Origin of the sequence: Nonomuraea sp. MG754425 (genome assembly GCF_021699195.1) — a bacterium.
Lineage (GTDB): Bacteria > Actinomycetota > Actinomycetes > Streptosporangiales > Streptosporangiaceae > Nonomuraea.
On the sequence record NZ_SSXE01000040.1, the window covers coordinates 1 to 55810 of the forward strand.

General features: G+C 72.0%; 52 protein-coding genes and 2 pseudogenes. 22 read left to right on the forward strand and 32 right to left on the reverse strand.

Going from position 1 to position 55810, the window contains the following annotated elements:
• A pseudogene (locus FAF44_RS16255) lies at positions 1 to 579 on the reverse strand (hypothetical protein); the annotation flags it as partial.
• A 341-nt stretch (positions 580 to 920) separates the two neighbouring features.
• A complete protein-coding gene (locus FAF44_RS16260; RefSeq protein WP_237103998.1) occupies positions 921 to 2057 on the reverse strand; it encodes a site-2 protease family protein in 1137 nt (378 codons plus the stop codon).
• Between the two features lie 116 nt (positions 2058 to 2173).
• Here FAF44_RS16260 and FAF44_RS16265 point away from each other — a divergent pair, with 116 nt between their 5' ends.
• The 3 genes from FAF44_RS16265 to FAF44_RS16275 all read left to right on the forward strand — a co-directional run bounded on the left by FAF44_RS16265 (position 2174) and on the right by FAF44_RS16275 (position 4964).
• The gene (locus tag FAF44_RS16265) at positions 2174 to 3034 is read left to right on the forward strand and encodes a PD-(D/E)XK nuclease family protein (protein ID WP_237103999.1); all 861 of its coding nucleotides are present in this window, start codon (positions 2174 to 2176) and stop codon (positions 3032 to 3034) included.
• Positions 3035 to 3099: 65 nt separating this feature from the next.
• Complete coding sequence (locus FAF44_RS16270; protein ID WP_237104000.1) at positions 3100 to 4284, forward strand: sensor histidine kinase; 1185 nt, start codon at positions 3100 to 3102, stop codon at positions 4282 to 4284.
• Positions 4281 to 4964, forward strand: a complete 684-nt coding sequence (locus tag FAF44_RS16275; RefSeq protein ID WP_237104001.1) for a response regulator transcription factor — start codon at positions 4281 to 4283, stop codon at positions 4962 to 4964. The genes FAF44_RS16270 and FAF44_RS16275 overlap by 4 nt, the downstream gene beginning before the upstream one ends.
• A gap of 60 nt (positions 4965 to 5024) precedes the next feature.
• On the opposite strand, the gene FAF44_RS16280 is transcribed toward FAF44_RS16275, so the two are convergent.
• The 8 genes from FAF44_RS16280 to metH form a co-directional block, all read right to left on the reverse strand.
• On the reverse strand, positions 5025 to 6056 hold the full coding sequence (locus FAF44_RS16280) for an ABC transporter ATP-binding protein (protein WP_237104002.1): 1032 nt from the start codon (positions 6054 to 6056) through the stop codon (positions 5025 to 5027).
• Entirely contained in the window at positions 6053 to 7078 is a 1026-nt protein-coding gene (locus FAF44_RS16285; protein ID WP_237104003.1) for an ABC transporter ATP-binding protein, read from the reverse strand. The genes FAF44_RS16280 and FAF44_RS16285 overlap by 4 nt, the downstream gene beginning before the upstream one ends.
• Positions 7075 to 8088 carry an ABC transporter permease gene (locus FAF44_RS16290; RefSeq protein ID WP_237104004.1) on the reverse strand — a complete coding sequence of 338 codons (1014 nt, stop codon included), beginning with the start codon at positions 8086 to 8088 and terminating at the stop codon, positions 7075 to 7077. The genes FAF44_RS16285 and FAF44_RS16290 overlap by 4 nt, the downstream gene beginning before the upstream one ends.
• 84 nt (positions 8089 to 8172) lie before the next feature.
• The gene (locus FAF44_RS16295) at positions 8173 to 9939 is read right to left on the reverse strand and encodes an ABC transporter substrate-binding protein (RefSeq protein ID WP_237104005.1); all 1767 of its coding nucleotides are present in this window, start codon (positions 9937 to 9939) and stop codon (positions 8173 to 8175) included.
• 48 nt (positions 9940 to 9987) lie between these two features.
• The gene (locus FAF44_RS16300; protein WP_237104006.1) at positions 9988 to 10980 is read right to left on the reverse strand and encodes an ABC transporter permease; all 993 of its coding nucleotides are present in this window, start codon (positions 10978 to 10980) and stop codon (positions 9988 to 9990) included.
• A 236-nt stretch (positions 10981 to 11216) separates the two neighbouring features.
• Entirely contained in the window at positions 11217 to 11747 is a 531-nt protein-coding gene (locus FAF44_RS16305; protein ID WP_237104007.1) for a cellulose synthase, read from the reverse strand.
• Positions 11748 to 11826: 79 nt separating this feature from the next.
• Positions 11827 to 12471, reverse strand: a complete 645-nt coding sequence (locus tag FAF44_RS16310) for an HAD family phosphatase (protein ID WP_237104008.1) — start codon at positions 12469 to 12471, stop codon at positions 11827 to 11829.
• A 109-nt stretch (positions 12472 to 12580) separates the two neighbouring features.
• On the reverse strand, positions 12581 to 16048 hold the full coding sequence (metH, locus tag FAF44_RS16315) for a methionine synthase (RefSeq protein ID WP_237104009.1): 3468 nt from the start codon (positions 16046 to 16048) through the stop codon (positions 12581 to 12583).
• Between the two features lie 198 nt (positions 16049 to 16246).
• Here metH and FAF44_RS16320 point away from each other — a divergent pair.
• The 3 genes and pseudogenes from FAF44_RS16320 to FAF44_RS16330 all read left to right on the forward strand — a co-directional run.
• A pseudogene (locus FAF44_RS16320) lies at positions 16247 to 16438 on the forward strand (universal stress protein); the annotation flags it as partial.
• A 404-nt stretch (positions 16439 to 16842) separates the two neighbouring features.
• A complete protein-coding gene (locus tag FAF44_RS16325) occupies positions 16843 to 17697 on the forward strand; it encodes a PAC2 family protein (RefSeq protein ID WP_237104011.1) in 855 nt (284 codons plus the stop codon).
• Positions 17698 to 17876: 179 nt separating this feature from the next.
• The gene (locus tag FAF44_RS16330) at positions 17877 to 18437 is read left to right on the forward strand and encodes a TetR/AcrR family transcriptional regulator C-terminal domain-containing protein (protein WP_237104012.1); all 561 of its coding nucleotides are present in this window, start codon (positions 17877 to 17879) and stop codon (positions 18435 to 18437) included.
• A 63-nt stretch (positions 18438 to 18500) separates the two neighbouring features.
• On the opposite strand, the gene FAF44_RS16335 is transcribed toward FAF44_RS16330, so the two are convergent.
• Positions 18501 to 19217, reverse strand: coding sequence for a sirohydrochlorin chelatase (locus FAF44_RS16335; protein WP_237104013.1), 717 nt, complete (start codon positions 19215 to 19217; stop codon positions 18501 to 18503).
• 94 nt (positions 19218 to 19311) lie between these two features.
• A complete protein-coding gene (locus FAF44_RS16340) occupies positions 19312 to 20475 on the reverse strand; it encodes a uroporphyrinogen-III synthase (RefSeq protein WP_237104014.1) in 1164 nt (387 codons plus the stop codon).
• Between the two features lie 228 nt (positions 20476 to 20703).
• Between FAF44_RS16340 and FAF44_RS16345 the strand changes: the two genes are divergently transcribed.
• Positions 20704 to 21189, forward strand: a complete 486-nt coding sequence (locus FAF44_RS16345; RefSeq protein ID WP_237104015.1) for a peptide deformylase — start codon at positions 20704 to 20706, stop codon at positions 21187 to 21189.
• A gap of 27 nt (positions 21190 to 21216) precedes the next feature.
• Here the strand turns inward: FAF44_RS16345 and FAF44_RS16350 are convergent, their stop codons facing one another.
• On the reverse strand, positions 21217 to 21471 hold the full coding sequence (locus FAF44_RS16350) for a WhiB family transcriptional regulator (protein WP_237104016.1): 255 nt from the start codon (positions 21469 to 21471) through the stop codon (positions 21217 to 21219).
• Between the two features lie 272 nt (positions 21472 to 21743).
• Positions 21744 to 22334, reverse strand: a complete 591-nt coding sequence (locus FAF44_RS16355) for an HAD-IIIA family hydrolase (protein ID WP_237104017.1) — start codon at positions 22332 to 22334, stop codon at positions 21744 to 21746.
• An 860-nt stretch (positions 22335 to 23194) separates the two neighbouring features.
• Between FAF44_RS16355 and FAF44_RS16360 the strand changes: the two genes are divergently transcribed.
• Complete coding sequence (locus tag FAF44_RS16360; RefSeq protein WP_237104018.1) at positions 23195 to 24388, forward strand: glycosyltransferase; 1194 nt, start codon at positions 23195 to 23197, stop codon at positions 24386 to 24388.
• Positions 24389 to 24455: 67 nt separating this feature from the next.
• Positions 24456 to 25418: a UDP-glucuronic acid decarboxylase family protein gene (locus tag FAF44_RS16365; protein ID WP_237104019.1), complete on the forward strand. Its 963-nt coding sequence runs from the start codon at positions 24456 to 24458 to the stop codon at positions 25416 to 25418.
• A gap of 36 nt (positions 25419 to 25454) precedes the next feature.
• Here the strand turns inward: FAF44_RS16365 and FAF44_RS16370 are convergent, their stop codons facing one another.
• The gene (locus FAF44_RS16370) at positions 25455 to 26417 is read right to left on the reverse strand and encodes an NAD(P)-dependent oxidoreductase (RefSeq protein ID WP_237104020.1); all 963 of its coding nucleotides are present in this window, start codon (positions 26415 to 26417) and stop codon (positions 25455 to 25457) included.
• Positions 26418 to 26537: 120 nt separating this feature from the next.
• Between FAF44_RS16370 and FAF44_RS16375 the strand changes: the two genes are divergently transcribed.
• On the forward strand, positions 26538 to 27491 hold the full coding sequence (locus tag FAF44_RS16375; protein ID WP_237104021.1) for a VOC family protein: 954 nt from the start codon (positions 26538 to 26540) through the stop codon (positions 27489 to 27491).
• A gap of 90 nt (positions 27492 to 27581) precedes the next feature.
• Here the strand turns inward: FAF44_RS16375 and mshC are convergent, their stop codons facing one another.
• From mshC to FAF44_RS16400, 5 genes are read right to left on the reverse strand one after another with little or no spacing between them, the layout of a single operon-like run.
• The gene (mshC, locus tag FAF44_RS16380; protein WP_237104022.1) at positions 27582 to 28808 is read right to left on the reverse strand and encodes a cysteine--1-D-myo-inosityl 2-amino-2-deoxy-alpha-D-glucopyranoside ligase; all 1227 of its coding nucleotides are present in this window, start codon (positions 28806 to 28808) and stop codon (positions 27582 to 27584) included.
• Between the two features lie 10 nt (positions 28809 to 28818).
• Positions 28819 to 29466: an NRDE family protein gene (locus FAF44_RS16385; RefSeq protein ID WP_237104023.1), complete on the reverse strand. Its 648-nt coding sequence runs from the start codon at positions 29464 to 29466 to the stop codon at positions 28819 to 28821.
• Between the two features lie 32 nt (positions 29467 to 29498).
• Positions 29499 to 30266 (reverse strand): SCO1664 family protein, encoded by a 768-nt coding sequence (locus FAF44_RS16390; RefSeq protein ID WP_237104024.1) that lies wholly within the window; start codon positions 30264 to 30266, stop codon positions 29499 to 29501.
• Positions 30263 to 30811: a DUF3090 domain-containing protein gene (locus FAF44_RS16395; protein ID WP_237104025.1), complete on the reverse strand. Its 549-nt coding sequence runs from the start codon at positions 30809 to 30811 to the stop codon at positions 30263 to 30265. Before FAF44_RS16395 ends, FAF44_RS16390 begins: the two co-directional genes overlap by 4 nt.
• 9 nt (positions 30812 to 30820) lie before the next feature.
• On the reverse strand, positions 30821 to 31507 hold the full coding sequence (locus FAF44_RS16400) for an MSMEG_4193 family putative phosphomutase (protein WP_237104026.1): 687 nt from the start codon (positions 31505 to 31507) through the stop codon (positions 30821 to 30823).
• Between the two features lie 64 nt (positions 31508 to 31571).
• Between FAF44_RS16400 and FAF44_RS16405 the strand changes: the two genes are divergently transcribed.
• The 4 genes from FAF44_RS16405 (at position 31572) to FAF44_RS16420 (ending at position 34454) form a co-directional block, all read left to right on the forward strand.
• Positions 31572 to 32519 (forward strand): aldo/keto reductase, encoded by a 948-nt coding sequence (locus FAF44_RS16405; RefSeq protein WP_237104027.1) that lies wholly within the window; start codon positions 31572 to 31574, stop codon positions 32517 to 32519.
• 127 nt (positions 32520 to 32646) lie between these two features.
• Positions 32647 to 33486, forward strand: coding sequence for a hypothetical protein (locus tag FAF44_RS16410; protein ID WP_237104028.1), 840 nt, complete (start codon positions 32647 to 32649; stop codon positions 33484 to 33486).
• A gap of 162 nt (positions 33487 to 33648) precedes the next feature.
• The gene (locus tag FAF44_RS16415) at positions 33649 to 34083 is read left to right on the forward strand and encodes a hypothetical protein (protein ID WP_237104029.1); all 435 of its coding nucleotides are present in this window, start codon (positions 33649 to 33651) and stop codon (positions 34081 to 34083) included.
• A gap of 14 nt (positions 34084 to 34097) precedes the next feature.
• The gene (locus FAF44_RS16420; RefSeq protein ID WP_237104030.1) at positions 34098 to 34454 is read left to right on the forward strand and encodes an STAS domain-containing protein; all 357 of its coding nucleotides are present in this window, start codon (positions 34098 to 34100) and stop codon (positions 34452 to 34454) included.
• 15 nt (positions 34455 to 34469) lie between these two features.
• On the opposite strand, the gene FAF44_RS16425 is transcribed toward FAF44_RS16420, so the two are convergent.
• From FAF44_RS16425 to fabG, 3 genes are all read right to left on the reverse strand, one after another.
• Complete coding sequence (locus tag FAF44_RS16425) at positions 34470 to 35531, reverse strand: B12-binding domain-containing protein (RefSeq protein ID WP_237104031.1); 1062 nt, start codon at positions 35529 to 35531, stop codon at positions 34470 to 34472.
• Positions 35532 to 35647: 116 nt separating this feature from the next.
• Positions 35648 to 36412, reverse strand: coding sequence for an enoyl-ACP reductase FabI (gene fabI / locus FAF44_RS16430; RefSeq protein WP_237104032.1), 765 nt, complete (start codon positions 36410 to 36412; stop codon positions 35648 to 35650).
• 1 nt (position 36413) lies between these two features.
• Positions 36414 to 37109: a 3-oxoacyl-ACP reductase FabG gene (fabG, locus tag FAF44_RS16435; protein WP_237104033.1), complete on the reverse strand. Its 696-nt coding sequence runs from the start codon at positions 37107 to 37109 to the stop codon at positions 36414 to 36416.
• A gap of 77 nt (positions 37110 to 37186) precedes the next feature.
• Here fabG and FAF44_RS16440 point away from each other — a divergent pair, with 77 nt between their 5' ends.
• Positions 37187 to 38680, forward strand: a complete 1494-nt coding sequence (locus FAF44_RS16440) for a TldD/PmbA family protein (protein ID WP_237104034.1) — start codon at positions 37187 to 37189, stop codon at positions 38678 to 38680.
• Positions 38677 to 40047: a metallopeptidase TldD-related protein gene (locus FAF44_RS16445; RefSeq protein ID WP_237104035.1), complete on the forward strand. Its 1371-nt coding sequence runs from the start codon at positions 38677 to 38679 to the stop codon at positions 40045 to 40047. The genes FAF44_RS16440 and FAF44_RS16445 overlap by 4 nt, the downstream gene beginning before the upstream one ends.
• Positions 40048 to 40207: 160 nt before the next feature.
• Here FAF44_RS16445 and FAF44_RS16450 read toward each other — a convergent pair whose 3' ends face one another.
• Both FAF44_RS16450 and FAF44_RS16455 read right to left on the reverse strand, forming a co-directional pair.
• Complete coding sequence (locus FAF44_RS16450) at positions 40208 to 40765, reverse strand: hypothetical protein (RefSeq protein ID WP_237104036.1); 558 nt, start codon at positions 40763 to 40765, stop codon at positions 40208 to 40210.
• Between the two features lie 760 nt (positions 40766 to 41525).
• On the reverse strand, positions 41526 to 41738 hold the full coding sequence (locus FAF44_RS16455; protein ID WP_237104037.1) for a dodecin: 213 nt from the start codon (positions 41736 to 41738) through the stop codon (positions 41526 to 41528).
• Between the two features lie 100 nt (positions 41739 to 41838).
• Here FAF44_RS16455 and FAF44_RS16460 point away from each other — a divergent pair, with 100 nt between their 5' ends.
• Positions 41839 to 42153, forward strand: a complete 315-nt coding sequence (locus FAF44_RS16460) for a DUF3099 domain-containing protein (RefSeq protein WP_237104038.1) — start codon at positions 41839 to 41841, stop codon at positions 42151 to 42153.
• A 302-nt stretch (positions 42154 to 42455) separates the two neighbouring features.
• Here FAF44_RS16460 and FAF44_RS54685 read toward each other — a convergent pair whose 3' ends face one another.
• The 3 genes from FAF44_RS54685 to FAF44_RS16480 all read right to left on the reverse strand — a co-directional run bounded on the left by FAF44_RS54685 (position 42456) and on the right by FAF44_RS16480 (position 44779).
• Positions 42456 to 43280: an NTP transferase domain-containing protein gene (locus tag FAF44_RS54685; protein ID WP_272894597.1), complete on the reverse strand. Its 825-nt coding sequence runs from the start codon at positions 43278 to 43280 to the stop codon at positions 42456 to 42458.
• A gap of 15 nt (positions 43281 to 43295) precedes the next feature.
• Complete coding sequence (gene moaA, locus FAF44_RS16475) at positions 43296 to 44285, reverse strand: GTP 3',8-cyclase MoaA (RefSeq protein WP_237104039.1); 990 nt, start codon at positions 44283 to 44285, stop codon at positions 43296 to 43298.
• Positions 44286 to 44413: 128 nt separating this feature from the next.
• Positions 44414 to 44779, reverse strand: a complete 366-nt coding sequence (locus FAF44_RS16480) for a helix-turn-helix domain-containing protein (protein ID WP_237104040.1) — start codon at positions 44777 to 44779, stop codon at positions 44414 to 44416.
• 104 nt (positions 44780 to 44883) lie between these two features.
• On the opposite strand from FAF44_RS16480, the gene FAF44_RS16485 reads away from it, so the two are divergent.
• Positions 44884 to 45531, forward strand: coding sequence for an NAD(P)-dependent oxidoreductase (locus tag FAF44_RS16485; protein WP_237104041.1), 648 nt, complete (start codon positions 44884 to 44886; stop codon positions 45529 to 45531).
• A 133-nt stretch (positions 45532 to 45664) separates the two neighbouring features.
• Here the strand turns inward: FAF44_RS16485 and FAF44_RS16490 are convergent, their stop codons facing one another.
• The 3 genes from FAF44_RS16490 to FAF44_RS16500 all read right to left on the reverse strand — a co-directional run bounded on the left by FAF44_RS16490 (position 45665) and on the right by FAF44_RS16500 (position 49586).
• Positions 45665 to 46150 (reverse strand): hypothetical protein, encoded by a 486-nt coding sequence (locus FAF44_RS16490; RefSeq protein WP_237104042.1) that lies wholly within the window; start codon positions 46148 to 46150, stop codon positions 45665 to 45667.
• Positions 46151 to 46328: 178 nt separating this feature from the next.
• Positions 46329 to 47678 carry a hypothetical protein gene (locus FAF44_RS16495; protein WP_237104043.1) on the reverse strand — a complete coding sequence of 450 codons (1350 nt, stop codon included), beginning with the start codon at positions 47676 to 47678 and terminating at the stop codon, positions 46329 to 46331.
• Between the two features lie 72 nt (positions 47679 to 47750).
• Positions 47751 to 49586, reverse strand: a complete 1836-nt coding sequence (locus tag FAF44_RS16500; RefSeq protein ID WP_237104044.1) for a long-chain fatty acid--CoA ligase — start codon at positions 49584 to 49586, stop codon at positions 47751 to 47753.
• A 142-nt stretch (positions 49587 to 49728) separates the two neighbouring features.
• Between FAF44_RS16500 and FAF44_RS16505 the strand changes: the two genes are divergently transcribed.
• Together FAF44_RS16505 and FAF44_RS55780 are read left to right on the forward strand one after the other, a co-directional pair.
• The gene (locus FAF44_RS16505) at positions 49729 to 51201 is read left to right on the forward strand and encodes a peptide MFS transporter (RefSeq protein ID WP_237104045.1); all 1473 of its coding nucleotides are present in this window, start codon (positions 49729 to 49731) and stop codon (positions 51199 to 51201) included.
• Positions 51202 to 51212: 11 nt separating this feature from the next.
• Entirely contained in the window at positions 51213 to 51821 is a 609-nt protein-coding gene (locus tag FAF44_RS55780; RefSeq protein ID WP_237104046.1) for a trimeric intracellular cation channel family protein, read from the forward strand.
• Between the two features lie 22 nt (positions 51822 to 51843).
• Here FAF44_RS55780 and FAF44_RS16515 read toward each other — a convergent pair whose 3' ends face one another.
• Entirely contained in the window at positions 51844 to 53265 is a 1422-nt protein-coding gene (locus FAF44_RS16515) for a PLP-dependent aminotransferase family protein (RefSeq protein WP_237104047.1), read from the reverse strand.
• 71 nt (positions 53266 to 53336) lie between these two features.
• On the opposite strand from FAF44_RS16515, the gene FAF44_RS16520 reads away from it, so the two are divergent.
• Together FAF44_RS16520 and FAF44_RS16525 are read left to right on the forward strand one after the other, a co-directional pair.
• The gene (locus tag FAF44_RS16520; RefSeq protein WP_237104048.1) at positions 53337 to 53939 is read left to right on the forward strand and encodes a YitT family protein; all 603 of its coding nucleotides are present in this window, start codon (positions 53337 to 53339) and stop codon (positions 53937 to 53939) included.
• 80 nt (positions 53940 to 54019) lie between these two features.
• The gene (locus FAF44_RS16525; protein ID WP_237104049.1) at positions 54020 to 55774 is read left to right on the forward strand and encodes a glycoside hydrolase family 15 protein; all 1755 of its coding nucleotides are present in this window, start codon (positions 54020 to 54022) and stop codon (positions 55772 to 55774) included.
• Positions 55775 to 55810: the final 36 nt, after the last annotated feature.

The following is a 55810-nucleotide window of genomic DNA, read 5'->3' on the forward strand; positions in this document are numbered from 1 at the left end:
CTGCTGGGGCGGCTGCTGGATGAGCTCGGGCTCCAGGTGCAGGCCGGTGGCGGGCAGTTCGCTGGTCAGCACCCGGGCCGGCTGGGCGGCGGGACGGCCGGGGAACTCGCCGGTGAAGTCGCCGACGAGGCCGCCGCCGTGCACGATGCCGCCTTCGAAGCGGACCGCCGGGTGGGGGCTGCCGGCGCCGGGCAGGCTGAGCTCGACGCGCTCGACGGGGCCGTTGACCAGGCGGTCGGCCCAGGTCAGGGAGTCGTTGCCGGCCAGCCGGGTCTCACCGGCGGCGGTGGCGATGGTGGCCGAGGCCGAGCCGCTGACCAGGACGGCGACGCCGCCGCCGACGGGGCCGGCGACCGCGCAGGTGGCGGGGTCGGCCGCCATGTTGGCCGCGAGCACCTGAGCGGCACGGCGGGCCAGGGCACGGCCGTCGCCGCCGGAGGCGGCGGTCTCGCGCAGCGCCTCGATCAGGGCGTCGGCGGCCGACTCGGCGGAGTCGCACACCAGCAGCAGCCCGCCCTCGTAGGCGACCAGCCCGGTTCCAGGAAGCGGACGCACCACTCCGAAGCCTTGGTCGGTCATGAGTCCTCCCTCAGGCCGACCGTGCTGCGCTCATCGGTGCCCTCGCTGCGCTCGGTCACTCAACTCTCCTCCCCGGAAGCCGGCGTTGTTACGGCACCCCGCACTGCCGTGCTGGCCACCAGCCATACGCATACCCAGCCGACGAGGCCGTCTCGCGGCCCCCTCGTCTCGATTCGGTGAACCGGTGGGCCGCAGCAAACCCCTCAACTGTGCAAGTTTGGCCAAACAGCACACTATCGGCCACTCGTGACATCGCAGAAATCGCCGGGGTCGGCTCCGGCCACCCGAAACCGCTGGACATGACCCTATCGAGGGGCAGCCGGTTAAACGAGTGGGACAAATCAGACGCCAGTGAAAACCTTGTTCACGTCGGCCGTGGCGAGCACCCCGAAGATCTCCCCACCGTCCTCGACGAGGAGGTACTCGCTGCCGGGGGCCTCGCGCATGGCGTCGATGAGCTCCTCTCCCGTCAGGTGGGCGGGCAGCACCATCGAGGGTTCGAGGGCCTTGGCCATGGAGCCGACGTTCACCCAGGGGCGGCGGTGCTCGGGGGTGGCCTGGACGGCGGCCTCGTTGACGATGGCGACGGGCTCGCTGTCGTGGTCGACGACGACGAGGGCGCCCGCATGGCGCTCGGCGGCCTGCCGCAGCGCCTCCGACAGCGGCGTCTCGGCGTTCACCGGGATCGCCCTGCGGGCCAGGGCGCGCGCGTTCACCTGCGGGATCTTGGCCCTGATCTTGGCCACGCGGAGCGACTGGCTGGCGCCCATCCAGATGAAGGAGGCCAGCACCATCGGCCACAGCAGGTCGGTGAAGTCGAGCTCCCGGCCGCCCGACAGGGCGGTGGCGACGGGGAAGACGACCAGGGCGATGGCCAGCACCCGCCCGCCCCAGGCGGCCACGATGGTGCCGGAGCCGGGGTCCTTGGTCAGCTTCCACACGCCGGCGCGCAACATCCTGCCGCCGTCGAGCGGCAGGCCGGGCAGCAGGTTGAACACGCCGACGATGAGGTTGGCCACCCAGAGCTGCCAGACGAGCACCTCGAGGATGCCGCCGTCGTGGACCACGTAGACGTCGAGGGCCAGGCCCCCGGCGGCCAGCCCGAGCGACAGCACCGGGCCCGCGGCGGCGACCATGAACTCCTTGCCCGGCGTGGGCGGCTCCTTCTCGATCTCCGAGACGCCGCCCAGGAGGTAAAGGGTGATCCTGCGGACGGGCAGGCCGTACCACTTGGCCAGGATGCTGTGCGCCAGCTCGTGCAGCAGCACCGACACGTACAGCAGCACGGCGAACGCGAACGCGACGGCGTAGGCCAGCGTGCTGTCGAGCCCGGGCAGCATCTGGCGCACCCGCGGCCCGAACATCAGCGTGATGAAGGCCGCCACGATGAACCACGTCCAGGAGACGTACACCGGGATGCCGAAGGGCCTGCCCATCCGAATACCGGAGAACTCCTGCCGCGGGTTCTGCTCGCTCACCGCACTCCTCGTACGTACGTAAGTTCGTGTCGCTGACTTTGATGCTACGCGCCCGATCACGTGATCCTTGTCCTGCGGCGGTTATTCTGTCGGGCTCTTGACCTAGAGTGCGGTGCATGACGTTGACCGAGCCGGTGATCATCGGAGCTCTCTCCCCGTCCCGGGCGGGCGATTTCATGACCTGTCCGCTGCTCTACCGCTTCCGGGTGATCGACCAGCTCCCCGAGAAACCGTCGCAGGCGGCGGTGCGGGGCACGGTGGTGCACGCGGTGCTGGAACGCCTGTACGACCTGCCGGCGCCGCGGCGTTCGGTGGAGGCGGCGATCGACCTGCTCGACCCGCAGTGGGAGCGGCTGCTGGCCGACGACCCGCAGTACGCGGGCATGTTCGCCGACGAGGCGGAGCAGGCGCAGTGGCTCGGGCAGGCGCGGGAGATGCTGCGGCGCTACTTCACGCTGGAGGACCCGACCCGGCTGGAGCCGGCCGAGCGGGAGCTCTACGTGGAGGCGGTGCTCGACGGGGGCCTGATGCTGCGGGGTTACGTCGACCGGCTCGACGTGGCGCCGACCGGCGAGGTCCGGGTGGTCGACTACAAGACCGGCAGCGCGCCGGGGCCCGACTTCGAGGCCAAGGCGCTGTTCCAGATGAAGTTCTACGCGCTGGTGCTGTGGCGGCTGCGCGGCCGGGTGCCGCGGCTGCTGCAGCTCGTCTACCTGGGCGGGCAGGGCGAGGTGCTGCGCTACGCGCCCGACGAGGCCGACCTGCTGGCCACCGAGCGCAAGGTGATGGCGTTGTGGTCGGCGATCGAGCGCTCGCTGGAGTCTGGCGAGTGGCGGGCGCGGCGCAGCCGCCTGTGCGACTGGTGCGATCATCAGGCGTTGTGCCCGGAGTTCGGCGGCACCCCGCCGCCGGTGCCGGTCCGCCGGCCGGGCGACCGGCTGCGCGGCAGCCGCCGGTCGGCCACCGACGAGCTGTGAGCAGGAGCGGTTAATCCTCCCGTGGGAGGAGGTTCCGGGCTTTCACCTGGTCTTACAGTGAAGCGGTGCGCATAGATCGGAGCAGGCTCCACGACACGGTGCTCGCCGGGGTGGTGGCAGCGGCCTCGGTGGCGCTGTTCGTGTTCTACGGTCCCGAGCGTCTGCAGGCCGGCGGGTTGCAGGTCGGCGGCGTGCGGCACCCCGACGTGCTGGGCACGCTGCTGCTGGTCGCCGCGTCCGCGCCGGTGGCGGTGCGCCGCCGCTGGCCGCTGGCGGCGCTGTGCGCGGGGCTGGTGCCGGAGATGCTGCTGAGCGGGCTCGGCTACGGCACGGGCCTGTCGAGCCTGGCCACGATCGTGCTGCTGTACTCGGTGGCGTCCTTCCGTGGGCTGGCGGTCGCGCTGGTGGCGCTGGTGCTGGCGCTGGTGACGTACGTGGCGGACGCGGTCTCGGGCTCGGTCCGGACGGCGAGCTGGAGCGAGTACGTGGTCACCGCCGTGGTGCTGGCGGCGGTGTGGGGGGCGGGCCGCAGCCTGCGGTTGCGGCGGGCCTACCTCGACGAGCTGAAGGACCGGGCGGCCCGGCTGGAGCGGGCGCACGCGGCCGACACGCGGGCGGCGCGGGCGGAGGAGCGGTCGCGGATCGCGCGTGAGCTGCACGACGTGGTCGCCCACCACGTCAGCGTGATGACGGTGCAGGCCGCGGCGGCGCGGCGGGTGCTGGCCGCCGACCCGGAGCTGGCGCGTGAGGCGCTGTCGGCGATCGAGCACACCGGACGGCTGGCCATGACCGAGATGCGCAACATCGTGGGTGTGCTGCGCACGGACTCGCGGGCCGAGCTGGGCCCGCAGCCGGGGGTGCGGGATCTGCCCGCGCTGGTGGAGCAGATGCGGGAGGCGGGGCTGCCGACGTCGCTGCGGGTGGAGGGCGAGCCGGCGCCGCTGCCCGCGGGGGTGGACCTGGCGGCCTACCGGCTGGTGCAGGAGGGGCTGACCAACAGCCTGCGGCACGCCGGGGCCGGCACCAAGGCGGTGGTGACGGTCCGCAACGACCCGCACGAGCTGGACGTGCGGGTGGAGGACGACGGCAAGGGGGCGGCACGCGACCTGGCGGCGGCCCTCCCGTCGGGCCACGGTCTGGTGGGGATTCGCGAGCGGGTGGCCCTCTATGGTGGAATTCTCAACATCGGTCCGCTGCCGGGGGGCGGTTTCGAGGTGCGGGCGAGGTTCCCGTTGAAGGACGGCCAATGACGATCAGAGTGCTGCTGGTGGACGACCAGCCGCTGCTGCGTACCGGTTTCCGCCTGATTCTCGAGGCCGAGCCCGACCTCACGGTGGTGGGCCAGGCGGGCGACGGCAAGGGCGCCCAGGAGCAGACCAGGGCGCTGCTGCCCGACGTGGTGCTGATGGACATCCGGATGCCCGGCGTCGACGGCATCGAGGCGACCCGCCGGATCGTGCGGGAGGCGGCGCCGTCGGCGCACGTGCCGAAGGTGCTGGTGCTGACGACGTTCGACCTCGACGAGTACATCGTGGAGGCGCTGCGCGCGGGCGCGTCGGGGTTCCTGCTGAAGGACGTGCCGCCCGACGAGCTGGTGCAGGCGATCCGGGTGGTGGCGGCCGGCGACGCGATCGTGGCGCCGAGCGTGACGCGACGGCTGCTCGACCGGTTCGCCACGCGGCTGCCGTCGGCGCACGAGCAGGCGGCGCCGGCCCGGCTCGACCGGCTGACCGAGCGGGAACTGGAGGTGCTGCGGCTCATCGCCAAGGGCATGTCGAACGCGGAGATCGCGGCCAAGCTGGTGGTGAGCGAGACCACGGTCAAGACGCATGTCGGCAACGTGCTGACCAAGCTGGGGCTGCGCGACCGCGTGCAGGCGGTGGTGCTGGCCTACGAGACGGGCCTGATCCGGCCGGGCGGCGTCTCCTGAGGCGCTGAGCGGGCCGGACCCGTCCGGCCGGTGGATATCGCCGGACGGGTCGGCTCGGCCTCAGTCGGTGCCGCTGCCGGTGGCGGGCGTCGCGGACGCCTCCTGGGGGGCGTTCTCGGGGAAGTGGCAGGCCACCTGGTGCCCGCCGGCCAGCTCGGTGAGCGGCGGCTCGACCGTCTTGCAGACGTCCTTGGCCTTCCAGCAGCGGGTGTGGAAGCGGCAGGCGGGCGGCGGGTTGAGCGGGCTGGGCACGTCGCCGGTCAGCCGGATGCGGTCGCGGTCCTTCCTGGTCGCCGGGTCCGGCACGGGCACGGCCGACAGCAGCGCGTTGGTGTACGGGTGCATGGGCGAGCCGTACAGCCGCTTGCGGTCGGCGACCTCGACGATCTTCCCCAGGTACATGACGGCGACCCGGTCGCTGATGTGCCGCACCACCGACAGGTCGTGCGCGATCACCACGTACGTCAGGTCCAGCTCGTTCTGCAGGTCTTCGAGCAGGTTGACGACCTGGGCCTGGATGGAGACGTCCAGCGCGGAGACCGGCTCGTCGGCGATGATCAGCTTGGGCTTGAGCGCGAGCGTGCGGGCGATGCCGATGCGCTGGCGCTGGCCGCCCGAGAACTCGTGCGGGTAGCGGTTGTAGTGCTCGGGGTTGAGCCCGACGAGCTCCAGGATGTCCTGGACGGCCTTCTTGATGCCGTTCTCGGTCTGCACGCCCTGGATGCGGAACGGGGCGCCGACGATGGCGCCGACCGTGTGGCGGGGGTTGAGCGACGAGTACGGGTCCTGGAAGATCATCTGCATGTCACGCCGCAGCGGCCGCAGGCGGCCCTGACCCATGTGCGTGATGTCCTGGCCCTCGAAGGCGATCGTGCCGCCGGTGGGTTCGAGCAGCCTGGTGACCAGCCGTCCGGTGGTGGACTTGCCGCAGCCGGACTCCCCCACCAGGCCGAGCGTCTCGCCCTTGAACACCTCGAAGCTGATGCCGTCCACGGCCTTGACCGCGCCGACCTGCCTTTTGAGCAGGCCCTTGGTCACGGGGAAGTGCTTCTCCAGGTTCTGTACCGAAAGAAGCAGCTCGTTCTGGCTCACTGGCTCTCCAGCATTGGCTTGATCTCGTTCTCCCAGAGCTGCTGCCGCTCGCTCCTGCCCATGTGGCAGCGCACCAGGTGGCCGCCCTCGGTCTCGGCGAGCTTGGGCTCCTCGGTCTGGGACCTGCCGTCGGTGCGGTCGGTGTACGGGCAGCGCGGGTGGAAGGCGCAGCCCGACGGCACGTTGATGAGGGACGGCGGCGAGCCCTTGATCGGCATGAGCCGCTCGGTGGGCTCGCGGTCGAGGCGCGGCATGGAACCCAGCAGGCCCCAGGTGTAGGGGTGCTCGGGCCGGTAGAAGATGTCCTCGGCGCTGCCGTACTCGACGCATCTGCCGCCGTACATGACGAGGATGTCGTCGGACAGCTCGGCCACCACGCCGAGGTCGTGGGTGATGATGATGAGCGCGGAGTTGAACTCGCGCTGCAGGTCCCGCATGAGGTCGAGGATCTGGGCCTGCACGGTCACGTCGAGCGCCGTGGTGGGCTCGTCGGCGATGAGCAGTTCGGGGTCGCAGGAGAGCGCCATGGCGATCATGGCGCGCTGGCGCATGCCGCCGGAGAACTCGTGCGGGTAGCTGTCGACCCGGCCGGCCGGCTCCGGGATGCCGACGCGGCCCAGCATGTCGATGGCGTGCTTGCGGGCGACCTGCTTGGAGACGTCGTGGTGGATGCGGTAGGCCTCGATGATCTGGTGGCCGACCGTGTAGTACGGGTGCATCGACGACAGCGGATCCTGGAAGATCATCGCCATCTTCTTGCCCCGCAGCCCCCGCACGTGCTCGGCGCTGGCGCCGTTGAGCTCCTCGCCGTCGAGCCAGATCTCCCCGGAGATCCGGGCGCGCCCGCCCTTGTGCAGGCCCAGGACGCCCAGGCTGGTCACGCTCTTGCCGGAGCCGGACTCACCCACGATGCCCAGGGTCTTGCCGCGCTCGACCCCGAACGAGAGCCCGTCCACGGACTTGACCAGGCCGTCGTCGGTCGGGAAATGGATCTTCAGGTCCTTGACGTCAAGGAAGCTCACGACAACCTCACCCTCGGGTCGACCACGGCGTAGAGCAGGTCGACGATCAGGCTCGCCACCACCACGAATCCGGCGGCGACCAGCGTGACGCCCATGACCTGCGGGAGGTCCTGGTTCCTGATGGCCAGGATGCTGTACTGGCCGAGTCCGGGCAGAGTATAGGTGGTCTCGGTGAGCACGGCGCCGCCGATGAGCAGGCCGAAGTCGATGCCGAACAGGGTCAGGATGGGCGTCAGCGCGGCCCGCAGGCCGTGTTTGACCACGACCCGGTTCTCACGCAGGCCCTTGGCCCTGGCGGTGCGGATGTAGTCCTCGCCCATCGTCTCCAGCATGCCGGCCCGGGTGAGCCGGGCGTAGCCGGCCGCGAACAGGAACGCCAGGGTGATCCACGGCAGCAGCAGGTTGTAGGCCCATTGGGCGGGATTGACGGTGAAGTCCGTCCACGCGCCGCCCGGCGGGGTCCAGCCCAGGCCGTAGCTGAAGACGACCAGGGAGATCATGCCGGTGAAGAAGATGGGCAGCGAGACGCCGGCCAGCGCGGTGCCCATCGAGATCCGGTCGAACAGGCTGCCCCGGCGCAGGGCGGAGATCACACCCACCGACACGCCCGCCACCACCCAGATGAGGGCCGCGCCGAGAGCCAGGGAGAAGGTCACCGGCATGCGGTCCACCAGGTCCGGCCAGACGGGCTGGCCGCTGATGAACGAGTAGCCGAAGCAGGGCGCGGGGCACTGCTCGACGCCCGCGCCGTAGTCGTACTCGGCGCCGACGAAGATGCCCTTGAGGAACCTGCCGTACTGCACGACCACGGGGTCGTAGAACCCGAGCCGCTCGGCCACCAGGTGGACGGTCTCGGGGGTGGCCGCCCGGCCGACGTATCGCGACGCCAGCGCCTCGGGAGTCGCCCCCGCCCACTGCGGCACCACGTAGAAGATGCCGAAGGTGACCATGCTGATCACGATCAGCATGGCGATCGCGCCGATCAGACGCCTGATGATGTATGTGACCACCGCTACCGGCCAAGTGGCCCGCCCGTCACGGGCGGGCCACTCCTGCCTTCACCTGCCTTCGCTAGTTCCCCTGCGCTCGCCTGGTCACTGAACGCCGAGCAGCATGTAGTCGTACATGCTCTGGCCCTCGTTGTAGGCGAGGTTGGTGACGCCCTGCCCGCGCATGAGCAGCGACTTCGCCCACACCACGGGGAGGATGGAGGCGTCCTCCATGACCTTCTTGTCGACGTCGACCCAGAGCTTCGCCCGCGCGGCGGCGTCGAGCTCGGCCGAGGCCTGGTCGATGAGCTTGTCGACCTCGGGGTTCTTGACGCTCAGGTTGTAGTTGCCGGCGTCGCGGATGGTGCGGCTGTCGACGATGGCCTGCATGAACCCGTAGCCGTCGGGCCAGTCGGAGCCCCAGCCGTGGGTGGCGAGGCCGACGCCGTTCTGCTTGACGTAGTTCACGTTGCCGGCGTAGTCGGAGAAGTAGCTGGAGCCGGGGAAGCCCTTGAGCGTGAGCTTGATGCCGACCCGGTCCAGCGCCTGCTGCATCGACTCGGCCAGCGCCTTCTCGCGCGGACGGTCGGCGCGGAACGTCATCGTGGTGGCGAAGCCGTTGGGCTGGCCGCAGGCGGCGAGCGCCTCCTTGGCCTTGGCGACGTCACCCTTGTTCTCGGGGGTGGTGTACAGGTCGAACTTCTCCTGGCCGACGATGGGCGGCGGCATGACGTTCGTGGCGATGTCGCCGCCGGCCAGCGGGCCGCCGAAGGCGGTCTGGTTGGCGACGCGGTCGGCGGCCCACATGACGGCCTTGCGGCAGTCGATGTTGTCCAGCGGCTTGGTGTCGGGGATGACCGACACGTACCAGAGCCTCGGGATCGTCGGGTTGTCCGTGCGGGCCTTCAGCGCCGGGTCCGGCAGGACCTTGCCGAGTGCGGCCGGCTGCATGCCGGTGCCGGGGATGTCGAGCTGGACGCTGCCCGAGATGAGCTGGTTGTCCAGGTCGTCGGCGTTGACGTTGAGCTGGACCTCGATCCGGTCCGGCAGGGCGGGACGGTTCGGGTCGGTCGCCGCGTCCCACTGGTCGTTGCGGACGAGCGCGAAGCGCTTGCCGATCTCGTTCGTCTCGAACTTGTACGGCCCGGAGGAGACGACCTTCTCCTTGTACTTCTCGGCCGTGTCCTTGGCCTGCGGCACCGGGGCCGTCATCGGCATCTGGACGATGTAGTCCATCGACGCGAACGGCTTCTTCAGGTGGAAGACGACCGTGGTGTCGTCGGTGGCCTCGACCGCCGACTTGTACTCGACGTCGGGGGTGTCGTAGACGCTCTTGAAGTCCTTGGGCCAGTCGAGCAGCTCGTTAAGGTACGAGGGGCCGTGCGGGAAGCGCTTCTTGTCGTAGGAGCGGGCGACCGCGTACGCCACGTCCTTGGCGGTGATCGGCGAGCCGTCCTCGAACTTCAGGCCGCTGCGCAGCTTGTAGGTCCAGGTCTTGCCGTCGGCGCTGGGCTCACCGAGCCCCTCGGCCAGGTCGGGGACGACGGTGTTGCCATCGGGGCCGGGGCCCGTCTTGTACGTCGTCAGCGTCCGCCAGTAGTACCGGCCGAAGTTGAACGAGTAGCCGTAGTAGGTGTCGCCCGGGTCGAGGCTGTCCCAGTCGGCGGAGTGAGCCGCCTTGAGCGTCCCGCCCTTCTTCGTGGACGGGTTGAACACCTGCGTGAGAGCGGCATCGAACGCGGGTTGCGCGGCGCCGCCGGAAGCCGACTGGGCGGGCTGCTGTGGCGTGCCGCCACCGCCGCCGCCACAGGCGGAGAGCACCAGGGCCAGCGCCGCTGTCGCGGCTCCTGCCAGTGCGTGTTTCCTTCTCATTGACTAACCCCTTGGTGAGTGAGTTGGGGGATGGAGCGTGAGCGAAGGTCAGTGCGCCCGGGGGTCGAAGGCGTCCCGCAGCCCGTCACCGAACAGGTTGAACGCCAGGACGGTGATGAAGATCGCCAAGCCTGGGAAGAGCACGAAATGGGGCAGCGTGTAGAAGCGGACCGCCTCGGAGAGCATCCCGCCCCAGGTGGGGGTGGGCGGGTTGATGCCCACGCCGAGGAAGGACAGCGCCGCCTCGAACAGGATGTTCGTCGGGATGAGCAGGGTCGCGTACACGAGGATCGGCGCCAGCAGGTTCGGCAGCACCTCGCGGAAGAGGATGTAGCCGTGACGGGCGCCCAGGCTCTTGGCCGCGTCCACGAACTCCCGCTCGCGCAGCGAGAGGGTCTGGCCGCGCACGATGCGGCCGATGCTGGGCCAGCTGAAGAAGCCGATGATGAAGATCAGCATCGCGATCCGCAGCCCGTTGCCCTCCAGGCCGAACGCCTTGTCGGGGATGACGCCCGCCAGCGCGATCGCGAAGATCAGCAGCGGGAAGGCCAGGAAGACGTCCATGAGGCGGCCGATGAGCTGGTCGACCCAGCCGCCGAAGTAGCCGGCGATGACGCCGAGCGTGGTGCCGATGGCGACCGAGACGAGCGTGGCCAGGAAACCGATCAGCAGCGAGACCCAGGCCCCGGCGACGATCCGGCTGAAGATGTCGCGGCCGTTGACCGGCTCGACGCCCAGCAGGTACTCCCCGCTCATGCCGCCGAAGACGCCCTTGGGCAGCAGCGTGCTCTGGTCGATCTGGTCCTGGTGGAACTCCAGCGGCGGATGCCCGAGCACGGCGATGATCGGCGAGGAGAAGACGGCCACGAGGATCAGCAGCACCACGACGATGCCGCCGCCCAGCGCGACCTTGTCACGGCGCAGCCGCATCCACGCGATTCTGGTGAGCGACCGGCCCTGGATGGCCTTGCCCGCTCCCGCGAGCACAGACTCCGGCCGCGCTTCAGCGGCGGAACCGGAAACGTCTAGCGGTGCGGTCATGCCGAATAGCCCCCTGGTACCCAGACGACGCTGTCTACGCGTACTGACTTTAGACCGCGAGTCGCGACCTCAGGAGGCAGAATCTATGGCCTGAGCTGCGCTGACCAGTCCCTCTGACCGCTATGTGGCTAATCTGTGATTGATGCGAAACTCATTTGTATCGATCGTGAAGGAATGTCCGGGACGCGTCCCGATCACATCTCGGAATCGTGACATAGTCACATCCGACAATCGGTTTAACTGATGCCACGCCGCTTCAGAAGCTCCTCGATGTCGGAGAAGTCGTCGTCCTTGCCCGCCGGCTTCTGGGACACCGCCGGCTGCTGCGGCTTGCCCGCCGCAGGCGTCTTGGCCGGGCCGGACTGCTGGGCCGGGCCGGGCCGCGCCGCAGGCTGCGGTGCCGGCGTGTCGCCGGTGTCCTTGTTCTTACGCCCCGCTGACAGCGTCCGGCCGCGCAGGACGCCCGACACCACGAACAGCACCACCGACAGCCCCGCCACGGCCACCCCGGCCCACACCGCGGGGTTGAACACCAGGCTGGTCACGAAGCTCACCATGGTCGCGCCGATGGTCCACAGGGTCTGCAGCGCGCGGGTCAGATAGGCCGCGATCGGCAGCAGCGCCCACGCCGTCACCCGCAGGCCCGCCGCCACTCCCCTGCGTCTGAAGGCCAGGAACGCCAGCACCAGCCCGGCGATGCTCGCGCCCGCGCACAACGGCAGCCAGCCGAAGTCCTGGAAGTTACCCATGTCGTCGCCCCTCGTCATCGTCCGTGCCATCCATCCTGGCACGTGGTGGCTCCTCCGCCTCCTCCGCGAGAACCACTTCTCCCTTAGGGGTAACGCGTCAGGACCGCAGAAGATCCCTGAGATCGGCGACCGATACCTCCGTCAGCGACGCGACGACCAGCCGGCCCGGCGCCGGCTCGACGGGCAGCAGGCTCGGCACGGCCACCACGGCGCAGCCCGCGGCGGTCGCGGCGGCCACGCCGTTCGGCGAGTCCTCCAGGACCACGCAGCGGACCGGCTCGACGCCGAGCAGCCGGGCGGCCGTCAGGTACGGCTCGGGGTCCGGCTTGGTGCGGGTGACGTCGTCGGCGGTCACCACGGCGTCGAAGCGGTCCCGGCCGAAACTCCCGAGCACGGCGTCGGCGATCTCCTTGAGCGAGGAGGTGACCAGCGCCACCGGCACCCCCTCGGCGCGCAGGGCGTCGAGCAGCTCGGCCGCGCCCGGCAGCACGCGCACCCCCGCCGCCAGCCGGGACACCATGCCCGCGGTCATCCAGTCGCGCACCGTGGCGGGCGGCACATCGGCCCGCGAGACGGCCAGCATGTAGTCGACGGTGCGCTCCATGGAGCCGCCGACGAGGTGGGCCTGGTGCGCGGGCGTCCACTCGGCGCCCAGCCTGGCCATCACCCCGGTCTCGATCTCCAGCCAGACGCGCTCACTGTCGACCAGCAGGCCGTCCATGTCGAAGAAGACCGCTTGCATCCCTGCCCCCGTTCGGTGCCGCCGCCCGCCATGGTGGACGTCCGGGCCGAACGACGGGCGTGATGAAGCCTGCCCGCGCGGGAACGGCGGGCGGGCGGACGTCTGGCTGTCAGACGTTGAAGTACTTCGCCTCCGGGTGGTGGACCACCAGCGCGGAGGTGGCCTGCTCGGGGTGGAGCTGGAACTCCTCCGACAGTGTCACCCCGATGCGCTCGGGCGCGAGCAGCTCGAAGAGCTGCTTCTGGTCCTCCAGGTTGGGGCAGGCCGGGTAGCCGAAGGAGTAACGGCAGCCCTGGATGTTGACCTTGAGCATGTCGTCGAGCGACTCCTCGCCGCCGATGCCCCACTCCGCGCGCACCCGGGCGTGCCAGTACTCGGCCAGCGCCTCGGTGAGCTGCACCGACAGGCCGTGCAGCTCGAGGTAGTCGCGGTAGGCGTCCTTGGCGAACAGCTCGGCCGTGGCCTCGGAGATCTTCGAGCCCATGGTGGCCACCTGGAAGCCGACCACGTCGACCTCGCCGGAGTCCTTGGAGCGGAAGAAGTCGGACAGGCACAGGTGGCGGTCGCGGCGCTGGCGCGGGAAGGTGAAGCGGGTGCGCTCGCCGCCGTCGTCGTCGAAGATGATCAGCGAGTCGCCGTCGGAGACGCACGGGAAGTAGCCGTAGACGACGGCCGCCTCCAGCAGGCCCTCGGTCTGCATGCGGTCGAGCCACATGCGCAGCCGCGGCCGGCCCTCGGACTCGACCAGTTCCTCGTAGCCGGGCCCGTCGCCGCCCCTGGTGGGCTTGAGGCCCCACTGGCCGAGGAACAGGGCGCGCTCGTCGAGGAAGGCGGCGTACTCGTTCAGCGAGACGCCCTTGACCACCCGGTCGCCGTGGAACGGCGGGCTCGGCAGGCGGTTGTCGGCGGCGACGTCGGAGCGGGCGGGCAGCTCCTCGACGGGGGTGCGCACGAGCGTCGCGCCGGTCTTGACGCGCCGCTCGCGCAGCGGCGGCAGCGTCGCGCCCGCCACGCCGCGCTTGACGGCCATGAACGCGTCCATCAGCCGCAGCCCCTCGAAGGCGTCGCGGGCGTAGCGCACCTCGCCCTCGAACAGCTCGGCGAGGTCCTGCTCGACGTAGGCGCGGGTGAGCGCGGCGCCGCCGAGCAGCACCGGGTACCTGCTGGAAAGGCCCCTGGAGTTCATCTCCTCCAGGTTCTCCTTCATGATGACCGTCGACTTCACCAGCAGCCCGGACATGCCGATGACGTCGGCCTTCTGGTCGTCGGCGGTCTCCAGGATGGCCGAGACCGGCTGCTTGATGCCGAGGTTGACGACGTGGTAGCCGTTGTTGGACAGGATGATGTCGACGAGGTTCTTGCCGATGTCGTGCACGTCGCCCTTGACGGTGGCCAGCACGATGCGGCCCTTCGACTCGCCCTCGACGCGCTCCATGTGGGGTTCGAGATGGGCGACGGCGGCCTTCATCACCTCGGCCGACTGCAACACGAACGGCAACTGCATCTGGCCGGAGCCGAACAGCTCGCCGACCGTCTTCATGCCGTCGAGCAGCACGTCGTTGATGATCTCCAGGGCCGGACGCTGCTCCAGACCGGCGTCGAGGTCGGCCTCCAGGCCCTTGCGCTCGCCGTCGATGATGCGACGCTTGAGCCGCTCCCACAGCGGCAGCGCGGCCAGCTCCTCGGCCTTGCCGGCGCGCAGGGCGGCGGCGTCGACGCCCTCGAACAGATCCATGAACCGCTGCAGCGGGTCGTAGCCCTCGCGGCGGCGGTCGTAGACCATGTCGAGGGCGACCTGGCGCTGCTCGTCGGGGATGCGCGCCATCGGCAGGATCTTCGAAGCGTGCACGATGGCGGAGTCGAGCCCGGCGTTGACGCACTCGTTGAGGAACACCGAGTTGAGCACCATGCGGGCGGCCGGGTTGAGGCCGAAGCTGATGTTGGACAGGCCCAGCGTGGTCTGCACGCCCGGGTAGCGGCGCTTCAGCTCGCGGATGGCCTCGATGGTCTCCAGGCCGTCGCGCCTGGTCTCCTCCTGGCCGGTGGCGATGGGGAAGGTCAGGCAGTCGACGATGATGTCCTCGACGTGCATGCCCCAGTTGGCGGTGAGGTCCTCCACCAGGCGGGTGGCCACGCGCACCTTCCACTCGGCGGTGCGGGCCTGGCCCTCCTCGTCGATGGTCAGGGCGACGACGGCCGCGCCGTGCTCCTGCACCAGGCGCATGATCTTCTGGAAGCGGGAGTCGGGGCCCGCGCCGTCCTCGTAGTTGACGGAGTTGACCGCGGCGCGCCCGCCCAGCATCTCGAGACCGGCCTGCAGCACGGCGGGCTCGGTGGAGTCGAGCATGATCGGCAGCGTGGAGGCGGTGGCGAAGCGGAAGGCCAGCTCCTTCATGTCGGCCACGCCGTCGCGGCCGACGTAGTCGACGCACAGGTCGAGCATGTGGGCGCCGTCGCGGGCCTGGTCGCGGGCCGTCTCGACGCAGTCGTCCCAGTGGCCGGCCAGCATGGCCTCGCGGAAGACCTTGGAGCCGTTGGTGTTGCAGCGCTCACCGATGGCCAGGTAGGAGGTGTCCTGGCGGAACGGGACGCTCTGGTAGAGCGAGGAGGCGCCCGGCTCGGGGTGCGGGCGGCGCTGGACGATCTCCTGGCCCCTGACCCGCTCGACGACCTGGCGCAGGTGCTCGGGCGTGGTGCCGCAGCAGCCCCCGACCAGGGACAGGCCGTAGTCGTGGGTGAAGGTCTGGTGGGCGTCGGCCAGCTCTCCCGCCGACAGCGGGTAGTAGGCGCCGTCGGAGGTCAGCACGGGCAGGCCGGCGTTGGGCATGCACGACAGCCTGACCCGCGAGTGGCGGGCGAGGTAGCGCAGGTGCTCGCTCATCTCGGCCGGGCCGGTCGCGCAGTTGAGGCCGACGACGTCGACGCCGAGCGGCTCGATCGCGGTCAGCGCCGCGCCGATCTCGGAGCCGAGCAGCATCGCGCCGTTGGTCTCGATGGTGACCTGGGCGATGACCGGGACGTCGCGGCCGGACTCGGCGATGGCCCGCCTGGCGCCGATGACGGCGGCCTTGACCTGGAGCAGGTCCTGGCAGGTCTCGATGATCAGGGCGTCGGCGCCGCCCGCGATCAGACCGGCCGCGTTGTCGCGGTAGGCGTCGCGCAGCCGAGCGTACGGCATGTGGCCCAGGGTGGGCAGCTTGGTGCCGGGGCCCATGGAGCCGAGCACGAAGCGCGGCTGGTCGGGCGTGGACCAGTGGTCGGCGGCCTCGCGCGCGATCCGGGCGCCGGCCTCGGAGTACTCGAACACGCGCTCGGCGATGTCGTACTCGCCGAGCGCGGCCAGGTTGGCGCCGAAGGTGTTGGTCTCCACGCAGTCGACGCCCACGGCGAAGTAGGCGTCGTGCACGCCGCGCACGATGTCGGGGCGCGTGACGTTGAGCACCTCGTTGCAGCCCTCGTGACCATGGAAGTCGTCGAGCGTCGGGTCCTGAGCCTGGAGCATCGTGCCCATCGCCCCGTCGGCGACGATGACACGCTGGGCCAGCACTTCTCGGAAGGACGGGGAGGAGATGCTCATGGGATAGAGCTTATCGGCTGCGCCTCGAGCGATGCTCGCGCGCGGGTGAACGGCCCTTTTCCGCACGATGGCGGAAACGCTGTTGTACGCGGCGTCCATTGATCGCGGCCGTACGCGGCGCCCCCGGGCGGCCCGTTCGCCGGGAGGCTCGCATGGCCTACCGCACACCGTCTTCGTCGGCACCGACGGGTGCCGGCCGCCGAGCAGGGGGAGGCGGTGGACGTGCTCGTCGCGCCGGCCGGGCGGCACGGGGCCGACCTGCCGGTGGTGGGCGACCGGGGGCTCAACAGCCTGGCGGGGCGGCTGCTCGGCTCGGTGCCGTCGGGGGTGACGCACCGGTCCCCGTGCGACGTGCTCGTCGTCCGCACGACACCGGGGGGCCGCTGCTGACCGGCCCTTCGCCGACGCGACGGGCCCCACGGACGGCGTGGCCACGGGAAGCCGCGGAGGTCAGGGGGATGGCGTGATCGCGGCGCGCCCGGCTGGAGTTCGCGCGCGGCGAACGCCCGCCGTACGCGGGTCCCGGACGTCCGGCACGGCGGGACGGACGGGGCAACGCCGCGTCTCCCGCGTCCGGATCCGTGCCCTGACCAGCCGTTACGCGCCTTTCACACCCCTGCGCCGCCGTTGACCCCGTCGTCCCCTCCCGCTCGACCGTCCGGAGGGGCCGTCACGACGCCGGTGTGAAAGGCGGGGCACGGGTGCGTGGAGGGGCGTGTTCGGGGGGAGATCGGTGACGGTGGTACCTGCTTACCGCATAGGCTAAGCGGGACGATGGAGAGAGGAGGCGACACGTGATAGAGCTCGAAGGGCTCCCCGAGCTCGTCGACCCGGTGCTCATTGCCGCGTTCGAAGGGTGGAACGACGCGGGTGAGGCTTCCAGCGGTGTGATCGCCCATCTCGAGTCCGCGTGGAAGGCCGAGCCACTCGTCGCGCTCGACCCCGACGACTACTACGACTTCCAGGTCACCCGTCCCGTGGTGGAGATGAACGACGGGCTGACCCAGTCGATCGTGTGGCCCACGACCCGGCTGCTGCGCGCCCGCCCGCCGGGGCTGGAGCGCGACGTCGTGCTGCTGCGCGGCATCGAGCCCAACATGCGCTGGCGCTCGTTCTGCGAGGACATCATCTACGTCTGCCGCGAGCTCGGCGTCGAGCTGGCCGTGATGCTGGGCGCGCTGCTCAACGACTCGCCGCACACCCGTCCCGTGCCGATCCTGGGCGGTGCGACGGACGCCGGGCTGGCCCGCTCGACCAACCTGGAACTGAGCCGCTACGAGGGCCCGACGGGCATCGTGGGGGTGTTGCAGCACTCGTTCGCCCAGGCCGGGCTCGACGCGATCTCGCTGTGGGCGTCGGTGCCGCACTACGTGGCCCAGCCGCCCAACCCGAAGGCCACGCTGGCGCTGCTGCGCCGCCTGGAGGACATGCTGGAGATCCCGATGCCGCTGGGCGACCTCGACGAGGAGGCCCGCGCGTGGGAGCGCGGCGTCGACGAGCTCGCCTCGCAGGACAGCGAGGTCGCCGAGTACGTCAAGGAGCTCGAGGAGCGCAAGGACGCCGCCGAGCTGCCCGAGGCCAGCGGCGACGCGATCGCGGCCGAGTTCGAGCGTTACCTGCGGCGCAGGGACCGCGACACCGACGGCTGACCCCCGAGGCCCGGCAAACACCCGACATCTCTCCGCGGTTCGCGTAATAATCGGGAACCTGAATGACTTTCCACTAAATCGGGATCCCTGGATCCAGCCACCCTCAAGCCCGGAGCCACCCGAACAACCGGCTTCGCAACGTGATGCCTGATCAACCGACCGCGCACGTTAGGCATGTCATGGCGACACCCCACGTAGATCCGCACCAGAGGAGTCAGGACACCAGGCGGCGCGTCCTCGGGATGGCCGTCTCGCTCAGGGAGGACCGCGCCGGCGGCTCGGTCGACTACTTCCTCGCCCTGCTGCAGGACCGGCTCCCCCTCTGGATGAGCATTCTCCATGATCTCACGCATCGCATCGGAAAAGCGTCCGTGTCGGACAACCTTCTTCCGGTCGCCCGTGCGGGGATCGACTACTACCTCGACGTGCAGAGCGCGGCACTGCCCGCCTTCACCTCCCCGAATGTGACCGTCCGGTTCCGCCAGGCCGTCCGCGACGCCGAACTCGGGCCGCGTACGGAGACCGCGCCGCTGGCCGCGTACCTGGCGGCCGAGCAGCGGCTGGGGCGGGTGCGGCCCGACGTGGACCCGGAGGCGAGCGCGCGACTGCTGGTCGCGGGCTGCTTCCACCGGGCCTACGTCGAGATGTTCGTCGGCTCCGACGCCGGGCCGTCGCGCGACGCCAGCGCCCGCGAGATCGTGCGGGAACTGCGCCTGGAGCCGGTCCCCCAGCCCGCCTGAACGCCGGCCCGGCCGGATCCTGAACGTCTGGCCCGGCCGGGTCCTGAACGGCGGCCGGCTGGGTCAGGCGCGGCTCAGCGGCTGCGGTTCGGCGCTCGTACGGGGGCGGTGCAGGGCCTCGTCGTAGCGGTGCCAGATCAGCGCCGCCACGTCCGGGTCCGCGCCCAGCGGGTCGCTGACCAGGTCCGCCCCGGCCGAGGCGAGCCGGTCGTGGAAGAAGCCGGGCGCCAGCACGTACGAGGCGACGGCCACCCGGGCGGCGGGCGGCGAGCCGAGTCGTCGCATGGCCTCCTCCAGCGACGGCGTGCCGGACGAGGCGAAGGCGGCCGTGACCGGGCGTGCCAGGCGCACGGCGAGCAGGTGGGCGGCGGCGCGCACGTCGGCCAGCGCCGAAGGGTCGGACGAGCCGGCCGCGCCGAGCAGCACGGCGTCCGTGGCACGCAGGCCGGCCCGCGCCAGCTTGCGCGCGAGCGCCGAGGTCAGCAGCCGGTGCGGGCCGAGCCAGCCGGCCACCACCGCGTCCGGACGGTGCTCGGCGATGACCTCGGGCAGGTCGATGTGCACGTGGTAGCCGCCCGCCAGCAGCAGCGGCACCACGACCACGGGCCCGCGCACCACGGGCAGCACCTCGGCCAGGGCGGGCGAGCTGATCTCCAGGTAGCTCAGCTCCACCCGCTGCCCGGGACGGGCCCTCCTGACCGTCTCCGCCAGCGCCGACAGGGTCTGCTCCCCGTCGGCGCTGCGGGTGCCGTGCGCGGCCAGGACGAGCGCGGGCGTCACCGGCCCGCTCCGGCGCGGCCGGTCAAGGTGCTGCCCCAGGGCATGGTGGTGGTCTCCTCGTGGTAGGGGTGGCGCCCGGGAGCCGGGCGGCCCGTCAAAAGCCTGCCTCGTACAGGCAGGCGAGCCGGTAGCCGCGCTTGACCACCGTCTCGACGATGCCGCTGGGTCCGAGGGCGCGGCGCAGCCGGGTGATGGCCATCTCGACGGCGTGCTCGGCCGAGTCGCGGGCGACGCTGCCGGGCAGCACCGTACGCAGGTCGGCCCGCGACACCACGTGTCCCGGCTTGTCGGCCAGGCGTTTGAGCACCGCCATCGGGGCGGGCGGCAGGGGACGCAGTTCGCCGTCCACGACCACGGCGTGGCCGCGGATCTCCAGCCGGTGCTCACCGGCCGTGAGCCGGGTGACGCCGTGCTCGGGCAGGTGCCGGGCCAGGGCGCGGGCCAGCGCGCCGAGACGGGAGCGGTCGGGTTGCAGGGTCGGCACTCCGCGTGAGGTCAGCGGCTCGGCGGTGACGGGCCCCACGCAGGCGGCCACGACCGATCCGCTGAACGCGGCCAGCAGCGCCTCCTCCAGCCCTTCCGCCCTGGCGGAGCCGAGCATGGCGTGCACGGCGGGCGCGCTGGTGAAGGCGACCGCGTCCACCGAGCCGGAGATCGTCTGGCTGATGAGGCGGCGCAGCGGCGAGATGTCACGGTAGGGCAGCCACCGGTAGACCGGGATCTCGATCACCTCGGCCCCGGCCTCGCGCAGTGCGGCCACGAAGTCGCTGAGCGGCTCGCCGTGCTGCTGCACCGCGATGCGCCGCCCGCGCAGGTCCTGTGCCAGGAGGTACTCCTTGACCTCCGAGCACGACTCGGTAGAGGGGGTCCAGTGGTCGTTGAGGCCCGCGGCGCGCACCGCTCCCCTGGCCTTGGGGCCACGGGTGAGCAGGCGGGCCTTGGACAGGTGCTCGCCCAGGTCGGCGGACAGGCCCCAGCCCTCGGCGGCGGCCATCCAGCCGCGGAAGCCGACGCCGGTGGTGACGACGACGTCGTCGAGCGGGGCCTCCAGGCCCTGCCGGGTGGCGGCGAGCAGGTCGGTGTCCTCGGCCAGCGGGACGAGACGGATCGCGGGGGCGCTGACCACGCGGGCGCCGCGGCGCTCCAGCAGCGCCCCGAACTCCTCCCGCCGTCTCGTGGCCGTCACGCCGACGGTGAAGCCCGCCAGGGCGTCCGGCGCCGTTTCCGGCGATGAGCCCTCTTGGGGAAGCGCGCTCATGCTTGCACCTCCAGGTAGTCAAGGACGCCTGGCCGGGCCCCGAGCACCCGGCCAGGCATCACAGGCGCGTGTGACACAAGTGAGATCACCCTCCGATACTGCTTTCGGGTGGTTTCACCGCTGGGTCTCTTCTGTTACCGCTGTGCTACAAGGCACGACCTTCGCGATTGACGAGACGCACTCCTGGGAAACGTCCATCGTGACGACGCCGCCTATGGGGGAGTTCGGGTGACGGTCCGGCCTATTCGCACGTTCGACGATCCGGTGCTGCGCGTGGTCGCGGCCCCGGTGAAGGACTTCGATCGGGAGCTACGGCTGCTGGTCAAGGCGCTGACCGCCACGATGCGGGCGGGCTCGGGCCGGGCCGGTCTGGCGGCTCCGCAGATCGGCGAGCCGGTACGGGTGGTGGTCTACTCCTACGACGGCAAGTCGGGCCACCTGGTCAACCCGCGGCTGGAGCTGTCGGAGCGGAAGATCACCGCCGACGAGGCGTGCCTGTCGGCGCCCAGCGTGTGGTGGCCACTGGAACGTTCCTACCTGGTCACGGCGCGTGGTCGCGACATGTTCGGCAAGCCCGTCACGGTGCGCGCGCTCGGCGTGCTGGCCAGGGTGCTCCAGCACGAGATCGACCACCTCGACGGTGTGCTGTTCAGCGACCATCTGGAGGCGGCCGAGCGCGAGCGGTTCCTCGCCGAGGCGCTGCCCGCGAGCTGAGCCCACGCTTGCGGGCGGCGGCGCTCGTCAGTGCCGTGCGGCGGTCTCGGCGGGCAGGCCCAGCTCACGCCGCTGTGCCGGGTCGGTGCCGCCCCAGACGCCGTACGCCTGCCGCGTGCGCAGCGCGTACTCGAGGCACGGCTCGCGTACGGGGCAGCCGGCGCACACCTGTTTGGCCTGCTCGACCTGCGACTGGCTCGGCCCTTCCGTGGAGATGGGAAAGAACAGTTCCGGGTCCAGGTCGAGGCAGGCGGCCCTGCGTGTCCAGTCGAGCATCATCATGCCTCTGGCGCCTACCCATGGGTCCGGGCCTCATACCTCGCCGGACGGCAGTACCGTGCGGCGGGGTGGTCGCGGGGCCGGACCCGCGCTTTCGGCGGGCGTGTGGCGTCGACCTGGGCGGACGGCGCGGCCTCATTCGCCGCCCGTGAACGCCGGCTCCTTGGCCGTGGGCGCGGTTTCGCCGTGGGCGGGGCGGCGGGTGCCGGGCAGCACAACTCCGGCCGGGTCGCCCTGCCGGGCACCCGTGCCGGCCGACGCGCCCGAGGAGATGCCTACCAGCGGCTCCAGCCCATGGCGCGGGCCCAGGGGGCGGCGGCGGCCGGCACGGGCCCCTCGGCGTCGCTGAGCACCCGGTCCACGACGTCGGTGAGATCGTCGGCGACCTCGGCGGCCTGCTGGATCTCCTCCTGCGGCGTCTGCGCGGTCGGGACGAGGATGCCCCTGGCCCCCGCGGCCCTGGCCGCCTCCATGTCGCGGCCGATGTCACCGACGACCACGCAGTCGCGGGGGCTGACGTCGAGCACGGCGGCGGCCCTGATGACGAGGCCGGGCGCGGGTTTGCGGCAGGTGCAGCCGTCGGTGTCGTCGTGGACGCAGATCGCCCACGCGTCGAACGGGCCGAGCAGCTCCTCCACCTTGGCGTTCACCTGGTCCATCTCGTCGGGGGACAGCAGGCCCTTGGCCACGCCCGACTGGTTGGTGACCACGGCCAGCGGAACGTCGGCGCGTCTGAGCCTGCCCAGCGCCTCGATCGCGCCGGGCATGGGCTCGACGAGGTCCGGGTCTCCGTTGTACGGCACGTCCCTGATCAAGGTTCCGTCCCGGTCGAAGAGCACGGCCCCGGGACGCCGCTTTTCGAACACCTGTCACCTCCGTCGCGTGTCCGGCAGCTACCCGGCGCCCGATCCGGCAAACAAGCACACAGAGTGGTCAAAAACCTGAGATATCCCGCTTTTTCCTCCCTTGCGGGGTGACCGAATGTTTGAGCATCGCTCCTCTCGGTAGCGGTGCTCCACGTCATCGGGGAGGAAGCATGAGGTTGCCCGGCATCAACGCGATCTTCCACGATCCCACCGCCGCCGCCCTGACGGCCGACGGAAGCGTCGCGCCCGGCCCCGGTGGCGCGGCGGCCGGGGTCCGGGTTCCGGGCGGCGATGACAGCGATGACGGCAAACCCGCTGCTCAACGGCCATTGCCGGATATAGCCAAATTTATGGGGCAATGGGTAGTCGTCGGCGGCGCTGCCGACAAAGGCGCGTATGTCGTGGTGCCCCCAGAGACATCGGCCCCCACCCGCACCTGGCCTGCCGACGGGCACCGGCAGTCCGTACGGGCACCGGCCGAAGGCGGCCACCCGGTCGCCATGACCGGCACGGAACATGACCCCACCGCCCACGTCACCGGCGACGTCACCGTTGGCCTGAGCGGCGTGACCACAGGCGTGACCACAGGTGTGACCCAAGGCGAGACCACGAGTGTGGCTACAGGCGTGGCCACAGGCATGACCACGGGCGCGACCACATCCGCGGACCCGGCCACCGTGATCGAGCCGACCCCGCGACCGAGCGACCGGCACCGGCCCCGCACATCTGGCAGCGCCCACCGGCACACGGGTCACGCACCGGTCCGCCCAGCCATGGCAGCGCGGCGGCACCGGGATGCCCGTGCCCGTCCCGAAACAGCAAGTGAGCACGCGGTCAAAGGCAGTGAGGGAGCTGACGCAGTGAAGGTCGATCTCATCTCGGAGCACGCGGACCCGCTGGCGGCGGTCGGCGGCGTGGACTCCGGCGGCCAGAACGTCTACGTCGCCGCGCTGGCCGTGGCCCTCGCGCGGCGCGGGCACACGGTCGTCGTCCACACCCGGCGCTCGTCCGCCTCGCAGCCGGACTCGGTGAGCCTGGCGCAGGGCGTCACGGTCGAGTACGTCGCGGCCGGTCCCGCGGCGCCCGTCCCCAAGGACGAGTTGCCGCCGTACATGGCGGAGTTCGCCGGGCGGCTGGCCCGGCGCTGGGCCGAGCACCGGCCGGACATCGCGCACGCGCACTTCTGGATGAGCGGGCAGGCGGCGCTGCGGGCGGCGGCGGACCTCGGGGTGCCGGTGGTGCAGACGTTCCACGCGCTCGGCACGGTCAAGCGGCGCTGGCAGGGCGGGGCCGACACCAGCCCCGCGCACCGGGTCGCGACCGAGCTCGAGATCGGCGAGCGAGCCGACGCGGTGCTGGCGACCTGCAGCGACGAGGTGAACGAGCTGCGCGCGATGGGCGTCCCCGAGCAGCGCATCTCGGTCGTGCCGTGCGGGGTGGACCTGGCGGCGTTCTGCCCGCAGGGGCCGGTGGCGCCGCGCGGGGACGGCCCGCTGGTGCTCAGCATCGGCCGCATGGTGCCGCGCAAGGGCGTGGACACCCTGCTCAAGGCGATGCGCCAGGTCCCCGGCGCCGACCTGGTGATCGCCGGCGGCGGCCGGGACGACACCGAGGCCGTCAGGCTGCGCGAGCTGGCCGAGGGGTTCGGCATGGGGCGGCGGGTGCGCGTCATCGGCTCCGTGGCGCGGCGGCAGGTGCCGTCGCTGATGCGCTCGGCCGACGTCGTGGTGGCGGTGCCCTGGTACGAGCCGTTCGGCATGGTGCCGCTGGAGGCGATGGCGTGCGGGGTGCCGGTGATCGCCTCGGCGGTCGGCGGCCACCTGGACACGGTCGAGGGCTGCGGCGTGCTCGTGCCGCCGCGCCGGCCGCGCGCCCTGGCCAGGGCGCTCAGGGAGGTGCTCGGCGACTCCGGCCGCCGGGCGGAGCTCGGCGCGGACGGCGCCCGAAGGGCCCGCGAGCGCTACGGCTGGCCCCGCGTGGCCGAGCGTACGGAGGCGGTGTACACGCAGGCCATCGACGGGAAGACCTGCCGCCTGGCCGCCCTGGGCGGTTGATCGTGGACGCCCGCGGACACACACGTCGGCCGGAGATCGAAGTCGCCGCCACCATGGAGGTCACCCGATGAGGGCACTGGTCACCGGAGGCGCCGGCTTCCTCGGCTCGTACCTGTGCGAGCGGCTGCTGGACGAGGGTGCGGAGGTGGTCTGCATGGACAGCTTCCTCACCGGAGGGCCGCGGAACGTGGAGCACCTGCTGGACCGGCCCGCGTTCCGGCTCATCGAGTGCGACCTGACGGGGTACGTGCACGTGCCCGACCGGCTGGATCTCGTGCTGCACTTCGCCTCGGCCGCCTCGCCCGCCGACTACCTGCGCTATCCGGTCGAGACCCTGCGCGTGGGCAGCGTCGGCACGCTGCACGCGCTGGGCCTGGCCAGGGAGAAGGGCGCCAGGTTCGTGCTGGCCTCGACCAGCGAGGTGTACGGGGACCCGCTGGAGCACCCGCAGCGGGAGACGTACTGGGGGAACGTCAACCCGGTGGGGCCGCGCAGCGTGTACGACGAGGCCAAACGCTTCGCCGAGTCGCTGACCACCGCCTACCGTCACTCGCGCGCCACCGACACGGGGATCGTGCGCATCTTCAACACCTACGGCCCGCGCATGCGGCCCTTCGACGGCCGGGCCATCCCGACGTTCATCCGCCAGGCGCTGACCGGCGAGCCGATCACGATCACCGGCGACGGCACCCAGACGCGCTCGATCTGTTACGTCGAGGACACCGTGGCCGGCATCCTCGCCATGGCCGGCAGCGACTTCCCCGGCCCCGTCAACATCGGCAACCCCGACGAGCTGACCATGCTGGAGCTGGCCACGCTGATCAGGGAGCTGGCCGGGTCGTCGTCGGAGATCCTGTTCATCGACCGGCCCGCCGACGACCCGAAGGTGCGGCGTCCCGACATCTCGCTGGCCGGCGAGCGGCTGGGCTGGCAGGCCCGGGTGACCGCGAAGGAGGGGCTGCGCCGCACGATCGACTGGTTCGCCGCGGAGCTGGCGGCGGTCGAGGAGCTGGCACGCCTGAAGGTCTGACCGGCCGTCCCGGGGGCGGCGGCCCGCCGTTCCCCTTCACCGGTCGTTCCCGGCCCGCAGCCAGTCCAGGTACTCGGCGACGGCGCGCCCGGTGTCGTAGGCGGGTTCGTACCCGGTGTCCGCGCGCAGCCGGGTGATGTCGAGGAAGTGGTCGTCGGTGCCCGGGGCGAGCCCTTCTGGCAGGTCCACGCGCAGCTCAGGGACCAGCTTCCGGACCGCCGCGACCAGCTCGCCGTTGGTGGTCAGGCGCCCGGAGGCCACGTTGTACGTCCGGTGCCGCAGCCGCTCGGCCACCTGCAGCAATGCCAGGGCCCGGCCGCAGTCCTTGACGTAACACAGGTCGAGCCCGTTGCCCAGGTGCGGGACGGCGTGCAGGGCGGACAGGTCCGGCTCGGCCCCGCGGGCGGCGGCGTGCACGAGCTGCGGAGCGGGGAAGAACGGGTCGGGGTTGTGCCCGAGCGGCCCCCAGATGGCGCCGATGCGGTAGTTGACCGCCTCGACGCCGAGCGCCTGGGCCAGGTGGTCGGCCAGCAGCTCGCCGATCTTCTTGAAGCCGGGGATCGGGTGCGCGACGGTCATCGGCAGCGGCAGGTCCTCGCGGTAGGGCCCGTCGGTGGCGACGCCGCCGTACACGCCGATCGTGCTGGCCAGGCCGAGCCGGCGCACCTGCCAGTCGCGGGCCGCGCGGAAGACGTTGAACAGGCTCCTGAGCGCGCGCTCGGCATGCTCGACCGGCTCGTACGCGCCGACCGGCCAGGGCATGGAGCCGGCGAGGTGCAGGATGCCGGTGATCTTGTGCCGGTCCCCGATCTCCAGCAGGGCCCGCTCGTCGGCGAGGTCGGCCTGTTCGACGTAGAGCCGCTCGCCGGCCTCGGCGGCGAAGGCGGCGGGCGGCTCGGCGGCGCGGCGCTGGACGAGCACGCACGACTCCCCCAGGTCCAGCAGCGCGCGGGTGGTGTGCGTGCCGATGAAGCCCAGCCCGCCGGTGACCAGAATCATGTCAATCCTCCAGATAGTCAGCTCAACTGATTATCAGTGTACACGGACCTGTAAATGACGGTGTACTCTCATAAGAAAGTTGACTCTCATAATTTGCCGAGACGACGGAGGTGGCCCGTCATGGGCGACGGCGGCAACGGCCTGCACCACGTGGGACACGTCGTGCGAGACCTGAACCACGCGACGGAGCGATACCGGCGGCTCGGGTTCACCGTGGCGGCACCCGCCTACCCCGTGCTGCCGCGCGTCGCCGGAGGGCCCGCGGAGCCGTTCGGCGTGGCCAACACCCACGTGTACTTCGCCCGCAACTTCGTCGAACTGGTCGCCGTCATCGACGACGCCGGCCGTCTGCCCGGCACGGCCCGGCCCATCCCGCTGCGGGTCCCCGACGACAGGCTGGCGGGGCTGCGGGCGGCCATCGGCGCCACCGCCGCCAACATCGCGTCCTTCCTGCGGCGCTTCCAGGGCGTGCACATCATGATCGCCGACACGGCGGACCTCGACGGCGTCGCCGCCGGGCTGAGCGCCGCCGGGATCGTCCACGGGGGCGTGCACGCCGTCCAGCGGCCCGTCGAGACCGATTCCGGCACCCGGATGGAGCCCGCGCGCTACCTGGAGATCTCCCATCCCGGCCTACCCGCCGGGCGGGTGCCGGAAGGCCGGATCGGGTTCGCCGAGAACGCCCCGTCCGGCCCGCGGCGCACCGGACATCCCAACGGGGCCACCGAACTGGTCGAATGCGTGCTGTGCGGGCCCGATGCGGCGTTGCCCGAGTTCGAGCGGCGCTACGGCGCCTGCTTCGGCCCGGCGCGCCGTGACCGGGTGGCGACGCGGTTCGGCCGGGCGGACGTCACCGTCGTGGCCGCGTCGAGGCTCGCCGGACTGCTGCCCGGCGAACGTCCGGCCGCCCTGCCGGCGTTCGTCGCCTACGCGGTGTCGGTGCGCGACCTCGCCGCCACCGAGCGGCTGCTGTCCGGCAACGGCGTCCCGGTCACCCGGACCGGCCCCGGAGAGCTGTTCGTGCCCGCCTCCGCCGCGCTGGGCACCGCGATCGTCTTCCGCCAGGACGGCTGAGCCGCGCGGACGAGAAAGCGGCCGCCCCGGGACGGGACGGCCGCCGGAGAAGCGGTGAAGACCGTGATCGGACGGCGGGAGCGGACGGGGTCAGCGCAGGGCGACCCCGAGGAGCGCGTCGGCGAGGTCGCGGACGAGCGCCGGACCCGACTCGTCCGCGCCGCCTTCGGTGAGCGCCTGCTCGGCCCAGGCGTCGATCGCGGCCAGCGCGCCGGGCGAGTCGAGGTCGTCGGCGAGCCGCTCGCGCACCGTCGCCAGCAGGCCGCCGGCCGGCGGCCCCGAGGCCAGGGCGACCGCGGAGCGCCACCGCGCCAGCCTGCGCTCGGCCTCGGCCGTCAGTTCCGGCACGTACTCCCAGTCGGCCCGGTAGTGGTGGGCCAGCAGCACGAGCCTGATCGCCATCGGGTCGCGCTCGCGGCGCAGCCTGGAGACGAAGACCAGGTTGCCCTTGGACTTCGACATCTTCTCGCCGTCGAGCGCCACCATCCCGGCGTGCGCGTAGAACTTGGCGAACGGCCACTCGCCGGTCGCGGCGTGCCCCTCGGAGGCGCCGCACTCGTGGTGCGGGAAGATCAGGTCGGAGCCGCCGCCGGCGACGTCGTAGCCGGCGCCCAGGTTGTCGAGGGCGATCGCGGTGCACTCGATGTGCCAGCCCGGACGGCCCCGGCCCAGCGGGGAGTCCCAGGCCGGCTCGCCGGGCCGCTCGGCCCGCCACAGCAGCCAGTCGAGCGGGTGGCGCTTGCCCGGCCGCTCGGGGTCGCCGCCGCGCTCGGCGAACAGGGCCAGCATCTCCGCCTCGCCCATGCCGGACACCTGGCCGAACTTGGGCGCGTCGGCCACGTTGAAGTAGACGTCGCCGTCGAGGTCGTAGGTGACGCCCTTGGCCGCCAGGTCGGCGATCAGGTCGGCGACCGCGCCGACGACCTCGGTGACGCCGACGTACTCGCGGGGCGGCATGATCCGCAGCGCCTCCATGTCGCCGCGGAACAGCTCGATCTCCCGCTCGGCCAGCTCCCGCCAGTCGACGCCGGTCGCGGCGGCCCGCTCCAGCAGCGGGTCGTCCACGTCGGTGGCGTTCTGGGTGTAGTGCACCTCGTGGCCCGCGTCCCGCCACATCCGGCCGACGAGGTCGAAGGCGTGGTAGGTGTTGGCGTGGCCGAGGTGGGTGGCGTCGTAGGGGGTGATGCCGCAGACGTACATCCTGGCGGTGGGCCCGGGGTCGGTCTGCCGCACCTGCTTGGCCGAGGTGTCGTAGAGACGGAGCGGAATGCTCTGACCTGGGAGTCTGGGAACGTTCTGGGCAGACCACGATCTCATGTCTTTGAGCCTATCCGTCCCGATCGGCGGTGAGGTCGGTGAAGTCGTACGTGACGTCGTCCCGCGCGATGGCGACCCGCATCGCCGACAGCGAGGCGAAGATCCGGCCGTCGGGCAGTTCCTGCCGGACGATGAGCGCCGAGCGGTCGGCCGACGGCTCCTCCCTGATCAGCTCGCCCCACTCCTCGGAGTCGCGGAAGCGCGGCAGGTAGGCGACGACGCGCTCGCTGTCGGGGTCCAGGCCCGAGTTGACGACCATGCTGGTGCCCTGGGGCAGCTCCGACACGGCCGCGCGGGCGCCGTCCCAGCTCAGCAGCCGCACCCGGGACAGGTCGGCGAGCACGAGGTGGAAGGGGTTGTAGCGGGTCAGCTCGGCGGGGAACTCCCCGGTGTACGCCGCCCGCAGCGCGAGATCGCCCCGCGACAGTTTGGTGCGTTCCTCGGCGGCCGTGCCGTTGCCGTTGAGCAGCGCCGCGGCGCGGCGGGCCGCCGGGTGGACGGCCAGCCAGGTGCCGCCGGCCTTGAGGTCGCGCCCGCCGAGCACGCCGGGGTAGTCCGGCCAGTGCTCCCCCGGCCCCTCCCAGGGCCGGTCGGCGAACTCGTCCCGCACACCCAGGAGGGTCAGCCGCCGTCCCGTTCTCACGATCAGCGTGCACATGGGCAAAGGGTATTAAACGGACTACCGGTCTTTCATATGGGGGGCCAGGGAACGGCCGGCCAGCCCTCCGACGGGTACGGGTGCACGCCGGTGTCCAGCAGCCGCCTGACCCGCTGCCAGGTGGCCTCCACCTCCGCCAGCGTCAGCAGCTCGCGCAGCCTGCGCCCGAGCGCGCCCGACTCGATGTCGCGCTCGAGCTTGGCCAGCACCCCGACCGCCTCGCGGGCCAGCGGCTTGCCCCGCCACTGCCACAGGACCGTGCGCAGTTTGTCCTCGGCCGAGAAGCAGACGCCGTGGTCGACGCCGTACACGTGGCCGGTGGGCAGCGGGAGCAGGTGGCCGCCCTTGCGGTCGGCGTTGTTGACCACCGCGTCGAACACCGCCATCCGGCGCACGACCGGGTTGCGGCTCTTGACCAGCCGCATGAGGTCGATCTCGCGCTCGGTGTCGATCCAGAGCTGGCACATGCCGGGCCCGAAGGGGCCGTCGCGGTAGACGGTGGGCGGCACGATGCGCCAGCCGGTGGCCTGCGAGACCTCGAACGCGGCCACCTCGCGGGCGGCGAGGGTGCCGTCGGGGAAGTCCCACAGGGGGCGCTCGCCGCGTACGGGCTTGTAGACGCACGCGACCGAGGTGTCGCCCAGCTTGACCGAGCAGTAGAGCGTCATGTTGGTCGCCTCGACGAGGCGGCCCGCGACCTCCAGCGTGCCGTCGCGCAGCAGCGCGAGCGCGTCGTCGTCATGCATGGACGGAGGCGGGGAGGAGGGCTTGACGGCCGGTTCGCTCTCGGGAGCGGTCATGAAGCCGCCTCACCCCCGCGGTAGCCGTTGAGACGGACGCAGACGTGACCGGCGGCGTCGAGGGGCTGACCGCACAGGGGACAGGGTGGTCGGCCCGCAGCGACGATCTGGAGGGCGCGCTGGGTGAAGGCGCGGGCGGCGCCGGCGCTGATGCGCACGCGCAGCACCGCGGGGTCGGGACTGTCGAGATCCTCTTCGTCGACGACCTCCTGCGCCTCGATCACCACCTGCGACTTCTCGGCGTCCCACGTGAGCGCCATGGTGCCGACGCGGAAGTCCTCCGCGACGGGCGTGTCGAGCGGAGCCTCGTCGGACAGGTCGGCCGGGGCCAGCGCGGGCACGTGGGCGGTGCCCCCGCTGAGCCGCAGCACCTCGTCGAGCAGCTCGTCGAGCCTGCCCGCGAGTGCGGCGACCTGCAGCTTCTCCAGCGCCACCGTGGTCAGTCTGCCCTCGGCCCTGGCCTGCAGAAAAAAGACCCGCGCGCCCGGTTGCCCCAGGGCACCGGCGACGAATCTCTCTGGTGGGTCGTAGTCGAAGACCGGCATAGCCTGACCTTACGTGGTTCCGGGTCCACCGCCGACGGCGGCATCGCTCCCGGTGATGTTTTCTCCCCCGTCTTTCTCCTCCGAATCCTTGGGAAGCCTCAATTCCCCCATATCGTTAAGCTTGTGAACAAAGGGACGCAAGGGGGTATAGCGAATAACGGCGAGAGCCGCCGGATCTGCGGTTATCCGCTGAAACTGATCCAGATGGAGCCCCAGAGCGTCCGCGACGATCGCCTTGATCACGTCGCCGTGACTGCAGATCAGGTAGACAGCCTTCTCCCCCAGGATGCGATTCCACTCCCGGATTCCGGCGACCGCACGCTGTTGCATTCCGGCCAGCGACTCCCCTTGCGGAAATGTCGCCGCACTCGGGTGCGCCTGCACGACCTGCCACAACGGTTCCTCGGCGAGTTCGGTGAGCGGCCGGCCGGTCCACTCGCCGTACCCGCACTCGATGAACCGGTCGTCGATCCGGACGTCCAGCCCGCGCCCCCCGGCGACCGCCTGCGCCGTCTCCCGGCAGCGTTCCAGCGGGCTGGAGACGATCGCGTCGAGCCCGACGTCCGCGACGCGCCCGGCGAGCGCCGCGGCCTGGGCCCGGCCCGCCTCGCTCAGATGCACGCCCGGGGTGCGGCCGGCCAGCACCGGCCCGGTGAGATCCGTCAGCCCGTGCCGGGCCAGAAGCAGCGTGGTCATCCAGCAAGTGTCGCAGGCGTCGATCACAACGTTTCATCGACCTGGGCGGTAACCTGGCGGGATCATGGAGCAGCGCTACGTCGGCCACAGCGGTCTGTCGGTGTCCCGGCTGGGGCTCGGCACGATGACCTGGGGCCGTGACACCGACGCGGACGAGGCCGCCGCCCAGCTCCGCACGTTCATGGAGGCGGGCGGCACGCTGGTCGACACCGCCGACGTCTACACCGGCGGCGACGCCGAGCGGCTGCTGGGGCGGATGCTGCGCGACTCGGTGCCGCGCTCCGAGCTGGTGATCTCCACCAAGGCCGTGGTGACCCCCACGGGCCGCCGCCCGCGCGACGCCTCCAGGCGCCACCTGATCGCCGCGGTCGACGACTCGCTCAACCGCCTCGGGCTCGACTACGTCGACCTGTGGCAGCTCCACACCTACGACGCCGAGGTGCCCCTGGAGGAGACCCTGGCCGCGATGGAGGCCATCGTCTCCTCCGGGCGCGCCGTCTACGCGGGCGTGTGCGACTACACCGGCTGGCAGCTCGCCGCCGCCGCCGTGACGCAGAAGATGGTCCCCGGCCGCGTCCCGATCACCTCCACGCAGGCCGAGTACTCCCTGCTGGCCCGCGAGCCGGAGCGGGAGCTGCTGCCCGCCGCGGCCCACCTCGGGGTGGGCGTGCTGGCCTGGTCGCCGCTCGGGCGGGGGGTGCTGACGGGCAAGTACCGCACCGGCATCCCGGCCGACTCGCGCGCCGCCACCCCGCACTTCGCCGACTTCGTCCGGCCCTACCTCGACGAGCGCAGCCGCCGCGTCGTGGAGTCCGTCATGACCGCCGCCGACGGGCTCGGCGTGTCACCCCTGGCCGTGGCCCTGTCGTGGGTGCGCGACCAGCCGGGGATCGCCTCCGCCGTCGTCGGGGCCCGTACGCATGCGCAGCTCAAGGGCGTCCTCCCGGCGGAGGACGTCGTGCTGCCGATTGAGATCCGAGAGGCCCTCGATGACGTGTCGTCACTCGACTGACCTGGAACGAGAGACTCCCTCGCGTATCACTACTCGATACCGAATCGCAACTTTACCCGGCAAACGCCTGCGTCTGACGCGCGATGTCCATAAAGATTTCCCCCGGAAGCGACGCAGGAGGGGACGGATGGGGAGCAGGACCGCGATCTCGGCGGGAGTTCTCGCGGTGGCCCTGGCGGCCGTCCCCGTGGCGGCCCCTGCCGCCTCGGCCACCGCCCAGGACTGCACGCGCGACGGCGGCCTGCTGGCCGGGGTGACCAACACGCTGTGCGACGTCGTACAGGCGGTCACCGGCACGGTCGACACCCTGACCGGCGGCACCACCAGCACCGTCACCGGCGGGGTCGACAAGGTCACCGACGAGGTGCTCGGCCGGGTCGGCCAGGCGGTGCCCACCACCAAGGCCACCCCCTCCACGATCACCTCGCCCGAGCCGTCGGAGACGTCCGCCCCCAGGGCCGACGGCGACGACCCGGCGCAGGAGACGCGCGCCGAGGTCTGCCTGCCCGGGCTGATCTGCGAGAGCCAGGAGGTCACCGGGGAGCTCTCCCCCAGCGCCACGCCCTCGACGCGGCCCGAGCAGGTCCGCACCGGACGCGGCTGGGAGAGCACGGCCTCCGCCCCCGCCGTGCCCCGCGCCGAACGGCCGGAGCGCCGGCCGCAGTCCGTCGGCACCGGCTCGCCCGTCGAGCGGCGCGACACCGCCCGCGCGGAGGAGCCCCGGGTCGACCTGCTGTGGCCCAACCCGTTCGTGCACGAACTCGCGGTGCCGATGCAGGACCGGCGGATCATCCGGCCCAGCCCGCCGGCCTCCGACGTGCTCGGCACGGCGCTGACGATCGCGCTGCTCGGCTCCGCCGTGCTGGCCACCCGGATCGTGCAGCAGCGCCGCCAGCGCACCGAGCCCACCGAGACGATCCCCTTCGAGCCGGCCCGCACGGGCAACGGCAGGCACCGCGTGGCGTGAGCGCCGGCCCAGGGCCCATCGTCACGCGACGTGCCCCGGCGGACACGATTCGGGTCTATCGTGGTGAACGGGCGTGGCCGGATCCGGCCACGGCCCGCTCACGGCCCGATCGTGCATGGTGGGCCGCCCGTGACGGGTGGCGCCCTCGGCTGAGGAGTTGCGATGTCCGCCTCGGAGCACCCTCCTCCGGACGGTCGTGGGCGGCGCGGCGGGGAGCCGTCGCTCGGCGACGGGTTCCGCCGGCTGGCGAAGGCGGCGGGCGAGCAGGCGGCGCGGGCCGCCGAACGCGCCCGCCGCGCGAACGCCCGGTTACGCCGGCTGCGCACGGGCCTGCCGGACGCGATCGACGCCCCCGTCCCGCGGCCGTTGCGGGCGGCGCTCGATCACGCCCTGTCCTACCAGGTCCTGGCCGGCGTGCACGAGCAGGCCGCCGGCCATTTCCTGGCGCGCGCCGCCCGGGGCGTCGGCGACGTCGAGCGTTGCCACGAACGCGCGGCCTGGCACAACGACGCGGCCGACCGGGCCCGGCGGGCCGGCCTGGCCTGGGCGAAAGGCGCCAGATCGGGAACCGGCCATCCGTCCGGACCGGGACAGTGAGAAGATCGACGACTGTGGCGGCGCGTAGGAAAGTTCCGGACTTCCAGCGCAAGTGGGCGATCGTCGCCCTGCGCGGAAGCCTGGACGACGCCACCGTCGACCAGGTCGAGCACGAGATCCGGCTGCTGGAAGGCCAGGGCGCGCGGCTCATCGTCGAGGTCAGCGAGTTGCACTTCCTCGACGACTTCGGGGTGGACGTGCTGGTGCTGCTCGCCCAGCACATGCGCAGGCAGGGCGGGCTGATGGCGGTGGTCGACAACCGCGGCCACCTGAGCCAGGTCCTCGGGCAGGCCGGGCTGGAGGGGCTGCTGCCGCTGTTCGCCACCGTGCCGGAGGCGCTGCTCGGCCTCGGCGACGACGCCGGGCACTGAGGCCCCTGGACGCGCTCAGCGCCCCCGGCCGGGTTCGTCCCCGCCGGGGCGGCGTAGCGTCTCCTGGCCGTGCTCCAGCGTGTCCAGGGCGCGCGGGTGGGCCTTCAGCTCCGCGGCGAGCGCGTCGAGGGCCGCCGGCAGGCTCTCCCGCGGCACGCCACGGGCGGCGAGCACGTCCGCGGCCCACCGCAGGTAACCGGAGAACAGCGCGCGGTCGCGCACGTACAGGGACATGAGCAGGAAGTCGACAAGCTCTCCGGCGCCCTGTCTGACCTGCTCGAGCCGCCGCGCGTCGCAGGCGGCCAGCGCCGGGACGCGCTCCCCCAGCCGCCACATGACGGCGTCGGCCAAGCCGCCGGCCATCCGGCCGAGGCGGGCGTGCTCCCCGGCGTCCGGCAGGGGCGGGCGCTCGCCCCACGCGATCGTGCCGTACGGCGGGCCCTCGGCCAGGCGGCGCGCGGTGTCCCCGCCGTCCGCCGCCCAGCCGGCGGCGCCCAGCAGCCGCGCGTACCGGCCGGCCGCGCCGAAGGCGGGCCCGCCCGCCAGCACCGGACGGCCGGTCTCCGCGCAGGCCGCGATGGCCTCGCGCGCGGCCGGCAGCCGGGTGCACAGCGAGGCCGACAGCAGCACGACGTCGGTGTCCGCCTCGTGGGCGTGGATCCGCAGGTACGGGGTGGGCACGCTGGGGCCCAGGTAGTCGACCCGCCAGCCGTCGAGGCGCAGCACCTCGGCCAGCAGCCGTGCCGGGAAGGCGTGCCACTCGCCGTCGACGCACGCCACCGCGGCCCGGCCCCGGTCGCCGGTGTGCCGGCGGCGGGCGGCCGGGTGCCGCGCCGCCGCGGCGAGCACGCGCTCGCCGACGCCGGTCACGATGTGCTCCTGCGCGACGGTGACCTCGTCGGCCGCCCAGGCGTCGCCGACCTTCCGCTGGACGGGGGCCAGCACGTCCAGCAGCAGGTCCGCCACGGGCAGGCCGTCGTCGAGCGCCGCCGTCGCGGCGCCGGCCGCGGCCCGGTGGTCCCCGGCCATGGCGGCCGTCCAGAGCCTGCCGATCAGGTCATCGAGATCGTCCGCCATGGGGCCGCCTCCTCGTCGCGACGACTTCGGTCCAACATCGCGCGAGGTGCGGCCACCGTCAAGCGAGATCGCCGATGTCAGCGCCGCGAGACCGGAGCGGTGGTGATCGGGGAGGGTCAGGCGCCGACGGCGTGCACGCCGCCGTCGACGTGCACGATCTCGCCCGTCGTCGCCGGGAACCAGTCGGACAGCAGCGCCACGCACGCCTTGGCGGTGGGCCGCGTGTCGGCCAGGTCCCAGCCCAGCGGGGCCTTGTCGGGCCAGCTCTCCTCGAATTCCTTGAAGCCCGGGATCGACTTGGCCGCCATCGTCCGCAGCGGACCGGCCGCGACCAGGTTGACGCGGATGTTGTGCTTGCCCAGGTCGCGGGCCAGGTAACGGCTGCAGGACTCGAGACCGGCCTTGGCCACGCCCATCCAGTCGTAGACGGGCCACGCCTTGGAGGCGTCGAAGTCGAGGCCGACCACCGCGCCGCCCTCCTTCATGAGGGGCAGGCAGGCCACGGCCAGCGACTTGAACGAGAACGTGGACACCTGCACGGCGGTGGCGACGTCTTCCCACGAGGTGTTCAGGAAGTTGCCGCCCAGCGCCGACTGCGGGGCGAAGCCGATGGAGTGGACGACGCCGTCGAGGCCGTCCACGTGCTCGCCCACGCGGGCCGCGAGCGAGTCGAGGTGCTCGGTGTTCTGGACGTCGAGCTCCAGCACCGGCGCCGGCGTGGGCAGGCGCTTGGCGATGCGCTCCACCAGGCTGAGACGGCCGAAGCCGGTCAGCACGACCGTGGCGCCCTCCTCCTGAGCCAGCTTGGCCACCGCGAATCCGATGGAGGCGTCGGTCAGGACGCCGGTCACGAGGATGCGTTTGCCTTCGAGAATGCCCATGTCAGTGCCCCATTCCGAGTCCGCCGTCGACCGGGATCACGGCGCCGGTGATGTAGGAGGCGTCGTCGCTCGACAGGAAACGCACGACGCGTGCGATCTCCTCGGGGGCCGCCTGCCGCCCGAGGGGGATGTTGGCCACGATCGCCTCGTGGTCGAGGTCGGCGGTCATGTCGGTGGCGACGAAGCCGGGGGAGACGACGTTGACCGTGATGTTGCGCGAGCCGTACTCGCGGGCCAGCGAGCGGGCGAAGCCGATCAGGCCCGCCTTGGAGGCGGCGTAGTTGGACTGGCCGGCCTGGCCGGTCAGGCCGATGACGGAGGAGATGAGCACGATGCGGCCGCGCTTGAGCCGCATCATGGGCCGGATCGCCCGTTTGGCGACGCGGTAGGCGCCGGTCAGGTTGGCGTCGACGACGTCGGTGAAGGTCTCCTCCTTCATCATCGCCAGGAGGGTGTCCTTGGCGATGCCGGCGTTGGAGACCAGCACCTCGACGGGGCCGTGCTCGGCCTCGACCTTGTCGAACGCGGCCTCGACGTCGGCGGTGCTGGTGACGTCGCAGCGCACGCCGAACAGGCCCTCGGGCGGCTCCCCCGATCGGTAGGTGACCGCGACGGCGTCGCCCGCCGCGGCGAGTTCACGGGCGATCGCGAGGCCTATGCCGCGATTGCCCCCGGTGACGAGTACAGAGCGTGCCATGAGATCTGACGCTATCTGCTACCCGCTGGTATCGGCTTGTCCGGGTGGCACAAGATCACAGGGTTAGGATCGTGGACATGCGCCAGATCGACCCCGATTTCCTGCAACTGCCACTGCGGCAGCTCGCGGACGCCGCCCTGCAACGCGCCCGCGAACTCGGCGCCGAGCACGCCGACTTCCGGCTCGAACGCGTCCGGGCGGAGACGCTCAGCCTGTACGACGCCCGCCTCGAAGGCGCCATGGACGCCGACGATCTGGGATACGCCGTCCGCGTCGTCAAGGGTGGCACGTGGGGATTCGCCTCCGGCATCCGCCTGACCCCGCAGGCCGCGGCGGCGGTCGCCGAGCAGGCGGTGCGGGTGGCGGAGGTGAGCGCCCCGATCAACAGGGAGCCCATCGAGCTGGCCGCCGAGCCGGTGCACGCCGACGCCGTGTGGGTCTCGGAGTACGACGTCGACCCGTTCGAGGTGCCGGCCGCCGACAAGGTGAGCCTGCTGGCGGAGTGGTCCGCCGGGCTGCTGAAGGGCGCCGACCACGTCTCGGCCCGGCTGCTGCAGGTCAAGGAGCAGAAGTTCTACGCCGACACGGCCGGCACGGTGACCACGCAGCAGCGGGTGCGGGTGTATCCGAAGCTGAACGCGATGAAGGCCACCGACGGCGGCTTCGACGACATGTCGACGATCGCGCCGCCGGTCGGCCGCGGCTACGAGTACCTGACGGGCACGGGCTGGGACTGGCAGGGCGAGCTGGCCAGGCTGCCCGAGCTGCTGGCGGAGAAGCTGGCCGCGCCGTCGGTCGAGGCCGGCGACTACGACCTGGTGATCGACCCGTCCAACCTGTGGCTGACGATCCACGAGTCGGTCGGCCACGCCACCGAGCTGGACCGGGCGCTGGGCTACGAGGCGGCCTACGCGGGCACCAGCTTCGCCACCTTCGACCAGCTCGGCGACCTGGTCTACGGCTCGCCGCTGATGAACGTGACCGGCGACCGCACCGTCACCCACGGCCTGGCCACGATCGGGTACGACGACGAGGGCGTCCGCGGCCAGAGCTTCGACATCGTCAAGGACGGCGTCCTGGTGGGCTACCAGCTCGACCGGCGGATGGCGCTGATGAAGGGGCTCGGGCGCTCCAACGGGTGCGCCTTCGCCGACTCGCCCGGCCACATGCCGATGCAGCGCATGGCGAACGTGTCGCTGGCCGCGGCCCCCGGCGGGCCCTCGACGGAGGAGCTGATCTCCGGGGTCGAGCGGGGCATCTACATCGTCGGCGACAAGAGCTGGTCGATCGACATGCAGCGCTACAACTTCCAGTTCACCGGGCAGCGGGCGTACCGGATCACGCACGGCAGGCTCGACGGGCAGCTCAAGGACTTCGCCTACCAGGCGACGACCACGGACTTCTGGCAGTCGATGGAGGCGGTCGGCGGGCCGGGCACGTACGTGCTGGGCGGCGCGTTCAACTGCGGCAAGGGGCAGCCGGGGCAGGTCGCGCCGGTCAGCCACGGGTGCCCGTCGGCGCTGTTCCGGGGCGTGCGGATCCTCAACACCGTGCAGGAGGGCGGCAAGTGACACCTCAGGAGATGGTGGAGAGGGCTCTGGGGCTCTCCCGCAACGACGGCTGCGTGGTGCTCGTGGACGAGGGCTCCACGGCGAACCTGCGCTTCGCGGGCAACACGCTGACCACGAACGGGGTCGCCCGGTCCTCCCGGCTGACCGTGATCTCGATCGCGGGGCAGGGTGTGGGCGTGGTGTCGCGCTCGGCCGTGCGCGACGAGCAGCTCGCCGACGTGGTGGCGGCGGCCGACGCGGCGGCGCGCGACGCGCGGCCGGCCGAGGACGCCCGCGCGCTCGTCGAGGCCGGGCCCGCCGCGCCGCACTGGGGCGAGGAGGTGCGGCCGACCGACATCGGGGTGTTCGAGGGGTTCGCGCCCGCGCTCGGGGAGGCGTTCGCGGCGGCGGAGTCGGGCGGCCGGCGGCTGTACGGGTTCGCCGAGCACTCGCTGACCACGACGTTCCTGGGCACGTCCACGGGCGTGCGGCTGCGTCACGACCAGCCCACCGGGCGGCTGGAGCTGAACGCCAAGTCCACCGACCTGAAGCGGTCCGCCTGGACGGGCGTGTCCACCCCGGACTTCACCGACGTCGACGTGGCGGCTCTCGGCTCCTCGCTCGCGCAGCGGCTGGAGTGGGCCAAGACGCGGATCGACCTGCCGGCGGGCCGTTACGAGACGCTGCTGCCGCCGAGCGCGGTGGCCGACCTGATGATCTACCTGTTCTGGTCGTCGGGGGCGCGCGACGCGCTCGACGGGCGCTCGGTGTTCGCCAAGCCCGGCGGCGGCACCCGCGTGGGCGAGCGGCTCGCGACACTGCCCGTCTCGCTGTCGAGCGACCCGGGGGCGGCGGGCATCGCGTGCGCGCCGTTCGTGACGGCGCACGCCTCCTCGCGGGAGAGCTCGGTGTTCGACAACGGGCTGCCGCTGGGACGTACCGACTGGATCAAGGACGGCCGGCTGGAGGCGCTGCTGCAGACCCGCTACTCGGCCGAGCTCAGCGGGCTGCCGGCGACGCCCGCCGTCGACAACCTGATCATGACGGGTCCGCCGGACGGCGCCTCGCTGGAGGACATGATCGCCTCCACCCGGCGCGGCCTGCTGGTGACCTGCCTGTGGTACATCCGCGAGGTGGACCCGCAGACGCTGCTGCTGACCGGGCTGACCCGCGACGGGGTCTACCTGGTCGAGCACGGCGAGGTCGTGGGCGAGGTGAACAACTTCCGGTTCAACGAGAGCCCGGTCGACCTGCTGGGGCGGGTGACGGAGGTGGGGTCCGCCGGGCAGACGCTGCCGCGCGAGTGGAACGACTACTTCCAGCGGACGATCATGCCGGCGGTGCGGGTGCCGGACTTCAACATGTCCACGGTCAGCCAGGCGAGCTGACGGGCCGGGCCGGCGCGCCGGGGTCCGCCCGGCGCGCCCTCGGCCTGCCCGATGCACGTGACGGCCGACACGACTCGCCTGACGACCCGCCTGATCCGCATGATGGCCCGCCCGGTGCGCGTGATGGCTCGCCCGAGGGTGCCGGGGGCGGCTCAGGTGGTCAGCGGGGGCCCAGGAGGGCGGCGAGGGCGTGGCTGAGGGCGTCGCCGAGCGCGATGGCGCAGAACTCGTAGCCCTCCGGCGGGCCGCCGTACGGGTCGTGCACCTCCGGCGCGGGCCCCTCGGCGCGGCGGCTCGCCGCCGACTCGACGATCGCCCGCGCCCGCTCGGCCGTGTCGGAGCGGTAGCGGCGCTGGCCCGCGCCCGGCGCCAGCGCGGCGAACTCGGGCAGCGTGAACGTCCGGCCCGCCGCCTGTGGATCCTGGCCGGAGATGAGGAGGCGGTGCTCGTTCTCCATCGTCAGCAGCAGGTCGGAGGAGCGGACGAGGTCGTGGTCCAGCGCTCTGGCCCGGTGCGCCCGGCCGTCGAGGCCGAGCTTGTCGAGGGCGGCGATCGCGTGCGGGGCCATGGGGTGGCCGACCATCGCGCGCACCCCGGAGCTGCCCAGGACCACGGGGAGGGACGCGGAGTGGAGCATCGCGCGGGCGATCACCTCGCCCATCGCCGAACGGCAGATGTTGGCCGTGCACACCAGCAGGATGCGGAACTCACCACTCACGACCGCCAATCTAACCTCTCGCGGTCCTCGCCGGGCGCTCTCGTCGACCCGGCCCGAGCGGGCACGCCGGCCGGCCTCCCGGAGGCCGCCGACCGGCACGCCAAGTGATCCCCAGCACCTGCCGAGTGGGCGCAGACAGTCCCGCAGGCGGCTTCGAACCACCCGCCAGGTGATCCCCGGCACCCACCGATCGAGCACGCCGGACGGACCCGCGGACACCTCCGAGCAGCACACCGCGTGGCCCCAAGCCCCGCCGAGCGACACCCCAGTCGGTCTCGCGGATGTTCCCGAGCGGTATGCCAGGCGGTCGCAAGCCCCCACCGGACCGGGCAAACCGGGCAGGCTCCCGAGCCCCTGCGGCGAACCGGATCGGTGGCTTCGCACGTGCCGCACGACCCCGCGACGGGTGCGGCCCTGCCCGCGCGCCGCGCCGCAGGCCCTCAGGCAGCCGCGAACGCGCCGTCGGGCGGTCCCGGGGCCCAGGCGACCGGGAGGCGGCCGGAGAGCGTCTCCTGGATGTCCAGACGGCGACGGGCACGCGGGTGCGCGGTGCGATGGGCAAGGTGCGCGACAGCGTGACACGGCTTCCGGGCGGGCGCCCGGAGAGCGGCCTGGTGACGCGGTCACCACCGTGGTGTCTCAGGCCGCCCTGTCGTCGTCACGGCCTCCGGCCCGTGGGGCCGCGTGTCCGACATCGGCTCCGGGTGTGCGGGTCCGGTCTGTCGGAGGCTTCCTGACGGGACGGGCCGGGCGGCGTGCGTCAGGAGTCCTCGAGGCGGAAGCCGACCTTCATGCCGACCTGGAAGTGCGCGACCTCCCCCGCGTCGAGATGCCCGCGGATCTCCGTCACCTCGAACCAGTCGAGGTGGCGCAGTGTCTCGGAGGCCCTCTTGAGGCCGTTGCGGATGGCCTGGTCGACGCTCTCCCCCGACGTTCCGACAATCTCGGTCACTCGGTACGTACGATCCGTCATCTCCACATCCTCCTTACTCGAAGGCCATGATCGCATGACCCCGCGCAGGCGCACCGGGCTGCCTTCGCCACCGAGGCTCCCCGGGTCTACCGTGGAAGGTATGAAGCGGTGGCGCAGGAAGCCAGACGTCCACCAGGTCACGGACGCCGAACCGTCGCTGAGCACGGACATCCGCCGGCGGGAGATCAGCTATCTGATCAAGATGGGCATCCGGACGATCTGCCTGATCCTGGCGGTGGTGGTGCCGGTGCCGTGGCCGTACCGGCTGCTGTTCATCGCGGCCGCAGTCTTTTTGCCATACATAGCGGTAATCGGGGCCAATGAGAGGGGCAACGGGCCCCCACCCCCTACCTTTCAGTCCCCTGAGGCTAACCAAACCGAGATACCGCTGCATCGACGCGAGATCGGGTCGTGACTAAGTCTTGACGCATCCCATGGGTTGTAGGTGTACGCTTTAGCCAAGCGCTCCGGTCCCCCGTCGGAGTGCTGGTGCCGGCGTTCCGGGCCCCCGTCGGAACGCCGATGAAGCGACGCCGGGTGGTTTGCCCCCGTAACCACCCGGCGTCGCCCTTTTCCCGGCCAGGTTTCGATCGGCGCATGCCGTCCCCGCAGTCGGATAGGACGGCTTTCCCGAAATCGTTTACACGCGCTCCCGCCTCGATTTCCCAGGGAACTTTCAGGCGGGAGCGGGCTTGACTTCAAGAGTTCGTTCGAGTGTCAGCCGTCTGTCAGGGTCTCCGAGGTCGTCTGACCCCAGTTCTTCGCCAACGCGGTCAGGCGGGCCACCGCGTCCTCGGGAGCGGTGCCGGCCCCCTGGGCGAGGCCCAGCAGGTACGCCGTCAGGGGCGCGGCCGGCCGGGCGACCCCGTGGGCGACCTCCTTGGTGAGGTCGAGTATCAGGTCGCGGTCCACGTCGGCCGGGTCGATGCCCAGTTCCTTGCAGGCCAGGGCGGTCCATTCGTTGAGCACGTGCATGCGAGCCTCCTCCAGGTCATCCATTGTGTCGCAGTCGAACCACGGGCGTCCGGGCAGCGTCAGGCGGGCGCGTACGAGGGGGCCGAGCAGCCCTCTGAGCGAGCGGCCCGCGTAGGCGGCGAGCGCCGACTTCAGCTCGGCGGCCGGCCAGGCGCCGGCCAGCCACTGCTCGCGCCCGGTGTCGTCCAGCAGGACGGCCCCGCCGCCGGTCCGGCGCGCGGCGTCGAGGAGGGCGGTGACGTGGCCGGGCCCCATGAACGGCAGGTCGCCCGCCAGCAGCGCCACCCAGGGGGCCGTCACCTCGGCCAGCCCGGCGGCCAGCGCCGGCACGGGGCCGCTCATCGGCGGGTCCTCCCGGACGAACACGACTCCGGGGACGGGGCGGCGCTCCGGGCCCGCCACGACGACCTTGCGCGCGGCCGGCACCGCTGACAGGACGTGCTCCACCAGGGGCCGGCCGCCGACGGTGAGGGCCGGCTTGTCGGCCCCGCCCAGCCTGCGGGCCTGCCCGCCGGCGAGGATGACCGCGTCGTGGACCGGCGTGTCGGCGGGCAGGTCGGCGGGCATGGCGCGCGTGCCCGGTCAGCCGCCGATGGCGGACATGGGGCGGGACGGCTGCAGGAACGAGGGGTCGTCGATGCCGTGCCCCGCGCGTTTGCGGGACACCGCCACGCGCCACCGTTCGGCCAGTTCGTCGTCGGACGCGCCCGAGCGCAGCGCCGTCTTCAGGTCGGACTCCTCGGTGGCGAACAGGCAGTTGCGCACCTGGCCGTCGGCGGTGAGCCGGACCCGGTCGCACGCGCCGCAGAACGGCCGCGTCACCGAGCCGATCACGCCGACCCGGGCGGGGCCTCCGTCCACGAGGAAACGCTCGGCCGGGGCGCTGCCGCGGTCCTCCTGCTCGTCGGGGGTCAGGGCGAACGAGCCGGACAGCAGGGCGAGGATCTCGTCGGCGGTGACCATGCCCTCGCGGCTCCAGCCGTGCTGGGCGTCGAGCGGCATCTGCTCGATGAAGCGCAGCTCGTAGCCCTGGTCGAGGCACCAGCGCAGCAGCGGGACGGCCTCGTGGTCGTTGACGCCGCGCATCAGCACGGAGTTGACCTTGACGGGGCGCAGCCCGGCGGCGTCGGCGGCGGCCAGGCCGGCGATCACGTCGGCGTGCCTGTCGCGGTGCGCGAGCCGCTTGAACGTGGCCGGGTCGAGCGTGTCGAGGGAGACGTTGACCCGGTCGAGCCCGGCGGCGGCCAGCGACCCGGCGAGGCGGGCCAGGCCGATGCCGTTGGTGGTCAGGGAGACCTGGGGCTTGGGGGTCAGGGCGGCGGTGCGGCCGACGATGTCCACCAGCTCGCGTCTGAGCAGGGGCTCGCCGCCGGTGTAGCGCACCTCGGTGACGCCGAGCCGCTCGACGCCGATCGTCACCAGGCGGACGATCTCGTCGGCCGTCAGGAGCTGGGCGTTGGGCAGCCAGTCGAGACCCTCGGGAGGCATGCAGTACGTGCAGCGCAGGTTGCACTTGTCCGTGAGGGACACCCGCAGATCCGTCGCCACCCGCCCGAACGAGTCTCGCAACACGGGGCGTCACCTCCTGTTCGCCGGCCAGAGGGCCAGACTACGACGGGCCTCGGCCCGCGCCCAAAATCCACTGCTTCATGCCACGACAACACATTGTCACGTAGATCGATTCCAGGCACGCGGGGATGTCAGGAGGTCGCCTGCCAGGCCGCGCGGGCGCGCATCAGCTCGGGCAGGTGCCTGCGGGACCACTCGCAGCCGGCGTTCAGCGGTTCCAGCAGGCTGCGGCCGAGGTCGGTGAGCTCGTACTCGACGCGGGGCGGGATCTCGTCGTAGGCGGTGCGGGCGAGCAGGCCGTCGCGTTCCATGGCGCGCAGGGACGCGGTGAGCACTTTGGGAGTGATGCCGCCCAGCGGCCGCTGGATCTCGGTGAAGCGGCGGGGGCCGTGCTCCAGGCAACGGATGATCTTGGCGGTCCATTTGTCACCGATGCGGATCGGCGCGCTGACGGGCGGGCAGGCGTGGGGCGGGTCCGGATCGAGTGACTCAGCCATCCCGCCATCCTAGGCACTATCGTTGCGGAAACCGATATCTCGCCCCTTACCGTCTGCGAAGGCGACCGGGCGGTCCGGCCGCCGCACGACGACGGAGGCGCGGGATGAGCAGGATCGTGGTGTTCGGAGCCGGTGGGCGGGCCGGGGCGAAGGTGGTCGCGGAGGCGGCCGGGCGCGGGCACGACGTGACGGCCGTGGTGCGGGACCCCGCCAGGCGTCCCGAACTGGCCGGCGAGCGGGTGACGGTGCTCGCCGGGGACGTCACCGACGCCGGCGACGTGGCGCGGACGGCCTCGGGTCACGACGTGGCGGTGCAGGTGGCGGCCCGGATGGACGTCCCGGCGGAGGAGTTCTACGGCGACGCGACGCGGGCGCTCGTGGACGGGCTGGCACGGGCCGGGGTGTCGCGGCTGGTGGCGCTGGGCATCGGGACCCTGCTGGAGGCCGCCCCCGGGGTGCGGCTCATGGACACGCCCGGTTTCCCGGACGACGCGCGGGCGTTCTCGCTCGGGCACGCGGTGGAACTGGAGGTGCTGGAGGCGGCGGCACTCGACTGGGTGGTGATCACGCCGCCGCCGGTGCTGCTGGACGCCGACGCCGCCAGGACGGGACGCTACCGGTTCGGTGACGGCCGGGTGCCGGAGCTGCGCGAGGGCGATCCGGCGTTCTCGTACGCGGATCTGGCGGTGGCGCTGGTGGACGAGGCGGAGGTCGCGAAGCACCACCGGGTCCAGGTCGCGGTCTCCTACTGATACCGGCGGCCTGACCCCTGTGACGGCGAACGCCCGGCCGCTGCGGCCGGGCGTTCGGCTGTTCTGGTGACGGCCGTTCGGCGACGGCCGTTCGGTGGAGCCGATTCAGTGGGACCGGCCCATCAGAACCGGTTCAGCGGCGGCCGAGGACCTTCACCCAGTCCTTGCCCTCCGAGGGAGCCAGGTGCCTGCTGCCCTCGAAGACCGCACGCCAGGTGCCGGACTCGCGGGCCGGGACCCGCAGGCCGAAGAAGCCCTTGCCGCTGGTGCGGACGGTCTCCACGTGCTCCCAGCGACCGCCGCGGTCGGGCTGGAACAGGATGACGACCCGCTTGTACGCCAGGCGGTGCCAGCGCTCCTGCTTCTTGCAGTGGTCGGCGTGGTGCACCGAGACGAAACCGCTGATGTAGTCCGCGTCGCACTGGACGGAGAGCTTGCCCTCGATGTCGAGGGGCTTGCCGCGCCAGGCGGGCTCGGGGTTCACGTCGAGGGTGAGGCTGGTGGAGCCGCCTGCGACATCCGGGTCGAGGCCCGGGTCCGCGAGCGCGGGCGAGGCGGCGGTGGCCACCATCGTCGCGCCCAGGGCGGCAGCCGCCAGGCCGGCGGCTAGGCGTCGCATCTTCAAAACAGAAATCCTTCCCCGTCCGAAAGAGACGCATCCATGCGGACGCGTCAAATGGCAATGACGGGTAAGAGTAAGGAAAAGTTGCGACAAAGTTGATCACGATTCCGCAACGGCGGAAGGGAGGGGGGTTTGGCCCGGCGCCCCCGTGACAGGCCGCCGGATCCCCGTGCTGCTAGTCGATTTGCCGGGTTTTAGAGATGTCTGCGGCGTAGTGTCGGGTTCCGGGGTAGCGGACGCGCCAGTAGCCGTCCGTGTGCCCGAGGACCATGCCGACGAACGCGCCGGCCGCGTCGGTCGTCGTCCGGCCGACGGTCTGCCACTCCGAGGTCGTGTCCGGTCGCCAGAGGATCTCCAGCCCCTGCTTGGCGAACGGGCCGTAGTCGGTCAGGCCGCGCGGGTCCACCCTGGTCAGCGAGCCGCGCAGCCGGACTCCGTCCGCGCGGGCCGGACGCTCCGCCCGCACCCCGGCGAGCCTGGTCTCGCGCCTCAGCTCGAACGAGGCGTACTCCGTGACGGTCGCCCCGTTCGCGCCCTTGGCGGTGGCGGTGATCGTCCAGGTGCCGGCCGGGTAGAAGCGGGTCAGCCTCTTGTCCGGCAGGAAGCGCCAGGTCTGCCAGCCGCCGGTGTCCTTGACCCGGGCCGCGCCCAGCTCCAGACCGGTCATCGCGGCCGCCCCCTGCTTCGGGGCCGTCATGCGGGGCCCGCCGTGGGCCAGCCGCCACACCAGCCTGGGCGGCACCGCCGCGTCCTGCTGCGTGCGGACGCCGTCCTTCGGCCCGCCCGTCCCGGTCTCCTGCGCGGGGTCCCTGGCGGGCTCGAGGTCGGTCAGGTCGGGGCCCTCCTTGGGGGGCTCCTGGCCGTCCGGGTCGCCGGGGGTCACCGGCGGGTCGGAATCGACGGGCGGCGTGACGGGCTGTACGGCGGGCTGCACAGCGGACTGTACGGCGGGCTGGGCAGCGGGCAGTGCCGCGGGCTGGGCGGCGCTCTGGGGCGTCGCTCCGGTCGCGGGGCTCGGCACCGGAGGTCCGGCCGGGGACGCGGCCCAGGCACTCACCGGGACGGCCGATCCCAGCCCGAGAACGTGCCCGGGAGCCCGGCCCGGCGCCAGCGCCGGCGCTTGGCCGGGGCCCCACACCGCCTCTTCGGCGGGCTCCTGCGCCGCACCCTGCTCGGCGGGCCGGACGGGCTCCTGCGCGGGCTGCTGGTCGGGCTGCTGCGCGGGCTGCTGAGCGGGTTCCTGCGCCGGAGCACCGCCCTGCGGGGCCGGCGCGGCAGGACGCGGTTCGGGGACGCCGACAGGCGGCGCCCCGGGCTCGACCTTGACGGTGACGCCGTCCTTGCCGTGCGCCCCCCTCGCTATCACATCGATCACCAGCCGGACGGATCCCTGCGCCCCGACCACGGGTTCCGCCGGACGTACGGTGATGCTGCGGATGGCGGGCTCGGTCGCGGCGGAGGCAGAAGGTGCGGGCACCGTGAGCGACCCCGCCGCGAGCGAGACGAGAAGAAGACTTCTGGTCATGATCGAGACGGTAGGAACCGTCCGGTAATGGACATGACCACAACACACGCCCCGAATGGCAAAGCCGGGCGCTCAGCCGGCGTAGAGCCCCTCGATGACGTCGGCGTACTTCGCATGGATGATCCGCCGCTTCAGCTTCAGGCTCGGGGTCAGCTCCTCGGTCTCGGCCGTCCACTCGACGCCGAGCAGCGCCCACTTCTTCACCTGCTGCACCCTGGCCAGCCTGGCGTTGGCCGCCTGCACGGCCGTGCGCACCTCTTCGAGCACCTCGGGGTGCCCGGCCAGTTCGGCCAGCGAGCCGAACACGATGCCGCGCGCCTGCGCCCAGCCCGGCGCGACCTCGGCGTCCAGCGTCAGGACGGCCACGGGGTGCGGCCGGTTGTCGCCGTAGGCGAGGGCCTGGCCGATGAGGCCGTGCTGCTTGAGGTGGTTCTCGATCTCGGCCGGGGAGATGTTCTCGCCTCCGGCGGTGATGATCAGCTCCTTCTTGCGGTCCACGACCCGGTAGAAGCCGTCGGCGTCCACGGTGCCGATGTCGCCGGTGTGCAGCCAGCCGTCGGCGTCGACGAGTTCGGCGGTGGCCTCGGGGCGGTTGAGGTAGCCGGCGGTGTTGAGCGGGCTGCGGGTGAGGATCTCGCCGTCCTCGGCGATGCGCACCTCGACGCCGGGCTCGGCCATGCCGACGCTGCCCAGGCGGTAGCGGGTCGGGCTGTTGCCGGTGAAGGCGCCGGTCGTCTCGGTCATGCCGTACACGTCGATGACCTTGAGCCCGAGACCGGCGTAGAAGCGCTGGACCTCGTCGGGCAGCGGCGCGGCCCCGGTGGCGGTCCACTCCGCGCGGTCGAAGCCGATCATGGCGCGGATGACGGACAGGAGCGCGGCGTCGGCCTTCTCGTAGGCGGCCTCGATCTCGGGGGTGATCGTGTGGCCGTACTGGCCCGCCTCGACGTAGGCGACGCCGGCGGCCATCGCCTCGCGCACGGCGGCCTGCTGCTCCTCCGGCTGGGTGGCGAGCACGGCGAGCAGGCGGGCCATCATCTTCTCCCACACGCGCGGCACGCCGAAGAACATCATCGGCCTGACCTTCCCGAGCGTGCCGCCCAGGCCGGCCAGGTCGGTGCAGAAGTGCACGTGGGAGACCTTGACCAGGGGCAGGTAGAGGCTGAGGACCCGCTCGGCGATGTGCGCGTAGGTGAGGTAGGAGATCTGGGTGCCGCGCGTGGGCAGCGCGGTGAGGCGGTCGGTGGCGGCGACCTCGTAGAAGATGTTGGTGTGGGTGAGCGGCACGCCCTTGGGGGTGCCGGTGGTGCCCGAGGTGTACAGGACGGTGGCGACGTCGCCGGGGGTGACGGCGGCGGCGCGGGCCTCGATCCGCTCGCGACCGGCGGCGAGGTGCTCACGGCCGAGGACGAGGAAGTCGGCCCAGGCCATGAACCGGTCGCCGGCCGGGGCCCCGTCCAGCATGATGATCTTGCGCAGGCCGTCCAGCCGGTCGAGCGCCGGCTCCCAGCGGGCCAGTTCGGCCGGGCCGCCGAGCACCGCGTAGCGGGCGCCCACGTCGCCGGCCACGAACGCGATCTGGTCGGGGGCGAACGTGGAGTAGACCGTGCAGCCGACGCCGCCGGCGTGCACGGCGCCGAGGTCGGCCAGGACGTGCTCGCTGCGGTTGATCATCATGAGCGCCACCGCCTCGCCGGGTTCGAGCCCGAGCGCGACGAAGGCGGCGGCGATCTCCAGGACCCGTTCGCGGGCCTGCCCGTAGGTGAGGGTGCGCCAGCCGTCCCCGTCGGGGTCGGAGTAGGCGGGCGCGTCGTGGTGCTGTTCTGCCGCCTGTCGCAGGTGCTCACAGACGGTACGGCCGGCGATCAGCCGCTCGATCTCGGCCCGGACTTCGAGGACTTCGGCCATGGCGCGCGCCTCCGGTCAGTGTCCACTTACATGAGTGACCTGCATCGCACCACACCCCCGGGACAGCGGCAAGAGCTTGTACGGAAAGATCCGCATCCATCACGTAAGGTGATCAGTCAGGTACGGGGAGTGCGGGGGGAGCATGAACGACAGGACCTTCTTCGGGCATCCGTGGGGCCTGGCCACGCTGTTCGGCACCGAGATGTGGGAGCGGTTCTCGTGGTACGGCCTGCGGGCGATCCTGGCCACGTTCATGGCGGCCTCCCCCGCGCACCACGGCCTGGGGCTGTCGCAGGAGACCTCGCAGGCGGTCGTGGGGGTGTACGGGGCGCTGATCTACCTGGTGGCGCTGCCCGGAGGGTGGATCGCCGACCGCGTCCTGGGGGCGCGCAGGTCGGTGTTCTGGGGCGGGTTCGTGATCATGCTGGGGCACATCAGCATGGCGATCCCGGTGACGTCGGCGTTCTTCGTCTGGCTGGGGCTGCTGCTGATCATCACCGGCACCGGCCTGCTCAAGCCGAACATCTCGGTCATGGTCGGCCGGCTCTACCCGGAGGAGGACGACGGCCGCAGGGACGCCGGCTTCTCCCTGTTCTACCTGGGCATCAACCTGGGCGGGTTCCTCGCGCCGCTCGTGGTGGGCTGGCTGGCGGCGGGCGACCGCTGGCACCTGGGGTTCGGGGCGGCGGCGGTCGGCATGGCGCTGGGCCTGACCCAGTACGTCCTGGGCCGCCGGAGCCTGCGCGGCGTCGGCGAGCGCCCCGGCCTGCCGCTGACCCCGTCCGAGCGCCGCCGCGCGGTCCGGTACGTGACGCTCGGCGCGCTCGCGACCGCGCTGACGCTGGCGGCGTGGGCGGCGAGCGGCACGCTCACGATCGACCGGTTCACCCTGGCGATCACGCTGGTCATCCTGGTGGTGCCGGTCCTCTACTTCGGTTACATCCTGCTGGGCAGCCACGACCTGACCGAGGACGAGCGGATCCGGATGAAGGCCTACGTCTGGCTGTTCGCCGCGGCGTCGGTGTTCTGGATGATCTTCGATCTGGCGCCGAGCAAGCTGCTGTTCTTCGCCCAGGACCACACCGACCTGTCGCTGTTCGGCGTGCCGATCCAGCCGGCCACGACGCAGTCGTTCAACCCGCTGTTCATCATGATCTTCGTACCGGTGTTCGCGACGTTGTGGGTGAAGCTGGGCACGCGGGTGAGCACGCCGCAGAAGTTCGGGTTCGCGCTGGTCATGGTGGGGCTGAGCTTCGTGGTGATGGCGGTGGCCGCGCAGTTGGCCGGCGCGGGGCGGGTCTCGGTGTGGTGGCTGGTGCTGGTCTATCTCATCCAGGTGTTCGGCGAGCTGTCGCTGAGCCCGGTCGGGCTGTCGGTGACGACGAAGCTGGCGCCGGAGGCGTTCAAGGGGCAGATGCTCGGGATCTGGTTCATCGCCGTGTCGGTGGGCGACGCGGTCGGCGGGCAGACGGGGCGGCTGAGCCGCGTGCTGTCCGAACCGGCGTACTACCTGGTGCTGGCGGCCATCGCCATCGCGGCCGGGCTGGCGCTGTTCATGTTCACGCGGACGCTGCGGGTCATGATGGCCGAGCACCATGAGCCCGCCATGCGATAGACATTCCGATCGTGTCTGAACTTCTCGACCTCGTCGGCATCTTCGTCTTCGCGCTGTCGGGCGCGCTCATGGGCGTGCGCAAGCGGCTCGACGTGATCGGGATGGGGGTGCTGGCCGAGATGACCGCGCTGGGCGGCGGCGTCGTGCGCGACCTCATCCTGAACGTGCGCCCGGCCGCCTTCCAGAGCCTCGGCTACGTGCTGGTCCCGGTGGCCGCGACGCTGATCGTCTTCTTCTGGCACCCGCACGTGGCGCGGGTGATGCCGGCCATCCTGGTGCTGGACGCGGCGGGCCTCGGCCTGTTCTGCGCGGTCGGCACCGAGAAGGCCATGGAGTACGGGCTCAACCCGCTGCACGCGGCGCTGCTCGGGGTGACGACGGCCGTGGGCGGGGGCATGCTGCGCGACGTGCTGGCCGGGGAGATCCCGACCCTGCTCTACGACCGGCAGCTCTACGCCGTGCCCGCGCTGCTGGGGTCGGGGGTGATGGCGGCGCTGTCGTACTACGGGCTGCACGGCTGGCCGGCCACGCTGGCGGCGGCGCTGCTCGCCTTCGGGCTGCGCATCGCGGCGATGCGCCGCAAGTGGCGGGCGCCGCTGGCCAGGGGCGTCGGCGACTGATCCGCGCCGATCGCCGGCGCGCTCAGACCATCGCGATGAGCGGCTCCGACGGCCTCGGCGCGCCCGTGTGGCCGTGGTCGCGGGCGGCCCGCAGGCGGACGACGGCCTCGGCCAGCAGGCCGGGCGGCTGCGTGAACGGCAGGCGCAGGCAGCCTTCGAGGGTGCCCTCCAGCCCGAACCAGGGGCCGGGTGCCAGGCGCACCCCGTGGGAGAGCGCGGCCTCGGCGAGCGGCGTGGAGCCGGCGCCGTCCAGGCGGACCCAGAGCGATCCGCCACCGCGCGGCACCTCGAACCGCCACTGCGGCAGGTGCTCGCGCAGCCCGGCCACCAGGGCGTCGCGGGCGGCGCGCAGCGAGCGGCGGCGCTCGGCGCGGGTCTCCTCCAACTGGTCGAACAGCCGCGCCACCACGAGTTGCTCCAGCACCGGGCTGGCGATGTCCACCGAGGCGCGGAACGTGGTCAGCCGCCGGGCGAGGGCGGCCGTGGTGCGGATCCAGCCGATGCGCAGGCCGCCCCACCACAGCTTGGAGGCCGAGCCGATGCTGATGACGCGGCTGTCGGTGTCGAAGGCCGCCATGGGCGAGGCGCGGGGCACGTCGTCCAGTGCCAGCTCCGACCAGGTCTCGTCCACCAGCAGCAGCGTGCCGGCCCGGCGGGCGGCGCCCACGACGGCGGCGCGCACGGGATCCTCCATGAGGGCGCCCGTCGGGTTCTGGAAGTCGGGCATGAGGTAGGCCAGGCGGGCCGCCGACTGGCACATGGCCCCGGCGACCAGGTCGGGCTGCCAGCCCTCGTGGGAGACGCCGACCGGGACGAGACGGGCGCCGCGCAGCCGGGCGGCGTCGATGGCGTGCGGGTAGGTCGGCGACTCCACGATCACCGGGTCGCCCGGCGCGACGAGCAGGCCCAGGACGAGCTGGATGGCGTGCTGGGAGCCGGTGGTGACGACGATCTGCTCCGGCCGGGTGGCCGCTCCCCTGGCGGTGTAGCGGGCGGCGATCCGCTCCCTGAGCGAGGGCAGGCCCATGGGGTCGTAGCCGTTGCCCATGCCGTGCCTGGGCAGGTCCTCCACAGCCGCCGTCATGGCGGCGAGCAGGGCCGCGGGGGCGGCCGGGGCGGCGGTGTGGAGCTGGATGAGGCCGTCGCCGTCGGTGCTCAGCCACGGGTTGTCGGGCCAGACGGCCGGGTCGGGCAGCGCGGTCCAGCTTCCCGAGCCCTGCCGGCTGTCCAGGTAGCCGCCCTCGCGCAGCAGGTCGTAGGCGGCGGTCACGGTGGTGCGGCTGACCTTGAGGGTCTCGGCGAGGTGGCGCTCGGCGGGCATGCGGACGCGTACCGGGATCTGGCCGTCCATGATCAGCGTGCGGACGCCGTCGGCGAGGGCGCGATAGTACGGGCGCGCCGCCGGATCGACGCCGATCAGCCGGGCCACCTGCGTCGCTGACATGTGCCGCATAAGGCCACTTTCCGTGATTGGCCCTGTTTTGGCAAGTCAGACGATGCCACCGTGGAGCCATCATGAGCGAATCGACCGTCAATCTGCCGAGTTCGGTGCCCGCCCGCCTCGTCCGCCTGTACGGCGGCCTGGCGCTGTACGGGCTCGGCATCGCCCTGCAGGTGAAGTCCGGGCTCGGCAACGCGCCCTGGAACGTCTTCCACGAGGGCCTCAGCATGCGCACCGGCATGTCCATCGGGATCGCCCTCCTCGTGGTGGGCGCGGCGGTGATGCTGCTGTGGATCCCGATGCGGCAGCGGCCGGGGCTCGGCACCATCAGCAACGTGCTGCTCGTCGGGCCGTTCGCGGACGCCGCGATCTTCCTGCTGCCCACCCCGGAGCCCTTCGCGCTGCAGTCCGTCTACATGGTGCTCGGCGTCGTCACCATCGCCCTGTCCACCCTCCTGTACATCGGCGCGGGGCTGGGGCCGGGCCCGCGCGACGGCATCATGACGGGGCTGGTGCGGCTGGGCCTGTCGGTCCGCCTGGCCCGATTGTCCATCGAGGTCACCGTCCTGGTCGCGGGCTGGCTGCTGGGCGGTACGGTCGGACTGGGAACGGTGGTGTTCGCCCTGGCGATCGGGCCGTTGACGCAGGCCTTCACTCGCTGGTTCCCTCTGACGTGATCCCGTGGCGCGGGACGGTCATGACGCGACATGATCGACCCGGCCACGGGATCACGCTCGCTCCGAGTAGCGTTCTAGGCATGCGGATCGAGGATTACGCCCTGATCGGGGACATGCAGTCCGCCGCGCTCGTGGCACGGGACGGATCGATCGACTGGCTCTGCCTGCCGCGGTTCGACTCGCCGTCGTGCTTCGCGGCGCTGCTCGGCAACGAGCGCAACGGGCACTGGTGGCTCGGCCCCACCGGCAGGAAACCGGCCACCAGGCGGCGCTACCGTCCCGACACGCTCATCCTGGAGAGCGAGTGGGACACGCCCACGGGCACCGTCCGCGTGATCGACTTCATGCCGCCGCGCGACCGCAACCCCGACGTCGTGCGCATCGTCGAGGGCGTCTCCGGCTCCGTCGAGGTCTCCACCCAGTTGCGCGTGCGCTTCGACTACGGGCGCATCGTGCCGTGGGTGCGCCGCAGCGACGGCCATCTGCAGGCCATCGGCGGGCCCGACTCCGTGTGGCTGCACTCCCCAGTCCCGCTCAAGGGCGGCGACTACGCGCACCGGGCGACGTTCACCGTCAAGGAGGGCGACCGGCTGCCGTTCGTGTTCACCTGGCATCCCTCGCACGAGCCGATGCCCCCGGAGATCCAGTGCGACAACCAGCTCGACGAGACCGAGGCGTTCTGGGCCGAGTGGGTGGGCCGGTGCACCTACGCGGGGCCGTACCGCGAGGCCGTGGTCCGGTCGCTGATCACGCTGAAGGGCCTGACGTACGCGCCCACCGGCGGCATCGTGGCCGCGCCCACCACCTCGCTGCCCGAGGACCTGGGCGGCGTGCGCAACTGGGACTACCGCTTCTGCTGGCTGCGCGACGCCACGCTGACGCTCGACGCGCTGATCAGCTCCGGCTACCTGGAGGAGGCCGCCGACTGGCGCTCGTGGCTGCTGCGCGCGATCGCCGGCCGTCCCCAGGACCTCCAGATCATGTACGGCGTCGCCGGCGAGCGCCGCCTGCCCGAGCTGCGCCTGGACTGGCTGGACGGCTACGAGGACTCCCGCCCGGTGCGAATCGGGAACGAGGCGGTCAAGCAGCTCCAGCTCGACGTCTACGGCGAGGTCATGAACTCGCTGTTCGTCTCGCGCACCCGCGGCCTGTCGGCCGACGACCGGGCCTGGACCATCCAGCGCCAGCTTCTCGACTACGTGGCGGAGCACTGGGACGAGCCCGACGAGGGCCTGTGGGAGGTGCGCGGCCCCCGGCGGCACTTCGTGCACTCCAAGGTGATGTGCTGGGTGGCGCTCGACCGGGCGGTCAAGTACGTCGAGCACTTCGGCCGCACCGGCCCGGTGGACAAGTGGCGCACGCTGCGCGACATCGTGCACGCCGAGATCTGCGACAAGGGGTTCGACGCGCAGCGCAACACCTTCACTCAGTCGTACGGCTCGTCGGAGCTGGACGCGGCGCTGCTGATGATCCCCATCGTGGGCTTCCTGCCCATCGACGACCCCCGCGTGATCGGCACCGTCACGGCGATCGAGAAGGAACTGCTGTCCGACGGGTTCGTGCTGCGTTACCCGCTGGCCTCCGACAACGACGTGGACGGCCTGCCGGGCGGCGAGGGCGCGTTCCTGGCGTGCAGCTTCTGGCTGGTCGAGGTGATGGCCCTGCAGGGGCGCAAGGACGAGGCCAAGGACCTGTTCGAGCGGCTGCTGGAGCTGCGCAACGACGTGGGGCTGCTGGCCGAGGAGTACGACCCCCGTTACGGCCGGCTGGTCGGCAACTTCCCGCAGGCGTTCAGCCACGTGCCGCTGGTGCACGCGGCCCGCGCCCTGTCGTGAGCTCACCTGGTTGATCCGCGGGAAACGGCGCGCGAC

What these genes read in the sequence shown, in the direction of transcription:
- FAF44_RS16330 (WP_237104012.1), top strand. Translation starts at nt 17,877, where the DNA reads ATGGCGACACCCCACGTAGATCCGCACCAGAGGAGTCAGGACACCAGG.
- FAF44_RS16370 (WP_237104020.1), bottom strand. Translation starts at nt 26,417, where the DNA reads ATGATTCTGGTCACCGGCGGGCTGGGCTTCATCGGCACGCACACCACC.
- FAF44_RS16295 (WP_237104005.1), bottom strand. Translation starts at nt 9,939, where the DNA reads ATGAGAAGGAAACACGCACTGGCAGGAGCCGCGACAGCGGCGCTGGCC.
- FAF44_RS16500 (WP_237104044.1), bottom strand. Translation starts at nt 49,586, where the DNA reads ATGGCCGAAGTCCTCGAAGTCCGGGCCGAGATCGAGCGGCTGATCGCC.
- FAF44_RS54685 (WP_272894597.1), bottom strand. Translation starts at nt 43,280, where the DNA reads ATGCCCGCCGACCTGCCCGCCGACACGCCGGTCCACGACGCGGTCATC.
- FAF44_RS16495 (WP_237104043.1), bottom strand. Translation starts at nt 47,678, where the DNA reads ATGACCAGAAGTCTTCTTCTCGTCTCGCTCGCGGCGGGGTCGCTCACG.
- FAF44_RS16440 (WP_237104034.1), top strand. Translation starts at nt 37,187, where the DNA reads ATGCGCCAGATCGACCCCGATTTCCTGCAACTGCCACTGCGGCAGCTC.
- FAF44_RS16375 (WP_237104021.1), top strand. Translation starts at nt 26,538, where the DNA reads ATGGGCGACGGCGGCAACGGCCTGCACCACGTGGGACACGTCGTGCGA.
- FAF44_RS16410 (WP_237104028.1), top strand. Translation starts at nt 32,647, where the DNA reads ATGGGGAGCAGGACCGCGATCTCGGCGGGAGTTCTCGCGGTGGCCCTG.
- FAF44_RS16480 (WP_237104040.1), bottom strand. Translation starts at nt 44,779, where the DNA reads ATGGCTGAGTCACTCGATCCGGACCCGCCCCACGCCTGCCCGCCCGTC.
- FAF44_RS16460 (WP_237104038.1), top strand. Translation starts at nt 41,839, where the DNA reads ATGAAGCGGTGGCGCAGGAAGCCAGACGTCCACCAGGTCACGGACGCC.
- FAF44_RS16405 (WP_237104027.1), top strand. Translation starts at nt 31,572, where the DNA reads ATGGAGCAGCGCTACGTCGGCCACAGCGGTCTGTCGGTGTCCCGGCTG.
- fabG (WP_237104033.1), bottom strand. Translation starts at nt 37,109, where the DNA reads ATGGCACGCTCTGTACTCGTCACCGGGGGCAATCGCGGCATAGGCCTC.
- FAF44_RS16520 (WP_237104048.1), top strand. Translation starts at nt 53,337, where the DNA reads ATGAGCGAATCGACCGTCAATCTGCCGAGTTCGGTGCCCGCCCGCCTC.
- FAF44_RS16455 (WP_237104037.1), bottom strand. Translation starts at nt 41,738, where the DNA reads ATGACGGATCGTACGTACCGAGTGACCGAGATTGTCGGAACGTCGGGG.
- FAF44_RS16400 (WP_237104026.1), bottom strand. Translation starts at nt 31,507, where the DNA reads ATGACCACGCTGCTTCTGGCCCGGCACGGGCTGACGGATCTCACCGGG.
- FAF44_RS16390 (WP_237104024.1), bottom strand. Translation starts at nt 30,266, where the DNA reads ATGACCGCTCCCGAGAGCGAACCGGCCGTCAAGCCCTCCTCCCCGCCT.
- FAF44_RS16265 (WP_237103999.1), top strand. Translation starts at nt 2,174, where the DNA reads ATGACGTTGACCGAGCCGGTGATCATCGGAGCTCTCTCCCCGTCCCGG.
- FAF44_RS16485 (WP_237104041.1), top strand. Translation starts at nt 44,884, where the DNA reads ATGAGCAGGATCGTGGTGTTCGGAGCCGGTGGGCGGGCCGGGGCGAAG.
- FAF44_RS16395 (WP_237104025.1), bottom strand. Translation starts at nt 30,811, where the DNA reads ATGCCGGTCTTCGACTACGACCCACCAGAGAGATTCGTCGCCGGTGCC.
- FAF44_RS16300 (WP_237104006.1), bottom strand. Translation starts at nt 10,980, where the DNA reads ATGACCGCACCGCTAGACGTTTCCGGTTCCGCCGCTGAAGCGCGGCCG.
- FAF44_RS16275 (WP_237104001.1), top strand. Translation starts at nt 4,281, where the DNA reads ATGACGATCAGAGTGCTGCTGGTGGACGACCAGCCGCTGCTGCGTACC.
- metH (WP_237104009.1), bottom strand. Translation starts at nt 16,048, where the DNA reads ATGAGCATCTCCTCCCCGTCCTTCCGAGAAGTGCTGGCCCAGCGTGTC.
- FAF44_RS16490 (WP_237104042.1), bottom strand. Translation starts at nt 46,150, where the DNA reads ATGCGACGCCTAGCCGCCGGCCTGGCGGCTGCCGCCCTGGGCGCGACG.
- mshC (WP_237104022.1), bottom strand. Translation starts at nt 28,808, where the DNA reads ATGAGATCGTGGTCTGCCCAGAACGTTCCCAGACTCCCAGGTCAGAGC.
- fabI (WP_237104032.1), bottom strand. Translation starts at nt 36,412, where the DNA reads ATGGGCATTCTCGAAGGCAAACGCATCCTCGTGACCGGCGTCCTGACC.
- FAF44_RS16515 (WP_237104047.1), bottom strand. Translation starts at nt 53,265, where the DNA reads ATGTCAGCGACGCAGGTGGCCCGGCTGATCGGCGTCGATCCGGCGGCG.
- FAF44_RS16505 (WP_237104045.1), top strand. Translation starts at nt 49,729, where the DNA reads ATGAACGACAGGACCTTCTTCGGGCATCCGTGGGGCCTGGCCACGCTG.
- FAF44_RS16305 (WP_237104007.1), bottom strand. Translation starts at nt 11,747, where the DNA reads ATGACGAGGGGCGACGACATGGGTAACTTCCAGGACTTCGGCTGGCTG.
- FAF44_RS16310 (WP_237104008.1), bottom strand. Translation starts at nt 12,471, where the DNA reads ATGCAAGCGGTCTTCTTCGACATGGACGGCCTGCTGGTCGACAGTGAG.
- FAF44_RS16340 (WP_237104014.1), bottom strand. Translation starts at nt 20,475, where the DNA reads ATGAGCGCGCTTCCCCAAGAGGGCTCATCGCCGGAAACGGCGCCGGAC.
- FAF44_RS16365 (WP_237104019.1), top strand. Translation starts at nt 24,456, where the DNA reads ATGAGGGCACTGGTCACCGGAGGCGCCGGCTTCCTCGGCTCGTACCTG.
- FAF44_RS16415 (WP_237104029.1), top strand. Translation starts at nt 33,649, where the DNA reads ATGTCCGCCTCGGAGCACCCTCCTCCGGACGGTCGTGGGCGGCGCGGC.
- FAF44_RS16525 (WP_237104049.1), top strand. Translation starts at nt 54,020, where the DNA reads ATGCGGATCGAGGATTACGCCCTGATCGGGGACATGCAGTCCGCCGCG.
- FAF44_RS16385 (WP_237104023.1), bottom strand. Translation starts at nt 29,466, where the DNA reads ATGTGCACGCTGATCGTGAGAACGGGACGGCGGCTGACCCTCCTGGGT.
- FAF44_RS16350 (WP_237104016.1), bottom strand. Translation starts at nt 21,471, where the DNA reads ATGATGATGCTCGACTGGACACGCAGGGCCGCCTGCCTCGACCTGGAC.
- FAF44_RS16425 (WP_237104031.1), bottom strand. Translation starts at nt 35,531, where the DNA reads ATGGCGGACGATCTCGATGACCTGATCGGCAGGCTCTGGACGGCCGCC.